The sequence below is a fragment of the Salinivibrio costicola subsp. alcaliphilus genome (assembly GCF_001996185.1).
GTDB classification, from domain to species: Bacteria; Pseudomonadota; Gammaproteobacteria; order Enterobacterales; family Vibrionaceae; genus Salinivibrio; species Salinivibrio costicola.
This window is the reverse complement of record NZ_MUFR01000006.1, coordinates 1-57,671: the sequence shown is the minus strand read 5'-3', so window position 1 is coordinate 57,671 and position 57,671 is coordinate 1. Positions and strand designations below refer to the sequence as shown.

Here is a 57,671-nt window from a genome sequence, read left to right as displayed (position 1 = left end):
ACCATTGACGCAAAACCCAAACTTGATTGCATCCCCAAGATCTGGCCGAGGATGACAAAGGTTTGGGTAATGAACTGCGTGACTAGCCCCATCGCAACGCCAATCACGACTTGCTGCGCGAGCACCATAAATCCGGCAAATGACACTAACTCAATGTCCTCTGGCACCGCAGGAAGTGCAGGCATGACCGCAAAGGTAATCGCAAGAGAAAGGTATAAACGGATCCGGGTAGGCACGAAACGGGCACCAAAAAACGTCATCGCCATCATCATCGATGAGATGCGTGTAAACGGCCAAAAGTAGTTAGCCATCCAAGATAAAATCACCGAGGCCGGATATTCCATATGCCTTTCCGTCAGTACAGAATGGTTGGGATGTGATCAATCAAACGATAAAAATATTCCATCAACATCCGTGTCATCCAATGACCAAAAAACATCAGCGCAATAAACGTCGCAATTAAACGGGGAAGAAAACTGAGTGTCTGCTCGTTGATCGAGGTTGCCGCTTGGAATACAGCGACGATCAAACCGACTAACAAACCCGGCACGACAATCGCAGACACTAACAGTAGTACCAGGTAAAGCGCATCCTGGAACAGTTCAACAAACGCTTCCGGGGCCATTGCTGCCTCCTTTAGCCAAAACTGGCGGCGAGGGTAGAAAGGATCAAATTCCACCCATCAACCAACACGAAGAGCATTAATTTAAACGGTAATGACACTATCATGGGCGACAACATCATCATACCCATCGCCATCAATACCGACGCTACCACCAAGTCAATCACCAAAAACGGTAAGAACAGCATGAATCCAATTTGGAACGCGGTTTTCAGTTCTGATGTCACAAATGCGGGGATCAGTACGGTCATTGGCACCTGCTCTGGCTCGTCAACTTGAGCGCCCGACATATTGACAAAGGTTTCCAAATCTTTGACACGGGTTTGCCTAAGCATAAACTCTCGTAGTGGCACTTGCACCCGAGTGAAGGCCTCACGCGCTGTCATCTGCTCATTGATATACGGCTGTACCGCCTCTGTATTCATTTTATCGATCACCGGCGACATAATGAACAAGGTCAAAAACATGGCGATGCCAATAATGACTTGATTGGACGGCGTTTGCTGTAACCCCATAGCTTGGCGAAGGATCGCCATCACCACCACAATGCGGGTAAAGGACGTCATTAAAATGACGACCGCTGGCAAAAAGCCCAACGCGGTCATCAGCGCTAAAATTTGTAAGGTCACTGAGTAGTCTTCGCTACCATCCGGATTGACTCGCATGGTCACCGCAGGGATCCCACCTCCGGTATTGCGCTGCGTTTCCAGGCGAACCGCTTCACCGCTATCATTCAGTGACTCGGTTGTGATGCTTTCCTGGGCGGGCGTGGCTTCTTGCTCGGCGAAAGCAAACGGTGTCATCAAAGTGGCCACCACCAGAACCCAGGCTGCCAATAGCGTGCGTATCGTCATTTTCGATTCAATAGTTGGCTAAGCTGATTTGCAAAGCGAGAGTGAGAGTCTGGCGAAGTCGGCGCTGTTGTGGGCACCGGATTATCTAGCGCTTTTAATAGCTGCACCTGAGAAGCTGTGACACCGATGACAAGTTGCTCTCCATGTACGTCCACAACTAATATCCGCTCTTTTTGGCCAATGGCTAATTGACTGACAATTTTGATCCCATTGCTTTGCTGCGCCAAGCCAGGGAGCTTAAGCCGACGTAATAGCCACGCTAACCCAAAGATTAATGCCAATACCAGCCCGAGAGACAACAGCATTGTCACTATGCTTACGTCTGGCGCGGCTGCCCAAGCGGGCATCGGCACCAACAATATTGCCCAAACGCGTCGGTTCACGATCATCTTATCGTAACTTCTTAATTCGCTCAGTTTGACTGATGACATCGGTAAGACGAATACCAAATTTATCGTTAACCACCACCACTTCACCGTGGGCGATCAAGGTACCGTTCACCAGAACATCGAGCGATTCACCGGCGAGACGGTCGAGTTCAACCACCGAGCCTTGGTTAAGCTGGAGAAGATTCCGAATATTAATCTGGGTGTGTCCCACTTCCATCGAAATGGTCACCGGAATATCGAGAATCGCATCGAGCTTACGTTGTTCATCCGCGCCCAGTTGCTTCTCACTGTCGTCAGTGAGCTCATCCAATGGTGCCGCTTGTACGTCGTCTGATCCTTCCGAATCAGACTGCTCAGCCAGGGCAGCAGCCCAATCATCATCTACATCATTTTGATCCATGACGTCTTACCCCTGTTTACTGGTCTTATTCACTGAGTTTTACCTTGTTTATCATCAATCGGTAAATCTTCCTCGAGATCATCGAGTAGCTCAGGTTTATCCTGTAATAGCGAAATATCAGACTTCGCCATATCAGGTCGTTTTAGTTTTTCAACAATTTTCAGTGCCAGTTTATCGTTAGACTGGCCCATTTTCGCTCGATAGGTTGGCAAATCTTCCACAAAAACCGTACACGCATCTGGCATATCAACCGGGATCACATCCCCTTTTTGTAACTCCATCAAATCGCGCAACGATAAGGTCACATCGAGTAGTTTTGCACTGAGTTCCACATTTACGTCCAAGATTTCATCACGTAGCGCTTTACTCCAGCGCACGTCGGTATCCATCTTGTCACTTTGTACCCCGGCGTCGAGGAGCTCACGGATTGGCTCCAGCATCGAATAAGGCATGACCATATGAATGTCACCGCCCCCGCCATCCAGTTCGATGTGGAATGAACTGACCACAATCACTTCCGATGGACTGACAATGTTTGCCATCGCTGGGTTGACTTCCGAATCAAGATACTCAAAGGCCACTTCCATAACAGGGGCCCACGCGTCTTTATAATCCTCAAACATCAGCTTCAGCAGCATCTGTATGACGCGTCGTTCGGTTGGGGTAAATTCGCGCCCTTCGATCCGGGCATGAAATCGGCCATCGCCACCAAAGAAGTTTTCAACCAAAATAAAGACCAGTCGGGCCTCCATGGTGATTAAGCTCGTCCCTTTTAGTGGACGAAACCGTACCATGTTTAAACTGGTCGGAACGTATAACGTGTTTTGGTACTCGCCAAACTTCATCATCTGCACGCCGTTTATCGAAACTTCGGCGGTTTTCCGCAGCATATTGAACAAGCTGATACGCATGTGACGCGCAAAACGCTCATTGATAAGCTCGAGCGTCGGCATGCGCCCGCGCACAATTCTATCTTGTGACGAGAAGTCGAAGGAGATCGTCCCATCTTCTCCAACCTCGGGCTCATTATCGTCGTCATCAACGTCGTCAACGCCGTGAAGGAGAGCGTCAATCTCGTCTTGGCTGAGTAAGTCAGTCACGTCATCACCTATTGCATCACAAACCCAGTGAAGAGAACCCGCTCTACCACCGGCTCACCCGTTACTTTAATTAAAGCCGCGCGCACATTCTCAGCGGACTGGCGCCGGACTTCTAGCTGACCTTGAGGGGTCCGCAGTTGCTCAACTGTGGCAGCACCAAAGGTATTGAGTAACGCGTGTTCTACCAGCGGCAAATTTTCCTTCGCTAGCGCTTCTCTCTCGCTACCACGCACCAATAATTGTGCATTCACTTGCACCAGCCGCTGTTGTTCATCACCGGTCACGTTAAAGACAAACGGCTGAGGTAGAGTGACATAAATGGCCGGAAGCGTGTTATTTTCTTCCTCCAAGACAATATCGTCTTGGCTTTTATCGTCACCCGATAAAAAGAAAAAAGCCCCACCGCCTACGGCCGCCAATAACACCACAGCAGCAACAATGATAATGATGAGCTTTTTCTTGCCCCCGCCTTGTTCCGAGGTTGCGTTGTCATTTGCCATGGCTATTCATGCTCCTCATTATTGGTGCGTTTTTATCAAGCATAGTAATCGACAGCGCGATCATTGTGTGAAACGTTTAACGCGTGCCCTGCTAACATCGCGTCATCATTGTCCTCACCGGTCGTTAATCCAAGAGGTGAGCCGCCTGACGCCCCTGCCCCAGTATGATTTTGTTGTCCTGAAGCCATTTGCTGCGCGCCACTGTCTTGCTGCTGAACGGATCCTTGAGCCAACTGTAAGCCTTGTTGCTGTAGCATATCACGAAGCCGCGGCATCGCTTGTTCAACCGCGTCTCGCGCTTGCTGGTTGGCGACTGTAATGTGAACCGTCGCTTGATCGTTGTTCATTCCCAACTTAATTTGCATTCGCCCTAGCTCAGGAGGATCAAGCCGAATATCAACCTGCTTGAGGTTTTTTGACAGCATGATGTTAATACGCTCCGTCAAGGCAGTACCAGCTTCTGTGGGCGTTTGTCCGAGCGGGAGGGGCGCCTGTGCACTCTGCGCTGCTTGCATATCTTGTCGTGCCGTGGCGGACTGGGCCGACGACAACCCTAAACCACTGGCCAATTGTTGCGCTAAGTTTTCAGGGCGTGTGGCTCCCTCTGCTGCGCTAGAAGCACTGCCACTTGTCAATGCGGTGTCCGCTTGACCCGCTTGCTCTGCCATCGCTTTTAATGCGGCTTTGCTGAGGTCATCCGACTGGCCCATTTTTCCTGCTAATAACGACGCTGGATTGGCATTGGGGGTCGCTGCTGATTTTGCATCATGGCGCGGTTTATCGGTCAGCTCGCTACTCTTTAATAGTGTCGCGCCTTCTTTTGTGACGCCCTCTTTCAGCTGACCTTCTTTCGCCAGCGTTTCCTTCTCTTTGCTTAGAGATGCTGGATTATCTGTCTCTTGTTGCGCTTTGGCGGTTGACCATTTTATCGCGCTTCCATCCGATTCAAGCGCGTTATCTTTGCGATGTGCAGCACTCTCAGCGTCAAGTGATTGCGTCGCTCTTACTTGACTTGCCAACGCCGCCAACTGATCCGGAGATAACTGATCGAGTACTTTTTCGGGTGACACACCCTCCGGCAAGTTTTTGGCCAGCTCAGTCAATAACGCTTGTCTGTCGATCACCCCTTCTGTGTTATCACCGTCTATCTGCACACTTTCATCGTCATCAGATTGCGTCACGTTTAGCGTCTGTGCTGATAACGCATCCGCACTGGCAGATAAGGGATCAGCGTCGGCAGTAGGCAAAGATTTGCCATTAAGCATGGCTGCCGCTTGATTCAGTCGCATCAGCAGTGCTTGGCTCTCTTCCATGGCTGTCATATCGGCAATTTCGGCCATTTCCGCTTCGCTAAACATGCCATCAGCAAGCATCGCCTCGGCATCAATTGCCTGACCATCAACCAATAAAGTCTTGCCATCTTGGGTCAGTTTAATCGGTATGTCGCCTTGCTCACCCTTGCCATCAATGGACTGGCGCAACGCCGCTAAAAAGCCGGTATTTTTATCACCTTTTACCTCGCCTGTCGCACCGTCACTGGTCGCGAGAGGGGTTTTAGGTGAGAGATTGGAAAGCGTCAGCGTAGACTGCGTCATAAGTTTCTCGTCATTACCTTATGGTTATCCTTTAAACCGAGCCTCAATGTGCTGGCATGTCGGTAATGATAAAGCAATTATCGCGCCATTTTATTCTTAGGAAAAGGGAGAGGGACGTCGGCGTGCAATAATTGCTGCCATTTCATCCATTTGACGCTGTTCTTGATAATGAGCACGTTCTGCTTCTTCTCGCGCTCGCTTTTCGATTAACCACTCGAGAGACTGCCGGTGTTGGCGTGTTTGTTGCCATGCTTGACGGCACTGTTCTAAATGATCCTTAAACTGATGCTCAGCACCTCGTTGCTTTGCCAAGGTTTCATCAAGCTGGACGATAAATTTATTAAGGTGGCCAAAAGCGCTGGCAGAGAGCCCTGACTGACCCCGGTCAGACATTTGTCGGCAATATTCCAGACGATACTGCTCAATTTGCTCGAGCTGGTGATAATAGCCATCTAATGCTTGCTGGGCTTCACTGACGCTAAGTTGCGCCTGCTTTTCATCTTCTTGGGCCTTTTCTAACAATAAATGCAGTGCATGGTCAGCCATAAATTATCCTTGCAAGGTTGAGCGCAACATATTGACGCACATATCGAAAGGGACCACCTCTTTCATCCCTTGTTGCAAATAATTATCCAGTTTTGGCTTCAGGTGAAAGGCTTGGTCCACGGCTGCATCACTGCCTGGCTTGTACGCGCCAATTGAGACCAAGTCTTGGTTTTTGCGGCAAACGGACAACACTTGCCGCACCGCTTTCGACATCAAGATTTGCTCGTCACTGGTAATATTCGGCATCACACGGCTTACCGACCGTTCGACATCAATCGCCGGATAATGCCCGCCATCCGCCAATTCGCGAGATAACACGATGTGACCATCAAGAATGGCACGTGCAGCGTCGGCAATTGGATCTTGTAAGTCATCACCTTCGGTCAATACAGTAAAAAATGCCGTGATCGAGCCCTGCCCGACAGCACCATTTCCTGCACGCTCGACTAATGAGGGTAAACGGGCAAATACCGAGGGTGGGTAGCCTTTGGTCGCGGGAGGTTCACCCACGGATAATGCGATCTCACGTTGTGCCTGAGCAAAACGTGTTAATGAGTCCATCAGCAAAAGCACATCCAACCCAAGATCGCGAAAATACTCAGCGATCGTCAGTGCCGTTTGACAGCCTTTTAAGCGCACAAGCGGCGATGAATCAGCAGGGGCGGCGATAACGACGGCACGGGCCCGGCCCTCTTCCCCTAAGATATCATCGATAAATTCTTTTACTTCTCGGCCACGTTCGCCAATCAGCCCCACAACCACAACTTGTGCGGTGGTGCCACGTGTCATCATCCCAAGCGTTACGGATTTACCCACACCAGAGCCGGCAAACAACCCAATTCGCTGCCCTTTACCGACAGTAAGCAGACCGTTAATCGCTTTAATCCCCACATCGAGGGGTTCTCTAATTGGCTGTCTCGCTAATGGGTTGATGGGAGTACCTTCTAAACTGGCCTGCTTATCAGTGTAGATATCCCCTTTACCATCCAGTGGGTTTCCCATACCGTCGATAACACGGCCAAGCAGCTCCATGCCTACGGAAAGTTGGCTACGTTCAGATAAAGGCGTCACGCGTGCACCCGGGAGTACCCCAGAGACTTGTTCATTTGGCATCAAGTACAACAACTCTCCGGCAAACCCCACCACTTCCGCTTCGATGGTTCCATTTAAGGTCTCGACCGCACAAACAGAACCGATGGGCGCCCGGCAGCCGATCGCTTCGAGCGTTAAGCCGACCATTCGTACCAATTTGCCGGATGCCACGGGTTTTGGCGCAAGGTTATCTAATTGACACCGCTTTAAGCGCTCAGCCAGCTGACTCATGACGACACGCCGTCATCATCGCTGGATGAGGAGGATGAAGCATGAGGTTTTGCTTGCGCTTGTGCCGCTGCGTCTGACGACGGTTGCGCCGACGACTTGAGCGTATCGGTTTCAGTATTGGGCGTATTAACACTGGGATCGTCAGCGCCAGACGTAGAAGACTGGGATGGCACTGATTGCCGTGACTGGTTTTTCCCTTGAAACTCGCGGAGCAACGCGTCCACCCGTTCACTGTATTGATAATCAACCACAGAATCTTTCGATTTCACATGTACATCACCACGCGCTAACGCGGGCTCTGATTGTAACGTCCAATCCCGTGAGGCTAACATGGCGTCGTCGTAGGCTTCGGTGACCACGGCATAATCATCAGGATGTAACGCGGCTGTGACGGGATGATCCGCCACGGGGAGTGCAGCTATCGATGCGCGTAATGTCTGTAAAATGACCTGCGGATTGGTTTCTAACTCCACGCCGGTCAGCGACTTAGTCAATGCTTGGACCATTACCAAAAGTTGCTGTTCGACGTCTATATCAAGCTTCTCCAATGGATGACTGAGCTGATTAAGAATGGTGTCAAGATGCTGACAGCGCGTCTCAATTAATGCTTTTCCCTCTTCAACACCCTGCTCATACCCTGCCTTTTTGCCTTCTTCGAACCCTTTTTCGTGCCCTTCTTCTAGGCCACCCTCTAGCCCTTCTTGATGCCCGAGTTGTTTGCCTTCTTCATAGCCTTCGTCATAACCTTGTTGCCGAATCGCTTCTAGGGCATCGGCCGTTAATGGCTCTGGGGCCGGCTCACTTTCTTCAACGTCAGTATCCGCTTCTGGCTCCCAGCTCGGATCATAATTGAGCGCAGTATCTTTGGGCAGATTATCTCGATCGCCATAAGGCGGCAGTGTCCAACGATCGATCGTTTCAGCGTCAGCTTCGTTGGCACGAATATAGCCACGGCGTTTATCTAAACTCATCGACAACCTCTACGCGAAAGAAAAGCAACTTATACAAACTCATCACCGCCGCCACCAGTGAGCATCAGCTCACCGGCATCGGCAAGACGACGCGCAACGGAAAGGATTTCTTTTTGTGCCCCTTCAACATCGGAGACACGAATTGGCCCCATGGCTTCGATATCATCTTGCAGCATTTCGGCTGCACGTTTAGACATGTTGCGATAGATTTTCTCGCGTAAATTATCTTCCGCTCCCTTAAGTGCTTTTTGCAGCACTTCTTGCGGCACATCGCGCAATAGGGTCTGTATACCGCGGTCATCCACATCAATTAAGTTGTCAAAGACAAACATCAAGTCTTGGATTTGTGATGCCATCTCTTCGTCCTGATCACGAATGGAGTCCATTAAGACACCTTCTACACTGTTGTCCATGTAGTTCATGATTTCGGCAGCCGCTTTTAAGCCACCAATTTTGGCGGCTTGAGCACCCGCTTGGCCAGCAAACTGCTTCTCCATGATTTCGTTTAGTTCGTGTAATGCCGCTGGCTGGACTTCTTCTAAGTTGGCGATCCGCATCATCAGATCGAGCCGGTCACGCTCAACAAACTGGGAGAGAATTTCTGCTGAATGTTCAGGATCTAAGTATGACAGCACGATAGTTTGAATCTGCGGGTGCTCGTTGATGATGATGCTGGCGACTTGACGCGGATCCATCCATTTGAGTGAGTCTAAGCCTTTGGAGCCACTGCCAAGCAAGATTTGGTCAACCAAGTTATTAGCTTTGTCTTCACCCAGCGCCGCCACCAGTGCGTTACGCACAAAGTCTTCGCTTCCCATCCCAATCGATGTGTATTTTTGGATTTCTTCCAAAAACGCACGATGCACCGCCGCGACCTTGTCCGAGTTAAGATCGGTCATTGATGTCATCGCCGAACCGACTCGCTGCACTTGTTTAGGTTCGAGGTGTCGAATGATGCTTGCTGCATCTTGCTCACTTAAACTTAACAGTAAGATGGCGGCTTTCTCAATCCCACTTAAAGAGCTGATATCGAAACTTGAGCCGGCTTGCTCTTCACCCGTGTTTGCGACTTCATTTGCCATCTTCGGTCACCCAGTTTTTTACCGCTTGTGCGGCCAAGTCTGGCTCATTGGCGACCAGCGCTCGGACCGCTTTTAGCAAGTCTTCGTCTTTATGTAAGTTTGGCAGCTCAACATCTGACGCTGACATGGCAAAATTACTCGAGCCATCGAGCTCTTCTCGCACATCCTCTGGAATAGAGGCGTCCGCTGGTGGTTGATTGCTTAATGCCCCAGGGATACCAGCCACACGGTCGGAGCCGTTATAATCTTCACGTGTGTATTCACTGCGCGTCGCTGGCGTATTGGGGTTATATTGCCGTTGCGTTTCTTCCAACGAGCTAAAATCCAGGGCAACATCGACTTGAGAGGTATAATTCCCTAAGCCCAAAACAGGGATGAGAATGGAATCAATTTTCTCTCGTAACTGGCGCTCTTGTTTACGTTCTAATTCGTACTCTTTTCGCCGCGCCGCCGACGCTGGATCTTCACTGCCTGAGTTGAGCAAACGTCCATGCTGATCAGTGACGGTTACGCGCGTGGGTTTCAGAGAAGGCACTGCGGAGGCCACCATATCAACAATCGAGTCGACTTCTTCCTGGCCTAGGGTATTACGCCCGCCAAGGGTCAAAAAGACCGTTGCGGACGCTTCTTGATTGTGACGCACAAAAACACTCTGTTTAGGCAGCGCCAACAGTACTCTTGCTTTTCGCACTTGACGCACTTCTTCGATCGCTGCCGCCAGTTGACGTTCACGACTCAGTTTTAAGCGTTCTGTTTCAAGCTTTTGCGATACACCAAAGCCCATATCATTGAGCAAAATATCGTCGCCCTCTGCCGTGGCTGTATTTAAGCCCGCTCGGGTGAGCCCAAGACGAATGGACGAGTAATCGCTAGAGGGAACGCGGATGGTGTTTCCATCGAGTTGATAATCGACTTTGCTTTGATCTAGGTGATCGAGAACCGGAATAAGCTCTTCCGTTTCGTACGTACCCAGTGGCCGCATCTCTGGCTCTTGTACCCAGAAAAAAAGCATCATGATCAGGGCCACGCAGATCGCGACCGCGAGCACCAAGATCAGTTGACGCACCATGTCGAGATCGCCAAATATCGAATTTGACGACGCCGATTGTTCGAGTGCATCCGGATCTTGCGCGCTTTGCTCCGCGTCTAGCGTTGCATCGGTCGATGGTAATGCTGCTGCACCATCTGACACCGCGAGATCGGTATTTTGATTCTCTTCAGCCACTGATTAATTCCTACATTAAACAGGCATGTTCATTAATTCTTTATACGCTTCAACCAGTTTGTTGCGCGTTTGCACTGTTGCGTCAAAGGCCACACTGGATTTGTTCCGAGCGATCATGACATCCGATAAGCTCACATTACGATCGCCTTCATCAAACCGGGTGGCGAGTTCACCGGATGTTTTTTGCAGTCCATTGACATGATTAATGGCACTGGAGAGCATATCGCCAAACTCTTGGCTAACTTGCTGTCCTGTGGCAGGCTGAGACACATTTTTCGCGGCTACCGCCATGGCTTGCATTTCTTGCGTCAGGGCATTGGCTTTCATCGTCGATCCTTCCTGTGTCAATTTTTTGTCAAATGAGTCAGATTTCTATCAGATATCTGTGTGTTTGCAACTTTGAGACCACTTTAGCAAAAAGCCGCAACACCGCGCGATTATTGGGGAATATCGATGCCAGCATCACGCATTTTGGCTAATTTGTAGCGTAAAGTTCTCGGGCTAATCCCAAGGCGTTCTGCAACATCTTTGCGGCGTCCTTCACAAGCGCGGATCGTTTCTAAAATAATAGAAAATTCCTGATCGCGTAACTCATTGCCCAATCCTACGCCATTGGGGGGCTGCTCAACATGCTCAGTGGCCGTTGGAGGAGAAGCCGGCGCTTGTGCTTGGTGGTTAAAGCGCGTATTCATTACTTGATTTTGTAAGCTAGACGCATCTTGCCAATCTTGCCCCTCCAGTAGAATATCAGAGGCTTGAATGTGCGACTGCGTGGCCAAGATTAATGCGCGTTGCATAACGTTATCGAGCTCTCTGACATTACCAGGCCACGGGTACGCGAGCAGTTTCTGTTCGGCATCTGGATGCAAACTTGGGCAAGGTAAGCCTTGTTTTTGGCAGTGGCGTGACAGTAAATAATGCGCCAGTGGAATAATATCGCCGAGCCGATCACTGAGCGCCGGCCAAGTGATGGGAAAGACATTCAAGCGATAGTAAAGATCTTCTCGAAAGTGGCCTTGCGCTACGTATTCTTTTAAGTCGCGGTTACTGGTGGCAAGCACCCGCAAATCAAGCTGGATACTTTTTCGTCCACCTAAACGCTCAACCTCACGCTCTTGCAACACGCGTAGTAATTTCGCTTGCAACCCAAGCTCCATCTCACTGATTTCATCCAGTAAAATGGTTCCGCCTTGTGCCTGTTCAAACTTGCCCGGACAAGCCTGAACCGCGCCAGTAAAGGCCCCTTTTTCGTAGCCAAATAACGTGGCTTCTAACATGTTTTCTGGAATCGCGGCACAGTTAATGGCGACAAAAGCGGCATTGGCACGTGCTGAATGATCGTGAATATAGCGCGCCATGACTTCTTTTCCTGAGCCTGAAGGCCCTAAGATCATCACATTCGCATCGGTATTTGCTACTTTGTCTGCCAACGCCAGTAAGGCGACGCTTTTTGGATCTTCAGCAATCGCATCGGAGTCATCGGTTTTGACAGGGGCATAGCGGCTCACCATATTTAACAGCACTTCGGGAGCAAACGGTTTGGCCATGTAATCGATCGCGCCCTCTTTCATCGCCGCCACGGCATCTTCGATGTTGGCATAGGCCGTCATCAGCAAAACCGGTAAATTCGGCATGTGTGTTTTAATCGAGCGCAAAAGTGCAAGGCCATCCATTCCTGCCATTTGCACGTCAGAGACGACAATATCAATGGCCTCTGATTTCAGGGTCACTAAGGCTTGCTCGGCACTGTCCGCTTCTCGCCAGTGATACCCTGCCAGCGCCAGTGTATCGACAAGCGCTTCGCGCAACCCTTCATCATCTTCCACGATTAGCACGGTTGTTTGGCTCATTGTGTTTCTCCTACGCTCTCACCATGATCTGCCACCGCCCCTTTGGCAAGCGGCAAACACAATGTAAAACAGGCCCCTTTTTCAGGCTCAGATTGTAAGGTGAGCTTGCCATCATGGGCATGACACACCATTTGCACAACGGCGAGGCCAAGACCTGTCCCCTGTTGTCGCGTGGTAAAAAAAGGCTCAAGGACTTTGGCATGTAACTCCGGCGCGATGCCTGGCCCGTTATCCGCCACCGAAAGTAAAAGGTTATCGCCCTGCAGCCGTGAATCGACAACGACTTGGCAGCCTTTGCCCGCCACCTGGACAGCATTAATCACAAGATTACTTAAGGCACTGGCTAACGCATTGGGGTTGCCCAACACCTTTACACTTTCGTCGTCACTGTTAATTGCAAAATCAACATCATGTCCTTGAACGACCGCATCCACCATGGGCTCAAATTCATTAAATAGCTGTTCGACACTGAATACCTTGACCACGTTATTGTCGCCGCCTTTGGCAAATAGCAACATGTCATTGACTTGCATTTCCAGATCATGCAAACGGTCTAACAACTTGAATTGAAAACGCTGCCTGGTCGCATTATTCAGGTTTGGGGCACCTAGGTTGGACGCATACAAAATGGCACTCGATAGTGGCGTACGCACCTGATGCGCTAATGATGCCACCATTTTACCTAACGATGATAAACGTTGTAGATCACTGACACGCGATTGCAATAAACGGGTTTCGGTCATATCGGTAATTAAAATGAGCTGCCCCGAATCGGACGCTGAGATGGCCAGCTTTACTCGCCGACCATCTTTTAGTGATACCTCGTGCCCATCATCGTCACGTGGGGAAAAAGCCCGTTGTATCACCTCAAACCAACGCTGCTGAGTCAATGGCTCACCCAGTAGTCGATGCGCCTCTGGATTGGCTTCAGCAACACGTCCATTGGCGTCCAGCAAGATAACCCCCGCAGGCATAACATCCAGAACTTGCTTATATCGAGTAACTTGTTGATCCACTGATCCAAGTGGCGACGATTGGGTTTCCATTTAAGCAATACACATTTCAATCAAGGTTTTACTCATTTAAGCAGGGATTATGCCATAAAAATAGCCAATAATATCAGCTTCTTGAAGACAAAAAAGCGAAGTCATTTTTTTGACTCCGCTTTTTGACACATTACCGATTTATATTAACTCTTCTTTGTTGAGTCCGTACTTACGCATTTTTTCCACCAAGGTGGTTCGCCGCATACTCAACATATCCGCAGCTCTCGCGACGACGCCTGACTGCGCCTCAAGTGCCTGCTTGATCAGATCAACTTCTACTTCAGCCAGGGTCTCTTTAAGATTAACGCCCTCGGGAGGCAAACTAGTAAAACCTGGACTGTCAGAAAAGCCTGGCATCTCATCATCAAACGCGGGAATATCTGGCTCACAAAACATCGCAGTGAGTGCCTCTCGCTCTGCCATTTCGGTGTCTTCTACCGAATACGCTTCTGGCTGAAATTCAGGAATATCACTGTAGCGATATTTCGCGGGAAGGTGATTTACATCCACCATTTGCCCCGGATATAAAATCACCAAGCGTTCGATAAGGTTGGCCAATTCACGCACGTTCCCTGGCCACTGATGTTCCATTAGCGAATTAATCGCTCGCGGTGAAATATGAATACGTCCATTTCCTTCACCATCTAGACGAGACATCAGTTCGTGGATAAGCAAGGGAATATCGTCAATACGATCTCGCAATGCAGGCATCTCAATCGGGAATACGTTGAGTCGGTAATAGAGATCTTCGCGAAATTCGCCTTCTTGGATCATCGTTTCCAGTGTGCGGTGAGTGGCAGCAACTACTCTAACATTGGCGCGAATACTTTTATTTCCTCCCACTCGCTCAAACGTACGCTCTTGAAGGACGCGTAACAACTTCACTTGCATTGGCATCGGCATATCGCCGATTTCATCCAAAAAGAGCGTTCCACCCTCCGCAAGTTCAAAACGTCCTTTGCGTGCTGAAATTGCGCCGGTAAAAGCCCCTTTTTCATGGCCAAAGAGTTCACTTTCGAGGAGCTCTCCGGGAATCGCACCACAGTTCACCGGCACAAAAGGACCGGTCGCGCGTGAGGATGAATGATGAATATGGCGTGCAACCACTTCTTTACCGGTGCCAGACTCACCTAAAATCAACACACTTGCCTCGGTTGAAGCAACCTGATCAATTAAATGACGAACCTGTTCAATCACATCGCTTTTGCCAACCATATTATGAAAGGCGGTATTGTCACCTGCGAGTTGTGGAATACTAAACGCTTGTTTTCCAGCAAACTCACGGCAATGGTGTAAGGCGTCAAACAATTGTGGGTAATTTAACGGTAAGCCCAGTTCGCCGACATAATTAGGCAACCCGGAAAGTTCACGATCATGACGTCGAATCGCAATCACTGGAACATGGTGATAGGTCGCAAGTTGGTCAAGCACTTTCTCTAACAGCGATGTCGAGCGGACGTGACCAAGAAAACATGCGCCCCAGTTTTGCTCCCAGAGTGCATCACTGACATCTGTGGTCGAGTGAAGCGCGTAACGCTCGCCGATAAAATCGAGTATCACGCCGAGATCGTGACGAAACTGGTCATCGTCATCGATAACAAGGATCTTTGCTAAATCTTGCATGTGTGAGATACGTCTGCCCTGATAACTTATTATTATTGTGCCGCTCGTAAGCAACAACAATCTCAATTTTAATCAAGACATTGTAATAGAGAACGCGCATAAGGCAACCGGAGACACAGTAAACCTGTGACTCCAGTGCCATGTCCGTCTTTTGGTAGGCGGTTTAACTGGTCGCTTGGGTCATATTATGGTATTCAGAGGGAATCTGGTCCCAAGCTGATTTTATCTCTCGCAATAGCTCAATCACATCGTCAATGGGTTCTGGCGTATTGTCTAAGTTGGCGGCACTGACTTGTCGAATCATAAAGTCATAAATGGCATCCAAATTATCCGCGATATCACCGCCCTCATCCATAGATAAACAAGCCCGTAGATTGATAATAATATCCAATGCCTTACCTAGGCGCTCACCTTTGACGGATAAATCGCCTTGTGCCATCGCCGCCTTGCCTTGAATTAAACGCTCAATAGCCCCGGCCATCAGCATCTGGATAACCTTATGAGGCGACGCGGCGCTTAACTGACTGTCAACCGAGACCTTCTTATAGGCCTGTAGTGAGCCTCTCATAGTCTTCCTCACCTATTGAAATTTCTTATACAGCTGCACAGACTGCTTCCCCTTGCGCTGCTGTAACAAGCGCTTGGCAGATTCTGCTTTGTGCTCTTCGAGCGTATCAATGAGCGTTTTTGTTCTTGCCAACGCCTCGGACCATTGTGGATGACTCGGCGCCTGTGTTGACGCTGCAATCTTATCGAGCAGCGTTTTTCTATCATGCAATTGTTGAGCCAGCTTTTCTGGATCAATGTCACTTAAGGTTAAGTGCTGAGCAATGTCTGCATCCATTACCTCTAACGTGACGAGCCAATCCGCAATCTCTGTCATGGCTAACCTGGCATGATGTTTTGCATTGCTTGCAATTGAGAACGCATTTGACTCGTTGCTTCTTCCATCGCAGAAAAGCGCTGCATGGTTCGTGACTCTAAGCTTTCCATGCGTCTATCTAACTCACGCTGATCATCACGTAATCTCAGCTTTTGCTCTGAAAGCGTGCTTTCACGGTTACTGATCGCTCCACCCGCGCCGGTGAACCCATTGACCACCTGCTCTAATTGACGCGCAAAGCCATCATTGCCACCGAAAAAACCTTCTAAACCGTTAAAGTTTTGACGCAGCTGGCGGTCTAACACTTTATTGTCGATTTCTAAACGGCCATCCATGGTGGTCGTCACCCCAAGTTCACTCAATGTTTTCATCCCTTCAGGCGCTTTCTCTATCGGGGATGAAAATAAGTTACGTAACCGACTGGTCGCCGTACGTATCACACTTTCACCCGCCAACGGACCGCCTTGTTGCGTTTCGGGATCATATTGGCTAACGGCTTGAGAGACACGGAAGAACGCATTGTAATTATCAACAAAAGACGTAATCGTTGATCGTACCGATTCTCGGTCATGCTCTACCGCCAGTGAAAGTGGCTTATCACTGGTTTGGTCAACGTCTAACGAGACACCCTCGATAGCATTATCAAATGTATTGGTTGTACTGGACACCGAGGCGATACCATCAATCAATATCTTGGCATCTTGTGCTGCCTGCATTTGCGTCATGCCATTATTAGCTTGTCCAGCTTGAAACCCTAACTGGTGGAGTGCACTGCCTATCTGAGCATCAACATTCACTTCGATCCGATTCGTTTCCCCGGTTTTATTACCGTTTAGCACCATACGTGCGCCACTATCGTCTTGGATAAGCGACGCCTGGATCCCGGGGTTTTTAGGATCGTTGTTAATCGCCCGCACAACGTCAGCCAAGCTGTCTTTGCCTTGTGGTACATCGATCACACTGGTGCGATTACCCATGGTGATCGTAAGTTTACCCGTACCCAACGAGGCATCAGGATCGACGCCTGGCGAGACAAGCTTATGAGCCCCCGCAAGTTGCTGTACATCAATCTGATAACGTCCAGGGATGGCGTCCGGTGTTGCCGTAGCACCGAGCGCGTCGGGGTTGCTCACCGATGTGGTTCTCGCCGAAAAACCTTCGTTACGACGAAAATCATACATCTGGGTTTTAAGTGTCGCGAGAGAATCTTTTAAGCGACCAAACGCACTAATGTCGGTTTCAACGTCATTAGTGCGTTTGATAATCCGCTCTTGCTTGGGTGCACGTTCAGCATCCACGATTTTAGTGACCATGGCATTAATATCCATGCCACCGCCCATGCCTGCTGCTTTTACACTCATAACGACTCTCTCACCTCGTTACACCTTCTCTGTGACCAGCCCTCGCGCGTGTTGCGACAATTGCTTAGCAAGCTCTAACATTTCTTTTTCTGGAATTTGACGGATGATATCGCCACTGTTCATTTCATACACGGTGACAATGCTACGTCCTGTGTCTTCATCCAGTCGGAATGCGAGCCCTTTGTTAAAGTCAGACATAAACTCATCTAGCCGGGCGACCAGCTTTTCAAGCTGTTGTCGTTGTAGCTGACGGTTTTCTTCAATGCGCTGCGACTGTTCAACACGCCGTTGCTGCATTGATTCTCGCGCTTCTCGGCGTTCAGCTTGCTGATGCTGATTCACCGGATCAGACTGCGTTTTTCCAACTCTTACATCTTTTGCAATCTTTGTGCCATCAGAGGGTTTTGAGTGCAGCAGGGATGAATTGGAAACGGATGAAATGTCCATTGCTATTCACCTCCAAAAACGTAGCGGCGGCGATTAGGCCGCCGCTCGTGAATGGTTAACCGAGCAAGCTCAGTGCCGCTTGTGGTGCCTGCTTGGCTTGCGCCAAAATCGAGGTACCAGACTGCTGCAGAATTTGCGATTTGGTCAAGTTCGTTGTTTCTTTCGCGAAATCAACATCACGGATTCGGCTGTTAGAGGCCGATACGTTTTCATTGACGTTATCCAAGTTCGCAATTGTATGGCTCAAACGGTTTTGCTTCGCACCCAATTCAGCACGGTGAGAATCGATAAATTGCATCGCATTATCGATCATACCGACCGCTTTTTGTGCGCCACCCATAGACGAAACATCCACATCTTTGATGGTTTCATCCACTTTGGTTCCCATGGATAGCGACGTAGCCAGCGCCCCTGAGAAGGTTGCATCCGAACCTGCCCCAGTGACAATTTGCAGCTCACCGTCTTCCGTCACCGATGCACTGAGTTTATCGTCAGCCTGACCATTAATGTAGGTGGCGATTTCTTCAATGTCATCACCCGCTTTGGCGTTCACATTGATGGATGTTGATGTGCCATCCGCATTGGTGATGTTGATTGCCATGGTTGCACCGGCAGTAGCTGTCCACCCTGCTGACTTACCATTCGCAGCCGTAAAGCTAGCGCCACCCATTTCACTGTGGTCAGCGCGGATGTTTTTGAACTCCATCATCACCGCTTCACCAGCATCAGCACCTACTTGGAACGAACGCGTACCAAATGTGCCGTTGAGAAGCTTAGCACCACCGAACGAGGTGGTTTCTGCGATACGGTTCAACTCATCTTGTAACGCCACAACCTCTTCTTGGATTGCACCACGCTCAGCATCACCGTTTGCACCGTTAGCGGATTGCAGTGACAAGTCACGCATACGTTGCAAGATATTGCTTGACTCTTCCATCGCCCCTTCAGCGGTTTGCGCCATTGAGATACCGTCATTGGCATTTCGAACAGCCACACCCAAGCCACTACTTTGTGCCATCAAGCGGTTAGAAATCTGAAGACCTGCCGCATCATCTTTGGCACTGTTGATACGAGAGCCGGATGACAAACGCTCCATTGAGTTGTTCAGCGCATCGGTTGAATTATTCAGAAATCGCTGAGCTGTCATCGCAGGGACGTTAGTGTTAACAGTAATAGCCATAACTATTCTCCTTAGGTTCTAGGTCCGGCTTCGCCCAGCTGACCAGGGAAAACCAGTGTAAAATTGTTCACAACCCATGTAGCGGCGCACGTTGAGAAAGCTTTAGCTTTTTTGTTGTGCGTGTCGGTATTAATACCGATGCCGTATGGCGCTATGAAGGTTAACGCCCAAAGGAGAGATATCTTTAGTGGGATTTTGATAAAAATTGGCATAAAAAAAGCGGCAACCGCTTGCCGCTTTTTTTTATCTGTAAAAACGAGAGGTTATTGCAGAAGGTTCAATGCTGCTTGCGGCATCTGTTTGGCCTGAGCCAGCATCGAGGTACCCGCCTGCTGTAGGATTTGACCTTTGGTCATTGCCGTCGTTTCACGTGCAAAGTCTGTGTCTCGAATACGACTGTTTGAAGCCGACACATTTTCCTGGATATTCGACAAGTTGCTAATGGTGTGGCTGAGTCGATTTTGCTTCGCGCCCAAATCCGCCCGCTGACTATCGATATAACGCATCGCCGAATCGACAACGCCAACAGCCATTTGAGCACCACCGACATCGGACACATCGAGGTCTGCCGCTGTCACTAAGTCACCGTTACCCGAAACCATGCCCAGAGAGGCGGCGAGTCCACCACTAAAATTGACGGCGCCTGCGACTTTATTCTCTTCAATAAAGATTTGCAGCTGTCCTTCCTCGTCAACGGACGCGGTGAGCATTTCATCTGACTGACCGTTGATATAGCTTGCCAGCTCTTCCACATCATCGCCTGCTTTCGCGCCGATACTTAAGCTGACGTTTTCACCCTCTTTCGTGGTAAATTGCAGCTGTAATGTCGAGGCTGCACCATCCACTTCCCAGCCAGCTGATTTGGGTTGACCACCAACAAATTCTACGCCACCCATACGGAAATCATCTGCACGAATGCTCGAGAGTCCCATAATGATCGCTTCACCGGCATCCGCACCAATTTGGAACGAGGCTTCACCAAACGAACCATTCAGTAATCGACGTCCACCAAAGGCTGTCGTTTCTGCAATTCGGTTCAGCTCATCTTTCAGTGCCTCGACCTCTTCTTGGATAGCCACACGTTCAGATTTACCATTAGCACCGTTAGCAGATTGCAAGGAAAGGTCCCGCATACGCTGCAAAATATTGGTAGACTCTTGCATAGCCCCTTCGGCAGTCTGGGCAATCGAGATACCATCATTGGCGTTCCGCATTGCCACATCAAGCCCTCGAGTTTGGGCCACTAATCGGTTAGATATCTGCAAACCCGCCGCGTCGTCTTTAGCACTGTTGATTCGGCTACCTGACGACAGACGTTCCATTGAATTGTTCAACTCATCGGTCGCTTTATTCAGGTAACGCTGCGCAGTCATCGCAGACACGTTGGTGTTAACTGTTACACCCATTTTGCTCTCCTTTGACTTTCGCTTGCTTTGCGAAACAGCCTACCCGCGACGTGTTGCACTGTGTAATGGCGGTGCTGCGGGAACAGCTTGTTAATCAGTTTTAGTCTCAGCCCGTTCAAAAACTGGCCGCTTGGTTGATTAAATACAATATATGTGCCAACTTTTTAAAATATATCCAAATCAGTATCTTACTAGATTTTTGTTGTATAATAGAGCTCAATAATGACAGCGGAATCTGCCGATTTTCTGTACCAGCGGCAATATAGCGGCAACGCCTCGCCTTCGGTTGCCGGCATGACCGGTCTATCGCTTGTCGATGTACGCTTGCAAATAGGTGGCCAACTCCGGTAACGACTGAGCTAGAAGGCATATTTTTTGCAGATATTGTTTGCAGATAGATAACACTCATCATCCCACCAGCGTCTTGACACTAAGTCGAGGCAATCATAAATAACAGGACGAAGTCACTGATGACGCAAGAAAACGACGGTCAAACGAATATGACGCTGGATGACGCGTTCCAGCTCGGTATTCGCCTCTATCAAGACGGCAATAAAGTCGATGCACGGCAAGTTTTTGAACAGATACTGAGCCAGGCGCCAGATACCGTTCCCGTGCGGCAGGTTCTCGCCGTATTAGATGCGGAACAAGGGCAATATCGCCAAGCGATGACACATCTTGAACATGCCCTTACGCTCGCGCCTGATGATCACTCTCTGTTGTTCGACAAAGCGCAACTGCTCACCCAGCAAGGCCACAACAAAGCGGCCTTAGACATTGTCGACGCTTTGTTTGCCGCCGCTCCCACCAACCAAGATATCCTTAGTTTACGTGAACAATTAACCGCAAAACTTGGCTTGCAAGGTGAGAGCCGTCGTACACATGCTTTGCGTGATGAATTGCATCAAATTAAAAATCAAGGTCTGGCTGAGGAAATCAACAAAACCATGGCGTTGGCCGCTAATTTGATGAAGGATGGCCACACGGCACAAAGCGAACAACTTTATCAAACGATACTAACGCTTGAGCCCGACTACCCTCCTGCATTGATGGCGTTGGCTCAGCATGCGCTTGATGAACAAGAATACGGTAAGGCCCAGCAGCTCTTATTACGCGGTAATGACAAAGCGCAATCTCATCAAGTGTGGCAACTGCTTTTGGTCAGAGCAGAGTCAGGGCTCGGTGCGTATACAAGCGCTCGCCAACGCTGCTTGCAAGCTCATAAGCAAACTCAAGATCCAGCCTTTTTGCACCAACTGTTGGTGGTGTATCTCAAGGAAGCCAATTGGTTGGAAGCGAGTAAACTGGCCAAGCAATGTTTGCGTGATGACCCCGAGGGCGGAGAATTACACTATGCCTATGCCCGTGCTACCTTCGAGCGACTCAAGCAACATCATCAGTTTACGCAAGATAAATTGACCGATTGCTACCAGATCCACGAGAAGGCTCTCGTTCATGTCAGCGATAAACAAGCGAATACCTTAAATGCACAATTAGGCGAGCTCGAGTGGTATATGGGAAATATCGATCAAGCCCAACATCGCCTAGAAACGTTATTAGCGGCGCAACCCGATGATCATGCGCTGCGGTTTAACCTTGCCTTTGTCTATCGTACCCAAATGGCGTGGGATAAGTTTTACTCGGCGAATGAAGCAGGACTTGATTGCGGCCGTCGACTCAAATACCACGGTGATTTACCCCGTTGGGATTTGTCGCGACCACAAACTGATGCCGTGCTCATTATGCCTGAGCAAGGTGTCGGGGATGAACTCGCCTATTTTCATAACGTGGCAATGGTGGTTGAGCGTGCTCGAAAAGTGTACGTTGGCTGCGATCCGCGTCTAGAGCCCTTACTGATTCAAGCATTTCCAAGTACAGAAATTGTGCCGATTTCTCGCAAAGATGGAAAAGATATTTTTGTCCCTGAGCATGTTCTCGCTGACATTGATAGCTGGGTGGCCGGTGGATCACTGGCAGGGTTGTGCTATCACCACTTTGACCGTCATCTTTATCAGCAAACCTATATTGTTCCTGATGTCGCAACCCATGCGCCTTGGATAGCACCGTTAGCCAAATTGCATCAGAAAGGGCCTGTGTTTGGGCTATGCTGGCGCAGTGGTCTCGCGGCTGCCACCCGTAACATTCACTACTTGGTGGCTGAAGAATTAGCAGGCTGGATAAAAGCCGTTCGCCAGCTTTGTCCTAACGCCCAGTTTGTCAATTTACAATATGGTGAGTGTGAAAAAGAGCTGAGTAAAATCAAAAAACAAACGGGCGTTGAGATCGTGTCCCTACCGGGATTAGATCTTAAAAATGATTTTATGGGGACCGCGCATGCGATCAAACAGCTCTCGGGGGTATTTACCGCGGGGACAGCGGTGCATCGGCTGACGGTTGCCGTCGGCACACCTTGCTATGTGTTTTTTGCCGGCCATAAAGAGAGCGATATACAAACGCCAGAGTCGATGCCAGGCTACGCAGAGTATGCGTTTAGTTATCCGCCAATGATCAAAGACAAACAGCCACTGCTTGATGCGATAGCACGCCGTATGGTTGACGATCTCGGTCGGTAAAAAGGGGGGAATCACCCTCTACCAATAAAAACGGGGCCGCTGAGACGGCCCCGTTTTTTATTCACCCCTGGTACCTTGCGGTAACTTAAGGCTTCAACCTTGGGTTAGATATAATTAAACAACGAAAGATCTTTAGTCTTAGCAAATGCCTGCTGGGACGCTTGCAGTGCCAGCATATCTTCGTTCATATCGATGGCGGCTTGGGTATAATCTAAATCTTCCATGGTACCCAAAGAGCGATTCAACACTAATTTAAAATCTTTATGCATGCTTTCTTGTCGATCGAGCGTGGTCAACCGCGTTCCCACTTCTGAGCGTGCTTTGTTCAAGTGTTTAAAGGCGGCTGAAAACTGCTCAGTGACTTGATGGAGCTCTGCCGTTGCCGAGGCATCATCGATATCCGCATACGATAAAGCCGCACCATTTTTAAACGCATCGAAGATATTGAAGCTATCTTGTCTTTCTAAGTTGATAGTATCACCCGGCCCCATCTCACCTTCAAAGGTCATTTTGAGCGTGTTCCACTCAATGCCGGTTTGCGGATCGTAAAGGCCAGCACTGACTTCGGTGCCATCTTGCATCAGTGAGTACGTGGTATCACCACTAGCATTAACATCAAACGACACCGAATAGTTGGCCGTATCAGCATCATTGCTATTTTCCGCGTTTGCCAGCAACAGCAGAGATCCATCTTCAAGATCGTATTCCGGTTGATAATCGCCAAAAGGGTTATCAATTTCCATAAACATCTTATCGCCGGGATCGGAGGTCGGCACTTCTACTGCAGGCGCTACTTGAGCCGTACGAAAGTAACTGTCGCCGGCATAACGGACATTGCCTTGGGTATCACGATAAAAAGGCTGGGTACTGGTTTGGGTGCCGGAGAACAAGAAGTTGCCTGACTCGTCCTTGGTGTTCACCAAGTCCATAAAGTTATCAAACATTCCTTGCAGATCTTGGCGGTGCGCAGTGCGGTCTTCCACCGATAACGAACCATTAATCATCGCCATCACTTTACGCTTGGCGCCATCCATGATTTGCTCTGATTCATCAATAGCGATCTCTTCACGTGTTTGACGATTTCTCGCCAAGGTGATCGAATCAATAAACTGATCAATCTGCTCATCTTGCTGGCGAAAGTTCTGAATATAGATTGATGAGACGGGATCATCGCCGGATGTGATCACACGTTTTCCGGTCGCCATTTGCTCCTGATTATCTTGCACCTTCACATTTTGGCGCATAATGTCGTTGGAGACAGATTGGTAATTATGAAAACTAGCAATACGACTAATCATACTGATCGACCCTTATCGCGTTGCATTGAGCAGAGAATCAAAGGTTTCATTGGCTGCAGTCATGATGCGTGACGCCGCCATATAAGCGCGTTGAAACTTCATCATATTCGCCGCCTCTTCATCAAGGTTAACCCCAGACACTTGGGCGACACGCCCTTCTGCCGCATCATGTTCAACCATACTCACATCCTGCAAACGCTCATACGACGCTTTTTGCACCCCTAAATCGGTACTCAGCCCTTCATAGACGTCAAGCACGGTGGAGCGGCCATTATCCATCAACTTTTGCGTTTGCAACTCTTGCATGCGAATTAAGTTACTGTTGTCGCCATCCGCCGGGATCAAGCTTACGGCCAAGACATCGTCAGGCACCGCTTTATCATTAAGATCAATCACGGTCCCATTCACGTCTATCGGCCCACCAGGTGGATAAGCTTGAGGCGCAACCAAGATTTGACCTTTGGTGTCTGTCACCGCAAATTGGCTGCCATCCGGTGAGATTCGAACTTGAAATTCTTTTTGTCCGCCACTTTGCAGTACACGGACGTCGCCCTCTCCTTTACTCACCGAGCTACCACTGATATAGCTTTGTGCGGCAATATCAGCAGGATCTTCCATCGTTACCCGCATTTGCCCTGCTGCTGACCGCGCCGGGCGAATTAATACTCGCTCATTGGCCGCCAATCCTGCATCAATTTGAACACGCATTCCGTCCACATTGAAGCTGGGAGGCGTACCACTAGGGGTAACGGCGGCTTGTTTGCCGTCTGGGGCGGTCAGCGTATATTGTGTGCCATCGAACTTAAGTTGATAGTCACCCGGTTTAAGCTTTTGCAAATCATCGATATAAACTTTAAGGTCCGCAGTGGATTCACCGTTTTGAACCACGCGAGAACGGGCGATGCGATCACTGTTAAAATCGGTAAAGATATTTTTGCCCACTTCACCATTAAGATCGAAGCCTTGTCCCTGCAAATCATTCAACGCCTGAGAAAACCCAATCGACATTCGGCCTAACTCGTCACGCGCTTGGCTGAGTGTGTCATCACGGTACTCAAATAACGCACCGAGTTTACCGCGAATATCGCTATTCGAAATGGCTTTCACACTCTTACCTTCAACGAGGGCTAAACGACGCTCTTGATGATCCGGCTCACCCGGCAAGGTAGTTAACTCACTGCTATTCATCCCGGATACCAGCATATGGCCACTGCCAATGATGACATTGAAAAGACCATCTTCGCGTGCATTCACGCTTACCTGGGTGTACTCAGACAGCTCTCGGATCAATTTGTCATGACGGTCCAATAGATCATTAGCTTCGGCGGGGGTTTTAAGTATTGCCTTATGCACATCCACCAGCTCTTGGCCGATGTCGTTCATTCGCTTTACCGTGGCATCAATTTGTGACGAGGTATCAATTGATTGCTGCTGTAACACGCCATAGACGTCGTTCATACCGGCAGCGACCATTCGCGCTTTTTCGAGCACGACTTTTCGCGCCCCCATATCACTTGGGCTGTCAGTTAACCCTTTAACCGCGCCGTAGAATTCATTCATGTTTTCAGGAATTTTTTTGGCTGAATGCGCCATCATATCGTCGAGTCGACCGAGTTGATCGTTGCGCGCGGCGGCGTGAGACAAGTTCGAGGTCGCCACATTCAGTTCATTAACCGCGAACTTATCATAGTTACGGCGTACCGCAGCAGCGTGAACACCGGTACCGTAATTGTTGCCACCCCAAAATTGCGGATCATTGGTTTGTTGCTCAACGGATTGACGGCTATACCCCTCCGTATTCACGTTAGAGATATTGTGACCTGTTGTATTCAGCTGTCGCTGCGCAGTCAGTACGCCTTGCGATCCAAGGGAAAGCAGGTCCAAGCCCATTGTGCCTCCAAGTAACCCGGCAATTAAAACGAGATAATCAAAGTAAAGCAAAAATCAGGCCAGAGAAGGTAGAGGGGTTTTAAAGCGATGTAAAACAAGATATTAACTGATTTAAAGGCATAAAAAATCAAGCTAAAATAAAAAACGGCAAGCCTTTGCCTGCCGCTCAATTATTCCATCATGCCACGGACTTGATCGAGCACACGGATAACTTTGTCGGCATACTCAGGATCAGTGGCATAGCCCGCTTGGTGGAGTTCGCGAATAAACTGTTCAGGTTGCGCAGATTGAGACAGGGCTTGCTCGTAACGGGGGTTTTCTCGTAAAAACGAAACAAAATCATCAAAACTCTCTTGATAGGATGGATACGCGCGGAAACTCGCCGTTTCTTTCACCGGGATCCCATCATACACTTCGAGTGTTTGCGTCGCGACTTTATCTCCGCTCCAGCGTGGATCCGCTTTAATATTGAACAAGTTATGGCTGTTATCACGGGCATTGGCGATCACTTTTTTACCCCAGCCGGTTTCCAAGGCAGCTTGTGCTAAAATGATCGCTGGATCAGTGCCGAGTGCCCGTGCCGCGCGTCGTGCATGAGGCGCTAATGTATCAACAAATGCGGCAGGCGAATCAAAGCCTTCATTACGTTGTCCCGCCTCACTTCCCGCTGCCGGTGGGGCAATCGACTGGCTATCCAGCGCGGCAATCGCTTTTTCTGCCGCCTCTCGACTTCGATTTTGATCCAAAGGCAAAGATTGCGCCGATGTGCGCGCCGCATCTTCCAAGTCAGGCTCACTATCGCCCAGAGCCTGGCCCAGTTGTTCCACAATCATATCAGCCAGCCCCAGCGATCCCTCTCGACTGAGTTCACTCGCCATTTGTTCGTCTGCCATTTGCTCATAAAACTTAGAGGTGCGATCGTCGATGAGATCGGACTCGAACGCTTCATTGGCATCACGCATTGATTTAAACAGCATCTGGGTGAACAAGGCTTCAAATTGCTCAGCCGCAGAGCGTAATGCGGCACTTTTATCGCCATCGCCATTCTTAGTCGCTTGACGGCGCAACGAATCAAGCTGGCTAATATCGTGTACAAATTGACTATCAACAGGAGATTTCATTGCTGTCCCTTATATGACTATCAACTGGCCATCGATGGCACCCGCTTGCTTTAGCGCTTGCAAGATGGCCATCAAGTCTGAGGGGGCTGCCCCCACGCCATTGACTGCGCGAACTAAATCGTCCAAGGTCACGCCTGGTTTAAAGTGGAACATTCGCCCTTCTTCTTCTTCGACATTGATCTCGGTATCCGGTGTGACTACCGCTTCCCCACCACCGAGTGGGTTGGGCTGATCGACATTAAAGTCTTCTTGAATCGAGACGGTCATGCCGCCATGCGTAATTGCAGCTGGACGAAGGCGCACATTTTGTCCCACCACAATGGTGCCCGTACGAGAATTGACGATGATTTTAGCCGCACCATCTCCAGGTTGAAATTCAATATTTTCTAAGGTGGATAAAAACGCGACCCGCTGGCTCACATCACGTGGCGCTCTGACACGCACCGACGTAGCATCCATCGCAGACGCTGTTGATGGTCCTAGAAAGCGGTTAATCGCATCCGCCATACGTTGAGCGGTGGTAAAGTCGGATTGAAAAAGATTAAAGGTAAGGTGATCACCTCGACCAAATGGATTCGGCACTTCGCGCTCGACCGAGGCACCGTTCGTGATTCGCCCCACAGTAGGGGTATTCCCCACCAGTTGTGAGCCATCGGCCCCCGTGGCACTAAACCCACCGACAATTAAGTTGCCTTGTGCGGTGGCATAGACGTTGCCATCCAGCCCTTTCAAAAAGGTTTGGAGCAAGGTTCCCCCTCTTAAACTTTCCGCCGAGCCAATCGATGACACAGTCACGTCAAGTTTTTGACCCTGTTTGGCAAACGCAGGGAGGTCTGCGGTCACTGCGACTGCGGCGATATTGTCTGATTGAGGGGTTGTATCAGTAGGAAGTTCGATACCAAAGTTATTTAGCATCGACTTAAAACTTTGGTCAGTAAAATCAGTGCTTTCACCTGTCCCCGGCAAACCGACCACTAAACCATAGCCCGTCAACGTGTTACTCCTGACCCCAGCAACCTCGGCAACGTCTTTTATTCGAGCCGCAAGACTTGGTGTGGCTACAACCAGCAAGACTATCGATAACAACCACTTTTTCACGTCAACTCTCCGTCACAATATAGGGCTACAAGGTGACATTAAAGAATCGTGCCAACCAGCCTTGTTCTTGGGTATCTTGTCGCTCGCCGGTACCGGAATATTGAATTCTGGCATTGGATATACGGGTTGAAGCAATGGTGTTATCCGGACCAATATCGGCGGGTCGAATGGTACCGCTCAAGCGAATGTATTCATCGCCTGAGTTCAGCGTTAACCATTTTTCGCCGCGCACCATTAAGTTGCCATTGGCCAACACATTAATCACTTGTACCGAAATAGAGCCTTGCAGACTATTACTTTGATCTGCCGATGAAGAACCCGTTGATGAATTATCATTGCTCACTTCATACGACAAGGTGCGCTCGCCAATGGTGATTTCTTCCCCTCCTAAGGACAGAGGATCCATGCTCAAGTCGTTTGACTTGGCCAAATCGGAGCTCGCACTTTTTTGAGCCTGAGTGTTTTCCTCAAGCATGACCGTCACGATATCCCCAAGTCCACTGGGTTTTGATCCATTATATAAATCACGCTGTTGGCTGGTATTAAACAAAGATCCTGTCGCCGTTGTATAGTGCTGCGGAGGCTGTTGCGGGCGAATCGGAGACCAAGACGGATCGTCAGCTTTGGGATCTTCACGTTGACGTAACAAACCAATCAAGCCCTCACCTTCCGGTGTTGTATCGCCTTCAACCGCATCCGTGGTCGAGGTGGCTTGGTCAAGATCACTGCCTGTATCTTGCTGCCCCGGCAATGAACAACCGCCCATCCCTAGGAGCGTGGCAAAGAAAAGGCCCGATATTAATCCACGTTGCACCGTCATCATTGCCCCCTTATACCTTCACCATGCTTATAACTGTTGATTTACGTAACTGAGCATCTGGTCAACGGATGAGATAACTTTAGAGTTCATCTCATAAACACGTTGGGCTTCGATCATATTGACCAGTTCTTCGGTCACATTGACGTTTGAAGTTTCGAGCATCGATTGTTTTACTTCGCCAAACCCATTCAGGCCTGGTACGCCTTCTTGCGGATCACCACTGGCGCCTGTGGGTAGGTAGATATTCTGACCAACCGGCTCCAAACCACCTGGGTTAATAAAATCCACCGTCGTGATTTGACCCAAGACTTGGTTTTCTTGCTGACCGCGCAAACGGACAGAGACTTCGCCATCCGTGCCGACGGTCACCTGTACAGCATCATCCGGTATCGTGATTTCAGGCTCCAGTGTATAGCCCGACCCTGAGGTAACGATAGTCCCCTCATCGTTGAGGGTGAACTGACCATTGCGCTGGTAACCCATGTTGCCGTCAGGGAGCAACACTTGGAAAAAGCCATCGCCTTCGATCATCATGTCGAGCGCATTGTCTGTTGTTTGTACATTACCATTGGTATGGACACGCTGAGTGGCAACGACCTTTGACCCTGCCCCCAACATCAAACCACTCGGCAGCTCTGTGTTCTGAGATGATTGGCCGCCCGGTTGATTAATGTTTTGATAAAAAAGATCTTCAAATACCGCGCGTGACTTTTTAAAACCGACCGTCGATGCGTTGGCTAGGTTATTCGAAATCGTCGAAATATTAGTTTGCTGCGCATCAAGTCCGGTTTTGCTGACCCATAATGCTGGATGCATAATTACTTCCTCTTAATAAACCTTAGCCAAGCCGCAATAACGATGAAGACGACTCGTCCATTTTTTCTGTGGTTTTCATTAACTTCACTTGCATTTCAAAGTGACGTTGCAAGTCAATCAGCCCCGTCATTTCACCCACTGCGTTAACGTTACTGCCCTCTAAAGCTCCCGTTTGTAACGTCACACCTGCATCCGCTGGAAATACGGTGCCAGGTTCTTTGGGCTTAAACACCCCATTCTTGTCTTTGAAAAGGTCTTGGTTATCTGGGCGAACGAGTTTAATTCTATCCACCATTTCCATAGCATCAGGCGGCGCCCCCTGGGGCAATACCGAGACGCCCCCCTCTTTTCCGACTTCAATTCTTGCCGCCGGCAAAGGAATAAAGATCGGCCCGCCATTTTCACCCAAAATGAGATTGCCGTTACTGTTCTGAAGTAACCCAGTTTGATCCACTTTCAAGTGACCGGCACGGGTGTAGCCTTCTTGGCCTTGGCTGTCTAATACCGACATCCAGCCTTCACCTTGAACGGCCACATCAAGATTGCGGCCGGTTGTGATGGTGGAGCCTTGCTCGAAGCTATAACCAGGTCGCTCAGTCATATTAAAAACTCGGCTTGGTAACCCCTCACCGTAAGCTTGCATAGAGCGTGACTGCTCAAGATCAGCTCGGAATCCCGTGGTACTGACATTGGCTAGGTTGTTGGCGCGCAACTGCATTGCCTGCATATCTTGCTTAGCGCCACTCATGGCGAGGTATAACGCGCGATCCATATTGGTTGCCTCCACAATCGTTCTGTAGGTAACAAAGCAAGGAGCGTGCCATTAATTAAATGTATGTTTTTCAGAAAGATAGAAAGAGAAAATCAAGAAAGGGGAGATAAAAGCAGTAAACGAAGGCGAGGACTTGCCGCCTGATAGGCAGGCGGCAATAAAAGCGAGCTTAACGGATTTGCAAGATATTCTGTTGCATCTGGTTACTCACTTCCAGCGCTCGCGAGTTCGCTTGGAAATTACGTTGCGCGGTGATCAAATCGACCAGCTCTTGAGTCATATCGATATTAGATTGCTCAATGGTCCCGCTTTTCACTTGACCAAATGCGCCTTGCATCGCCTCACCAAAAATGGGATCGCCCGAGTCTTGGGTGATATCCCACTGGGTGTTACCCACCTGTGCTAAGCCTTGCTGGTTGGCAACACGCACCATGCCAACCCGGCCTAATGCGATGTTTTCACCATTACTGTAGGTCGCCATAATGGTCCCTTTCGGATCAATATCGACCTTGGTCAAATAGCCTGTCGTCGCCCCATCATCAGAAAATTTGCGCATCTCAAACGGCGCGGCATACTGAGTCGGGTTATCAAAGTTGAGCGTGAGCTGCTGATCACCGTTGGCACCGTTCATCTCTAATCCAGCGCCTGTTGGGCCCAAGGCATCGGTCACGATCGGATTACCGCCATTAATATTGTTCACTGAACCATCTGAGTTAAAGTCGATGGTGTGACCAACCTGTCCAGTGGCATTGGTTGAATTGCCACCTTGGATATTCACCGGCTTTTCACCTTCAGGATCCGTCATGGTGTAATACACAGACCAGCTATTGGGATTGGCCGGATCGTTACCTTTCACATAATACGTCGACAACTTATACGGCTGACCAAGCGAATCATAAACCGTTGCAGAGGTTTGCTTGTTGTAGGTTTCAGGGTCTTCAAAATTAAACTGGGTCGGATCTTTTTGCGCACCGCCAGCTGGTAAGTTCAAACCAATATCAACATTTTGTGACGCACGAGGCTGACCAAACTGATCCGGTACATTAAGAGACTGAGGCTCATAAGAAGAGACCTGCTGGGTATCAGGATCGACATTGTAACCGAGCAAGTACTGACCTTCGGAATTGATAATGTCGTTATTTTTATCAAGGTGGAAAGCACCGTTGCGGGTTAAATGGTAATCATTGTTTTGCAGCTTGTCATTTGACACACCGAAGAAACCATTGCCGCTAATCCGCAAATCGAGCGGATTATTGGTATAAATACTCGAGCCTTCGTGGAATTGCTGCGCCACGGTCGATGTTTGAACACCTGTGCCGTTGGTAGTCTTCGAGTTTGAGAAGATCGACGTCGAATACACATCACCAAACTCTGCGCGAGATTCCTTAAAGCCATAGGTATTGGCATTAGAAATGTTGTTACTGGTGGTGTTCATGTCTTTCTGGGCCGCACCAAGGCCACTTAACGCAATATTAAAACCCATTGCTTTTCACTCCTAATAAATCGGTCAGCCTTTCGTCACATTACCGACGTCGGCATTACCGACCTCTAGCACTTCAGCCAGTTTCATCGGTGAGGAAAAGCCAGCAATATTTAACATCACATTGCCACCACCATTCCCCAGCAAAACACTGTTCACATTGGCATAGGTGGACACATCAAATTCTTGTGTCTGTCCATCAACCATGCCACTCACCTTGAGCTTGTAAGTGCCCTCCGGCATAGGATTGCCGTTGTCATCCATCCCATCCCATTCGACGCGATGATCACCTGGTGGTTTGGCACCCATACTGAACGTTCTCAATAGTTGTCCTTGTTCGTTCTCAATTCGAACACTGACATTATCTAGCGCTTGAGGCAGCTTCACCATGCCCGCGACACCGCCCGTTTCACCTTTCACACCGGTGGAGCCGGGAACTAGCACGTCACGCCCTACTAACGATGACGCTTGTAATGCCTGGTTGGACGTAATCGACTCATTGAACGTATCAAACTGCTTGTTCATTTTGCCGATGCCCTCTACCGTGGCAAACGACGCCATCTGCGAGATCATCTTGTCGTTATCGACAGGTTTGGACGGATCCTGCTGTGACAGCTGCTTGGTGAGCAATTTGAGAAAGTCTTCCTGTTCGAGTGCTTGCTTACCCGTGGTCGAGTCTTGCTTCTCTTGCAGTTTTTTCTCTTGCTGCGCCTTTAGCTGGTCAATGTAGGACAGTCCGTTACTTGAACCTGTACCGTCAATTCCGGCCATCTTCGCCTCCTACATTACTGACCCATCTGAAGCGTACGCATCAGCATTTGTTTACTCGCATCGGCCACCTGAACATTGGTTTGGTAAGATCGCGACGCAGAAATCATGTTCGCCATCTCTTCCATCACATTCACGTTCGGTTTAAAAATATACCCCTCGTCATTCGACATCGGATGGTTGGGGTTATATTCCGCGCGTAATGGTTTCTGGCTCTCGACAATACCATCAATGTTGACCGGCACACTTTCGCCCTGCTGCTTAAAGCGATTAAGCTCCGCAGAGAAAATCGGATGCCGTGCTCGGTATGTCTCTTCAGCAGAGCTACTCACCGAATTGGCATTGGCCAGGTTGCTTGATGTGGTGTTCAATCGTACTGATTCGGCGCTCATGGCCGATCCCGACACGTTAAAAATATTAAACAAACTCATCGATTATTTCCCATTCAATGCCTTCTTCATATTCTTGAACTTAGAGCCAAGAAAATCGAGTGAGGCCTGGTATTCCAGTGCGTTCTGCATGAACAAATTCTTTTCTAGCTGCGCATCAACCGTATTACCATCGCCCGTATCCGGCTGTGATGGGACACGGTACTTTTTCTCTCCGGTCACCCGGCTAGAGGCAGCGATGTGCCGCTCATTTGTGCGACTTAGGCCAATACTTGCCTCGGAGCTTGCCGCCTTGAGCGCGCGTTGAAAGTCAATATCTTGCGCTTTGTAGCCTGGCGTGTTGGCATTAGCGATATTGCTAGACAAGGTCTCTGCCCGCTTTCCTCTTACGCCAACGGTGTGCTGGTGCACACCCAATGCATTGTCAAATGTAATCGCCATGGACAACCTCCGAATTCTTACTGAATAGAATAAAGCAAACAAAGTGCCAAGTTTCGATTTAGCACTGTTTTTTAAAGTGAACACTAGGTAGGACGCGGGTTCGAAGCACTCATACTTCGACATAATGCAGCGAGGAGGCAGGTGTTAAACAAAAAAGCGGCAAACACTATGCCGCTTTTTAAAATACTATTTTAACTTGTAGATGATGCCTGGATTACAACGGATCATCTCAAACTTATCGGTTAAACCAGTGAGTGACTCCGACGCCCCGAGAATAAGATACCCACCGGGGTTGAGCGCCCCTGCCATTTGATTAAGCACCTTGGCTTTCATATCCGGAGAAAAGTAAATCAAGACATTACGACAGAAAATAATGTCGAACTTGCCCAGCAAACTGTAGCTTTCCATCAGGTTTTGCGGACGGAAAGTCACCATTCGCTTGATATTGTCTTTGATCCGCATTTTGCCGTCACCCACATCTTCAAAAAAAGTGCGGCGACGCTCTGGAGATAAACCGCGGCCCAACGCTAAGTTGTCGTAGATGCCCTGCCGACACGCCTCTAACATCGACGTGGAAATATCTGTCGCGGTAATACTGACACTGCTCAGCATCCCAGGTTTTCGCTGCTGTGTTTCTGCGACCGTCATGGCAATCGAATAAGGCTCTTGCCCCGATGAACTGGCTGACGACCAAATTTTGATTGGTTTACGTGCTTTCGCCAGCTCTGGAAGTAAACGATGTGCCAAGACTTCATACGGATAGGTATCACGAAACCATAACGTCTCGTTGGTCGTCATCGCATCAATGGCCGCGACAGCTAATTCACGATTTCGTCCAGTGATGACCGACTTGACCAGCTCCGACAGTGACGCCAAGCCAAATTTATTCACAAGTGGGCTCAGGCGGCTACGCACCAGATACTGTTTACTGTCTCCGAGTACGATCCCACACTTGGACTCGAGGTGCTTACAGAAGTCCCGATATTCTTGATCACTGATTGCTACATTTGTCATTAATTCACTCAATCGCTCTGGTTACTTTACGACTTAACCGCTTCAAGGACGGTAGATCCCAGCTCATCTGGATCGAACTTAGCGATAAACGAGTTGGCTCCGACGCGCTGAACCATCGCCTCGTTAAAAACCCCACTTAGTGATGAGTGCAATACTACATGAAGATCTTTAAGACTCGAATCTTTTCTAATCTCAGTTGTGAGCGTGTACCCATCCATTTCAGGCATTTCGATATCGGATATCACCAAGGCCAACTGGCTATAGATACTCCCCTCTGCAGCCATTTCTTTCAGCTTATCGAGCGCTTCTTTGCCATCTTGCACGAGGATAACGTCATAGCCGACACTTTCTACAGCACGTTTCACTTGTCGACGCGCGACACTGGAATCATCCGCTACCAAAACTTGACTAGGCGCGCTTTCCTCTCGCTCTTCACGTTTTGACAAGACTTCTTCACTGATTTCCTCATTCACTGGGGCGATTTCGTTGAGGATTTTTTCGACATCAAGCACTTCAACTAGCTCATTATCGATTTCAGTGACGGCTGTCAGATAATGCGAGCGGCCCGTTCCCTGTGGCGGGGGCAGTATTTTTTCCCAATTCATATTAACAATGCGCTCAACAGAACCCACCAAAAATCCTTGCATGGATCGGTTAAACTCTGAAATGATCACAAATCGATTTTCAGGATCGGGAATAGCTGGCCCACCCGTTGCAAGGCTCATATCAATGACAGAGATCGTTTGACCTCGAATATGGGCCACGCCTTTGACAAGAGGATGCAAATTCGCCATCGCCGTCAATCGCGGACACTGCAAGACCTCTTTGACTTTAAAGACATTAATGCCAAAGCGTTGGTTTCTCATCAGGCGGAAAGTCAACAACTCTAAGCGGTTCTGCCCCACCAACTGCGTACGTTGGTTGACCGAATCAAGAACACCACCTGTCATAAGATAAACTCCATATTGCCCCATTTTTTTTGTAGAGTAGCATGGTAATCATAGTGGGTAATCACATGACTCTCGAGAAAGAAGGGAAATTTCTTCTTTGTCCGCTACCGATGGTTTGGAACTATGTCCAAGATATTACGCTTATTTAGCGTCACTTTGCTCGCAAGCTTTAGCCTAAGTATAGCCGCTGCAACAGTAAGTCAAATTGAAGCGGTACAAGATGCAGCAGAAAAACATGTTGCAGACATTATTTCTGTGCCCAAAAACGGCAAAATCGATATTACAGCAGGTAATCTGGATTCTCGCATGCGTTTAACAGACTGCCCTGTTCCTTTGGATACCGATGTGCCTGGACGACAGCAGCTTAATACGTCGGTTACTGTGATGGTGTCTTGTGATCAAGACAACTGGCAAGTGTACATTCCGGTCAAGATTGAGCTGATGACACCCTCGGTCGTGGCGAAGCGGCCTCTTAATCGTGGCATGACTATTGCTTCAAATGATCTTGCCATTCAAATGGTAAATAGTCGGTTTCAACGCGGTAGAACCTATACTCAGCCCGCCCGCTTGATTGGTTCCAAAGTCAAACGGACGGTGGGCATGGGCGAACCGATCAGCAGTAGTGATGTCTGTGCGGTGTGTCGAAATGATGACGTTTTAATCACTGCACAAGGAAACGGACTCAATATTGTTGCAAAAGGCACGGCATTAAGTGATGGAGCGCTAGGTGAGCAAATAAAAGTCAAGAACAACAAATCTAAACGTCTCGTCGATGCTACAATCTCAGCGGTCGGCGAAGTAACGGTTAATTTCTGACTTTTTACGTCTCAATGCTAAAGTAACTGCAAAATGTGCCGATATGCTGAGCGACGGACTCAAAAGCGACTGACAGTAAGGCAATGTTATGGCGAGTATTGATCAACTACGTGGTAACCAGCAAGCGCTGACCACCACACGAAACACCAGTAACCAGACCAAAACACAAGAGACACAAGGCGGCGCGGTCCGTGAACAGCAGGGAGTGAAATCTCAAGACGATGCTGTTTCATTAAGCCAACAAAGCCAGAAGATCGACAAAATGAATCAAGAAATGGCCGCCGAGCCCCACTTTGATAGTGCGAAGGTTGAGCAAATCAAGCAAGCGATTGCTAACGGTTCGTATAGAGTGGATGCTGACAAGCTGGCTGCCAACATGATGCGCTTTGAGAATGATCTAAACGAAAGCTAAGCTGACGGAGTGGTTATGAGTCCTACTGCGCCTTTAATGACGCTTGTCGAGCAACAGCGTGAGTGTGTTCAAGCGCTGCAAACGCTCCTTGAACAAGAAGCCAGTATCATCGCGAGCCGTGTATCGGATGATATCGAAGCCATCGCGAAAGAAAAACAGGCGTTAATCAATGAAATCCAGCGAAATGATGCGCAAATCAGTCGTCACTCTGAACGTGATTCACTCCATCATGACGAAACCATGCGTGAGCACATCAGCGCGATCCAAACGTGTTTGTCCACCTGTAAACAGCAAAACGAAACCAACGGCGTTGCATTGCAACGAGCCAGCTTAAGCATTCATCGTCTGCGCAACTTGTTCCAAGAAAGCGGTGGCAAATCAGAGCTGACTTACAACCAGGACGGCAATGCATCAGGGAGAAAAACACTCGGCACTAACATCAAAGCCTAAAAAGCGTTGTCTATCTTCCCCTCGCCCCCTCTCTAAGCCTCAGCCAACTAAAAAAGCGAGCACTTGGCCCGCCTTATTGTCGTGGTTCACGCACATATTATTGAAAAATCAGACAACGCCATTAGAAGATAATAGAGTTGTTGGTTGGCACCTGCTGTGACTCACCATAGCGTTTCATTTTTTGCATTGTATCTAGGTTCAGTTCGAGCTCTGTGACGTAACTATCACCAACTTTGTAACTCGCCACCACTTCGGCGCCGCGAATAATGCCATCGACGGCGCCTTGTGTGCTGTCACGACCTAAACTTTGATCGTTAACGCTCGCACGGCTGCTTATCCGCAATCCATAAACTTGCTCGCTCAACTCTTTGTAGGCGTCCACTTTAGACGCGCGCATCGCCCGTGTTTCTTTGTCTTCTTGGGTCGCACCTTGTTGGGCGCTGATCGAGGCCATGCCAACCGCCGAAATAATACTCTCTTCTTTCATTCTGGTAAGAGGCTGACATGCAGAGAGCATCAATAATGCGGCGAAAAGTAATCCATGTCTTTTAAACATTTATCTACCTTACTCTTTCCTGTACTAAGGCTTTAGTACGACGGTTTCACGTTTCATGCGGTTTTGATCGTCGCGAATGATCACACCATCACGTTTACGCACCTTGTACAAGCTATCGATATCACGGCCAATCCGGTCCGCGGGTAAAAACCCTTGCGCTGAGGCGACAACCACACGCGACTCCATACCGATGACACGCGCATTGACGAGCACCCCACCGCCTTGACGCAGCATGGTGCCTGTTAATACATAGTCGATTTGCTGCTCAGGATCGAGCTCCTTCCAGTCACGGCTGATCGTGAAATCACCTTCTTCTGTGACCCGAATAGCGCCCGTTGACTTAAAGTCTACCACCGTAAAACCACGGCTTTGCATCTGGTAAATCAACCCTTCAGTGACAGTGTTTCCTAACCAGTTTGTTTCGCCCATATTTTGCAGATCGACAAACGAAGTCACGGCCAGCGGTGTGCGTGCCGTCAAATAAGCGTTGGTCGCTAAAAGTTCATCCGCCATGCTATTTAAAAAATAGTCGAGTGTGTGGCGTGGCCGCTGCTTAAGAAAAAACTCACTGCCTGAATACGGCTCTTTACCGTTATAAATAGGCGTATAAGCACAGCCCGTTACCAATAGCGCTACTATCGCCACTATCCACTTTTTCATCGTATCATGCTCCGCGCTCAGTCATCGATGTGAGACAAGTGTGTTATCTAGTGTATCGGTCAATGTCGTCAAACCTTTACCCTAGATTGCTCATTCTCATTTAGGAACACAACTTGCATCAGCGTCTTTGCGTCATCTTATTGGTAGGCCGTTACCCTACGCGTTAATGAAGTTAAAGCAATTTCCGTACCCACTAAGTGAGATCTTGACTATGAAAACCCTTTTGGCGCGGCTAACACTGGTTGTTAGCTTTGTTGTCACTCCGTTCACGCACGCTGCCTGGTATGAGGTATCCGCCAGTTCCCCGATACTCGAAAGCCAGCAAGCGGCGCGCGTGCGCGCACTCGAAGCGGCAACTTTTGACGCCATTCGCTTTGCGGGTGCCGATGTGGGGAGCCTTCAGCAGCTCAAACGTTTTTATACACAAGTAAAACCTGACTATCTATTTAGCGGTAACGCGGTGCGCGAGGTACAAGTGCTGGAGGAAGGCACGCAAGGTGGCAATTATGTGGTTAACCTGCGGCTAGATATCTACCCCTCGGCAAACGCTTGCCACAAAACCCAGTATAAAAAAGGCATAGTGTTAACCCGTTTCCCCATTATGTCGCCACAGCAGGCAGCGTTAGGTGGGATCTATCAATTCGGTGATGACTTTTCAGTTCTGTTGAGCCGTGAAGTTAAACAGCATGCACAAAGTTTTGTGGGACGCGGGATCGCCAATGTTGATGTATCACCCAATATGCCAAACGCGATTACCATGCTGGCGGAAGACAAAGACGCGCAGTTTGTTGTGACAGGTGCGATCACCGACTTATCTGCCACCACGGATGATAGTGGCTTCGGTAAAGCTAAAAATAATCGACAATTAGCGGTCAATGTACAAGCGATGGACAGTGAGAGCGGGGAAGTGATCTTCCAACGCCGCTATCGTGATATCGCGCAATGGCCGTTTGAGCGACACAGCCAAGTCGATACGCAAACGGCACGGTTTTGGCAATCACCCTATGGGCAGATGGCGCGCCGGATGAGCCGAAATATTTTGTTGGATCTCGAGTCTTCACTGGCTTGCCGTGCCAGTAAGCCTAAAATAGTGTCATTAAAAGACAATATTGCGCAAATTAATGTAGGCCGTGTGAATGGTGTGCAGCAAGGTGATCAATTAAACCTATGGCATGTCGCTTCTTTCACTGATGATTTAGGGATTGTACGCACCCAGCGCCGCAAAAGCGGTATCACCCTGACCGTGGCTCGCGTGTATGAGAGTAGTGCAGAAGCTGTGATTCAGCCTCAAACCTTAACCGGCAGCATTCAAATTGGCGATATAGTGACCAAAGGGCTTAACTAAATGAAAACAGGCGCTTAAATCGCGCCTGTTTTTACGTATAATGGCCGCACGCTCTCATAGCTCAACAGGATAGAGCAGTCGCCTCCTAAGCGATCGATCGGGGTTCGAGTCCCTGTGGGAGCGCCATCCTTAATGCATGATTAATACTGAATGAGTCATGCTAAAAAAGCGTAGGCATGTAGGTCGTTAAGAGCCACAAGCTTAGCATCGCCATCACCCCGGCGAGAATATCATCCACCATGATGCCGATACCACCATGAACATGTTTGTCTAACCAGCTGATTGGCCAAGGCTTTGCCATATCGAAAAGGCGGAATAAAATAAAGCCAGCCAATACCGTTTTCCAATCTGTTGTGGGGACAAGCGCCATCGTCAACCAGAAGCCGACAAACTCATCCCAAACAATCGCACCATGATCATGGACTTGCATGTCTTTAGACGCACGCCCACAGATGGCAATCCCTGCGATGCCGCCAACAATAATGGCGATCCAAAGCCCAACAACCCCACCAAAAGTGACCAGCGCCCAATAAAACGGAATCGCAACTAACGTACCGACTGTGCCGGGCATTATCGGCGATAAGCCACCGCCAAACCCGAGCGCCAATAAGTGGATAGGATTAGACAACGATAAACGGTGTTTAGGATCCGTCACAATTTGACTCCTTAAAATGATCCCAACCTGTCAGCGTCCAATCAAGTGGCTGACCTTGTGAAACTAACTCAAGCGCACGGTGGCCATTAATTTGGCCAATACGCTGTACCTTAGTGCCACTGTGTTTTAATGCTGTATCAAGTGTGCCACGATGCATTTCTGGGACAGTAAAGCAAAGTTCATATTCCTCGCCACTCATCAGGGCCATTTTTTGTGCGGCTGTTTCGCTATCAACCTCTGCGAGTAAACGTTCAGAAATCGGTAGCCGTGTGACCTCAATTTGCGCCCCGACATCACTGGCTTGGAGAATATGGGTTAAATCTGCATACAAACCATCAGAGATATCGATAGCAGCCGAAGCAATGCCCCGCAGTGCCTGCCCGGCAGCTACGCGCGGTTGAGCGCGATAATGATGGTTAATCAAGCGATTAGCACGCGCCTCATCAACGATGGGTTTGCCAAGCACATAAGCAAGCCCTGCCTGGCTTTCACCTAGCGATCCCGTTACATAGATCCAGTCGCCAGGTTTGGCGCCTGAACGCGTCAGTGCCTGCCCTTTAGGCACATGGCCATGCAACGTCATGGTAATGCTTCTTGGACCTCGCGTGGTATCGCCCCCGATTAACTGAACCTGAAAGTGTTCAGCCAAAGCAGAAAACCCCTGACAAAAACCGGCCACCCAGGCTTCATCAGAATCGGGCAAGGTTAGAGCGAGCGAGCACCAAGCTGGCATCGCACCCATTGCGGCAAGATCACTTAAGTTAGAGGCTAAGGCTTTGTGAGCAACGTCGGATGCCTTGGCGGAAGGAAGAAAATGCGTGCCCTCGACTAACGTATCTGTGGTGACCACGAGTTGGCAGCCGTCTGGCACCTCAGTGATCGCACAATCATCGCCAATGCCTAGGGCGACATCTCGACGGTTAACCGGTTGACGTGCGAAATAATCGCGAATCAAATCAAATTCGTTGCGCGTCATAAAAACTATTTATCGGATTAGATCAATAAAAAGGCCAGCATGGCTGGCCTAGTAAGGAGGGATTAACGTAACCGAGGATACGCTTTATCCAAGACACCATTAACGAATTTATGGCTGTCTTCCGCACCAAAGCGTTTAGCCAACTCAATGGCTTCATTGATGACCACTTTATAAGGGACATCATCGCATTTGATCAGCTCATACATCGCAAGACGCAATAAGGCGTGCTCCATGTCGTCAAGATCTTGTAATGGACGAGACAAATACGGACGCATCTTGCTATCAAGTTCTTGATGGCTGAGCGCAACACCACTGAACAGCGTACGAAAATACGCAACATCTGTTTCCGGATCGCGAAGAAGTGGCTCTGTTTTCTGGTGCTCATCTTCTTCTTCGTATTTATCTGCGGCCAAAAACTGCGCTTCAATATCAGCGACATTCCCTTTTGCGATTTGCCATGTGTAAATGGCTTGCAATGCAAATTGGCGAGCATTACGCCGTGCGGCTGGTTTCACTTTAACCCCCATTAGGATTCAATCTGGGACAGAACATTCACCATTTCAAGCGCGCTCAGTGCAGCCTCTGCCCCTTTATTACCAGCCTTGGTACCTGCGCGTTCGATCGCTTGCTCAATGGTGTCTACCGTCAGCACACCAAAAGCAACTGGGGTTTCATACTCCAGCGCTACTTGTGCCAACCCTTTGTTACATTCTCCGGCAACATAGTCAAAATGCGGTGTGCCGCCGCGGATCACTGAGCCTAGCGCGACAATCGCATCATAACGACCGCTTTTCGCCAACTTTTGGGTCACCACAGGCAACTCGTAAGCACCGGGACAACGGACCACGGTAATATTATCGTCGTTGACTTGGCCTTGGCGCTTCAGTGCGTCAACCGCACCATCTAGCAAACTCTCATTAATAAAGCTATTAAAGCGAGAGATAACAATAGCAACCTGCGCATTGGGCGCGGCAAATGCACCTTCGATTACGTTCATGAGCCTTCCTGTGACTTGCTTTCCGGAATGAGAAACCGCGCGATTCTAGCATACTTTTTACCATTGACACCATGCTCAGTGTCTTGGGAAAAGCGCCCGAGCCTCATCGTTTCTCTCAGTATTTATTCGGTCACGTATTCAACCACGTTCAGACCAAAGCCTGACAGGGCGTGATAACGCTTTGTCGATGAAGAGAGCAAACGCATTTGTTTCACGCCCAGATCGGCTAATATTTGTGATCCAATTCCGACTCGGCGTGACGTGCCCTGCCATTTGGCACCTGCTGGTTTCTCACCTTTATCTTGCGCTTCAAACGCTTTGACTTTACTGATAATGGAATCAGGCGTCTCTTCTTTCCCCAAAATAACCAATACGCCGCCTTCTTCACTGATGCGCTTCATCGCACGAGTCAACCCCCAGCTGCGCTCAGCAGTACGATCGGAGCGAAGTAAATCGGTAAACGTATCTTGCAGATGAACCCTTACCAATGTCGGATCGGTGCTAATCTCGCCTTTACGCATCGCGTAATGAATTTGGTTATCAATGGTATCCCGGTAGGTCACCAGATCAAACTCACCAAATTCGGTCGGCAGGGTACAGGCGGCAACACGCTCGATGGTCGTTTCGTTTAAATTACGATACTCAATCAGATCGGCAATGGTGCCAAGTTTAATACCATGCTTGTCACAAAACACTTCTAAGTCAGGACGACGCGCCATGGTGCCGTCTTCATTTAAGATCTCAACAATCACCGAGGAAGGGTTAAAACCGCCTAGGCGCGCCAGATCACAGCCCGCCTCTGTATGACCTGCGCGAGTCAGTACACCGCCTTCTTGCGCCATGAGCGGAAAAACATGCCCAGGCTGTACTAAGTCGGCGGCTTTGGCATCTGACGCCACCGCCGCTTGCACGGTGCGCGCGCGGTCGGCCGCCGAAATGCCAGTGGTCACGCCTTCGGCCGCTTCAATCGAGACAGTAAAGGCGGTGGAAAACTGCGCATTGTTATCTGACACCATCAAGGGCAATCCAAGTTGCAGACAGCGCTGTTGAGTCAGCGTTAAACAAATCAAACCACGCCCGTGGGTCGCCATAAAATTGATCGCTTCTGGCGTAATGGCTTCTGCTGCAATGATCAAGTCGCCTTCATTTTCGCGATCTTCGTCATCCATCAATACCACCATCTTACCTTGGCGGATATCATCAATGATTTCTTGGGCGCTACTAATTGCCATCTTGGATTCCTTATTTCAAAAAACCGGAACGGGCGAGCGTTTCAAGACTCACGCCCGTTGATTGTGTCGGTTCAGCCGCTTTGTCTCCGAGCATCAATCGCTCAAGGTAACGGGCGATGACATCGACTTCAATGTTCACCTTACGCCCCGGAGCAAAGTGCTGAATTGTCGTTTGTTCAGCCGTATGCGGTACGATAGTGAGCTTAAACGCACTGCCATTGACGTCGTTCACCGTCAGGCTAATGCCATCCACCGTAATCGATCCTTTCAACGCCACATACTTGGCAAGTTCAGGCGGTAATGCAATCCAGTACTCCCATGCACGTCCCGTTTGACTCACTGACGTCACTTCCCCTAGGCCATCCACATGCCCAGAGACCATGTGTCCGCCAAAACGCGTAGTCGGCAACATCGCCTTTTCCAGGTTGACGTTATCGCCAACAGACAAGATCCCGAGTGATGAACGCGCCAGCGTTTCTGACGACACATCGGCGCTATAACCGGTTGCGGTCAATGCAACCACGGTTAAACACACCCCATTGGTGGCGATGCTGTCGCCCAGTTTGACATCCGAGAGGTCGAGGGCACCACTCTCTATGGTGAGGGTCATGTCTTGGCCACGGCGAGTCAGCTTTTGAATTCGGCCCACCGCTTCGATAATTCCAGTAAACATCGTATTAATACTCTTGCGTGATGACCGCATGCTCCGAGAGCGTTGCGATTAGGCGAACATCGTCACCGATAGGCGTCACTTGATTAAAATGAAAACGCGGTACGTCATCCATACGTTGCAACCCGTCTAAAGCAATCAGCGGGCGGCTATCTGCCCCCAGCAATACCGGCGCTTGATAAACAATCAGCTCATCCACTAACGACTCAGTTAATAACTGATTCGCCAGCCTCGCGCCTGCTTCTACCCAAACCTTATCGATATCATGTTGTGCCAATGCGTGAAGGATAGCGCTGAGCGAAGCGTCGGGCATGACCCATTCGTGGACGTTATCCGGCCATATCTGACTACTTGGCATATCGACAATTCGGATCACCTCGCCCTCAAGCTGATAGACGGTCGCTTCAGGTGACGTTTTATTATGTTTATCCAAGATCACGCGCGTCGGCTGGCGCAGTACTGATTGCGGGTAATGGTCGAGGATCTCAGTTGCAAGCTGGCTACGACGTATATTTAGGCTGGGGTTATCGGCTAATACCGTGGCGCTGGTCGATAAAATAGCGCTCGCTTGGGCGCGAAATGTCTGCACATCGGCGCGCGCTGGTTCACCCGTGATCCATTTACTTTGACCATTTGCCAAGGCGGTGCGCCCATCAAGACTGCCCGCCAGTTTGAGCTGAACATAGGGCATTTGGGTTTGCATACGTTTAATAAAACCAGGATTCAGCGCTTTGGCCTGCTCAGCCATCACACCGACCACGACCTCAATACCGGCTTGTTGTAACCGCGCGAGACCGCGCCCTGCCACTTTAGGATTAGGGTCTTGCATCGCACAGACAACACGCGTGACCTTGGCGGCAACCAACGCATCACAACACGGCGGCGTGCGACCATAATGAGAGCAAGGCTCTAAGGTGACATAAGCCGTCGCGCCCACCGCGCATTCCCCCGCTGCTTTTAAGGCGTGAACTTCGGCGTGTGGACCACCTGGAGCAATGTGAAACCCCTCGCCCACAATGTCATCACCGTGAGCAATCACACAGCCGACATTGGGGTTAGGGGTGGTGGTAAAGCGACCTTGGGCCGCAAGCGCTAATGCGCGCGCCATCATCGTTTGATCTTGGTGGCTAGTTGTCATTTTTGTAACCGTGCAATCTCTTCACCAAATTCGCGAATATCTTCAAAGCTATGGTAAACAGAGGCAAAACGGATATAAGCCACCTTATCAAGCTCCTTCAGTGCTTCCATGACCAAGTTGCCAACCATGGCTGATCCTATTTCTCGCTCACCCGTCGCTCGCAAACGCGACTTAATGCTATTTATCGACTTTTCGATATCATCCGTACTGACAGGACGCTTCTCCAACGCACGTTGAATACCGCCCCGCAATTTATCTTCGTCAAAGGGCTCTCGATTACCGTTGGTTTTGATCACCCGTGGCATGACTAATTCCGCTGTTTCAAACGTCGTATATCGCTCAGCGCACGCCAAACACTGGCGACGACGGCGAACTTGATGGCCATCAGCCACGAGTCGAGAATCGATCACTTTGGTGTCGGTAGCACCACAGAATGGACAGTGCATGCGCGTCGTCTCCTCAATATTGTCCTGCTAGTGTAACCGATTTGCGAGGATGAAAAAGCCTCTCTAAGGAGACGGAGTACGGGTTTTGTGTCTCAACTAGACTTCGTTCTCAGATAAATATAAAAAAGGCGCCCATAGGCGCCCATCTTTTTAGATAATCTGTATTGCTTTATTAAGCATATACCGGCAAACGACGGCAGATGGCTTGGACCTTCTCTTTGGTCTCTGCAATCACTTGCTCATTGTTGATGTTATCAAGCACATCACACATCCAATGCGCGAGTTGTTCGGCGTCTTGCTCGGTAAAGCCACGACGTGTAATCGCTGGCGTCCCCACACGAATACCGGAGGTGACAAACGGGCTACGTGGATCGTTCGGTACACTGTTTTTGTTTACTGTGATATTAGCGGCACCTAACGCGGCATCGGCTTCTTTCCCAGTAATGTCTTTATCAATTAAATCCACCAACAACAGGTGGTTGTCAGTGGAATCCGATACAATTTTATAACCGCGAGCTTGGAACCCTTTCACCATCGCACGTGCGTTATCAATCACGCGCGCTTGATAGGCTTTGAACTCTGGCTCCATCGCCTCTTTAAACGCGACGGCTTTACCGGCAATCACGTGCATCAATGGGCCGCCTTGGCCGCCAGGGAACACCGCAGAGTTGAGCTTTTTATAAATATCTTCACCGGCATTTGATAAGATCAAACCACCACGCGGACCTGCAAGGGTTTTGTGCGTCGTCGTCGTGACCACATGTGCGTAAGGCAGTGGATCGGGATAAACACCAGCGGCAATTAAGCCAGCCACGTGTGCCATATCCACCAAGAACCAAGCCCCGACTTTATCTGCAATCTCACGCATGCGTTTCCAATCAACCACTTGTGAGTATGCAGAAAACCCGCCAATGATCATTTTTGGCTTATGCTCGAGTGCAAGCTGCTCCATTTGCTCGTAATCGATTTTACCGGCTTCATCGATACCGTAAGGGATCACATGATAATGTTTGCCGGAAAAGTTAACTGGCGAACCATGGGTTAAGTGACCACCATGCGCCAAGCTCATACCCAGTACCGTATCACCTGGGTTTAGCAGCGCCATGTAGACCGCGCTATTCGCCTGTGAGCCAGAGTGCGGCTGAACATTGGCATACTCACAGCCAAAGAGTTGACAAGCACGCTCAATCGCCAAGGCTTCGGCTTTATCCACGTATTCACAGCCGCCGTAATACCGTTTACCAGGGTAGCCTTCCGCGTATTTATTGGTCAGTTGAGAGCCTTGCGCTTCCATCACGCGCGGGCTGGTATAGTTTTCTGACGCAATCAGTTCAATGTGTTCTTCTTGACGCGTACTTTCTTCTTCCATCGCCGCAAACAGCGCTGGGTCATAATCCGCGATATTCATGTCACGCTTTAGCATTGGTCTCTCCTGACTTAACATTGGCGGGCAATCACCCATAAAGCGAACGCTAGGATCCGATAGGCCACCTAGCAACAATTAGTCTCGGTGTGATGTTTTAGATCACGCCCTGGCTTAATCGCTTTCACCTGCGAATCAAAGCGATTAAGCCAAGGCAACATCAAACGTTTGACTCACTTAAGCAAACGTTTTCGTTACCGCCATGACTGCGTTTGCTATTCTACAAAAATTCCCTTCAATCAGGTAGCCTGGGGGATGATTTTTTTATTTAAAACCTGGCTGTTTTGGCTTGTATCACGGCGCAGCAGCACGCGATCCACTGTAAACACTTTACAGCGGAGTATCATAATAATGACAATCAAGACGCAGGTTATTTACGTTGTCGACTGTTTCCCAAGCCTCATTGGCGATAGAATGCGCGCCCGCACCCGCAGGCACTCGTCGCCAGTGCCCATTAACCTTTTTTAACCGCCAGCCTATTGGGTTTTGGCGGGGCTTTTGTTGCTAACACGTTTTTGTTTTTATCACGCTAATTAAGTAGGGAGAAGCCGTGTGAGTCAGTATCAACACAGCTTTAAAGAAGACATTATTGCTATCGCCTCGGGCGCGTTTTTAGTCGCCCAGGGGGTATTTTTCTTGCAACAGGCCGGACTCTTAACCGGGGGGACCACAGGCCTGGCGTTATTAGTCAGCCAATTTACCGACCTATCGTTCGGTACTTTGTATTTTCTTTGCAATTGCCCGTTTTATGTAATGGCTTGGTTCCGTATGAGTCCGCGATTTGCATTACGCAGTTTACTTGCCGGTGGCGCCGTATCGGTGATGGCTGATCATATTGCCTACTTTTTTCAAATCACTTGGCTGGCCCCCGCCTACTGTGCAGTGATTGGTGGACTATTGATGGGCGTCGGTATGTTGATGATTTTCCGCCATAATGCCAGCTTAGGCGGTTTTAACGTACTGGTGCTCTATTGTCAGGACAAGTTTGGGATCTCGGCAGGAAAGCTACAAATGGGCATCGACTGCACCATTCTCGCGTTATCTTTCTTCCTTATCGATCTGAACCTGCTGATGTGGTCTGTGGCCGGTGCGATTGTACTCAATTTAGTGTTAGCGATGAACCACAAACCGGGACGCTATCAAGCGCATCCGGCCAATCCTGGCACGTAGACAGTATCTACACCGCGCATACGTTATCTATACCGTGAATACGCTATCTACACCGTGAATACGCTATCTACACCGTGAATACAATAAAGCCAAGCATCACGCTTGGCTTTTTATTGCTTGCCGTATTAGTCTAACCCGTGCAATTAAATCGCTTCTTCGTCTTCTTCGCCGGTACGGATACGCACCACACGCTCAACGTCAAAGACAAAGATTTTACCATCACCAATTTTGCCGGTTTGCGCGGTCTCAATAATGGTATCGACACATTGCTCAGCAACATCATTAGACACCACTACCTCCAATTTCACCTTAGGCAGAAAGTCCACCATGTATTCGGCACCACGATATAGTTCAGTGTGGCCTTTTTGACGACCAAAACCCTTTACCTCTGAGACGGTCATCCCTGTAATCCCGACGTCTGCCAGCGCTTCGCGTACGTCATCGAGTTTGAATGGCTTGATGATGGCTTCAATTTTTTTCATTCCGTTATCCTTCTCGTTGGCCGCAGCCGGTCCTGATGGATCAGTTGTTTAGCTGAAATTGTATCGCAGCAGGATAAAAAATCATCCATCGATTCTCGCATATCACCAAAAAGCCGCCAAAGTGTGGCGGCTTTATTGGTACGGTGCTTACCCTAGAGTAACCCGCGCGTTGCGGAACATCCGCATCCACGCACTATCTTCACCCCAATCATCTGGGTGCCAAGAGTTAGCGACAGTACGGAATACCCGCTCAGGGTGCGGCATCATAATGGTCACACGGCCCGACTCGGTAGTCAGCGCGGTAATGCCATTTGGTGAGCCATTCGGGTTGGCAGGATACGCTTGTGTTGGCTGGCCGTGATTATCGGTGTAACGCAGCGCTATCGTGCCTGACGCCTCAATCGCCGCCAAGTGCTCAGCATCGCGCACTTCTACCCGTCCTTCACCATGCGATACCGCAATGGGCATCCGTGACCCTGCCATCCCAGCAAAAAAGGCGGATGGGCTTGATTGCACTTCCACCATGCTAAAGCGGGCTTCAAAGCGCTCGGACTCATTGCGAACAAATCGTGGCCAGTGTGCAGCCCCTGGGATCAGTTCATGCAGGTTCGATAGCATCTGGCAGCCATTACACACCCCAAGTGCTAGCGTGTCTTCACGGCCAAAGAAGGCACTAAATTGGTCGCGCGCACGGCTATTAAACAGAATGGATTTCGCCCAACCTTCACCAGCGCCTAACACGTCACCGTAAGAGAAACCGCCACAGGCCACCAGCCCTTGGAAACCGTCCAAACTAACGCGTCCTGAGAGAATGTCACTCATATGAACGTCCACAGCGTTAAATCCAGCGCGATCGAAGGCGGCGGCCATTTCCACATGCGAGTTCACGCCTTGCTCACGCAAAATAGCCATGGTCGGTTGTTGACCGGTCGCGATATATGGCGCAGCAACATCTTCGTGCACATCAAAGCTCAGACTAGCGTGCAACCCAGGATCGGCCGCCTGTTTGGCGTCAAACTCTTGGCGTGCACAGTCCGGATTATCGCGTCGCGCTTGCATTTGATAGGTGGTTTCAGCCCAAATCTGACGTAGGTGCTGGCGACTGGCTTGATAGATAGGTGCCTCACCGTGACGCACGATAATCTCATCGCTATCACTTAGGCCGCCAATCAGGTGACTGCATGCGGTTAATTGATGTTCATCCAACACCGCATTAACACGCTCGAGATCTTGCGTCGCCACTTGGATCACCGCGCCCAGCTCTTCGTTAAACAACACCGACAAGGCATCGTCGCCTAAACGGGCGATGTCCACGTCAATACCGGTGTGACCGGCAAAGGCCATTTCAGCCAAGGTAACGAATAGTCCGCCATCGGCTCGGTCGTGATACGCCAGCAGTTTTTGCTCTGCCACCAAGGTTTGCATCGCATTGAAAAAGCCTTTTAGGCGGGCGCTGTTGGTGACATCGGCAGGCTTATCGCCCAATTGATGATACACCTGAGCCAGCGCGGTTGCGCCCAGACGCTGCGCGCCTTCACCAAGATCAATCGCAATCAGGTGGCTGTCACCTTTATCGCTACGCAATTGTGGGGTCACGGTACGACGCACATCTTCCACGCGGCCAAAGGCGGTGATGATCAGCGACATCGGTGCCGTCACCGTTTTGTTTTCACCGTCTTGCTGCCACTGAGTTTTCATCGACATCGAATCTTTACCCACCGGAATGGTCAGTGATAGCTCAGGACACAGCTCCTCACCCACGGCTTTGACCGCTTCGTACAAGCCAGCATCTTCGCCCGGGTGACCCGCCGCGGACATCCAGTTGGCAGACAGTTTAATGTTGGTCAGACTGCCAATATCGGCACAGGCGATATTGGTCAACGCTTCACCCACTGCCATGCGGGCAGAGGCAGCAAAATCGAGCAAGGCGGCCGGGGTACGTTCGCCCATCGCCATCGCTTCGCCGTGATAACTGTCATAACTGGCCGCCGTCACCGCACAGTTCGCCACCGGCACTTGCCACGGGCCAACCATTTGGTCACGCGCAACCAATCCGGTCACCGAGCGGTCGCCGATGGTGATCAAGAAGGTTTTCTCCGCCACTGCTGGCAAGCGTAAAACACGCTCGCAGGCTTGTGCCAGTTCAATGCCTTGGGTGTTTAGCGCGGTACCTGTCACTTGTTGGCGTGTAACGTCACGGTGCATTTTGGGCGCTTTACCCAGCAGAATATCCATCGGCATATCGATAGGGCTATTACCGAAGTGGCTATCTTCAAGCGACAGGTGACGCGCGTCGGTGGCATCACCAATGACTGCGTACGGGGCGCGTTCACGCTCGCACAAGGCTTCGAAAAGTGCCAGGTTTTCGGGTTTGACCGCCAAGACGTAACGCTCTTGTGACTCGTTACACCAAATGGCGAGCGGGCTCATTCCCGGCTCATCATTCGGAATATCACGTAAGTTAAAACACCCGCCGCGGCCGCCATCATCAACCAGCTCTGGCATCGCATTTGAAAGGCCACCCGCGCCCACATCGTGGATAAAGGCAATTGGGTTATCCTCGCCAAGCTGCCAGCAGCGATCAATCACCTCTTGGCAACGGCGTTCCATTTCTGGATTCTCACGTTGTACCGAGGCAAAGTCCAAGTCTTCCGCCGACTGGCCGGATGCCATCGACGATGCTGCTCCGCCACCAAGACCGATGTTCATCGCCGGGCCACCTAACACAATCAATTTGGCCCCGACGTCAATCTCACTTTTTTGCACATGGCCGTCGCGGATGTTGCCCATTCCGCCTGCGAGCATGATCGGCTTGTGATAGCCGCGCACTTCCTCACCGGCATGCGAGGTCACTGATTGCTCATAGGTACGGAAGTAGCCCAGCAAGTTAGGACGGCCAAATTCGTTATTAAACGCCGCACCGCCTAGCGGGCCTTCCAGCATAATATCGAGCGCAGTGGCAATCCGCTCAGGCTTGCCATAGTCTCGCTCCCACGGCTGAATAAAGCCCGGGATTTTCAGATTAGAGACGGAAAAACCGACCAACCCTGCTTTGGGTTTACCGCCGACACCGGTCGCACCCTCGTCACGAATCTCACCGCCAGAGCCGGTCGCGGCCCCTGGCCACGGTGAAATCGCGGTGGGGTGGTTGTGGGTTTCCACCTTCATCAAAATATGGGCAGGTTCATGGTGATACTGATAGCTGTGGCTCTCTGGCGTCGGGAAAAAGCGTCCGACGTTTGAGCCCGTCATTACGGCCGCGTTGTCTTTATACGCCGACAGCACGTTATCTGGGGTTTGCTCATAGGTGTTTTTGATCATCTTAAACAGCGATTTAGGCTGCTTTTCACCATCAATGGTCCAGTCGGCGTTAAAGATTTTGTGGCGGCAATGCTCTGAGTTGGCTTGCGCAAACATCATCAGTTCAATGTCGTTAGGGTTACGCCCCAGCTGGGTAAAGTTCTCAACCAGATAGTCAATTTCGTCTTCTGCCAGAGCCAATCCTAAGGCTTGGTTTGCCTCAGTTAAAGCGGCTCGACCTCCCAAGAGAATGTCCACGCTGTGCATCGACGCAGGTTCCGCTTGCTCGAACAGCACCTCAGCGGCCTCAAGCTCACTAAATACCGTTTCCATCATCCGATCGTGCAACAATCCGATTAAGGTTGCGTGTTGCTCATCAGTTAATGGCGCAGAGAGTTGAATATAGTACGCGGTACCACGCTCTAAACGTTTCACCGCGTCCAACCCGCAATTATCGGCAATATCGGTTGCCTTGGATGACCACGGCGACAAGGTGCCGGGACGAGGCGTAACGAGAAACAGCGTCCCTTCAGGTGCGTGCGGCGGTAAAGTGGGTCCGTAAGTCAGCAGCTTTTCGAGCTTCTCGCGACTCGCGCTATCCAAAGGGTGATGCAAATCAGCGAAATGAATAAACTCAGCATACAGTGCCGTGACCGGTAACTGATGCGCTTGGCAGCTGGCCAGTAGTTTATTGACACGAAACTCAGACAGTGCGGGGGAACCACGCAAAATATCCATGTGCGTACGTCTCTCGTTAGCGGTAAATGAAAGGGTATACCCAAATTGACGCATCCTGGCACGATAACTTGGGTATCACCACGCTCTTGACCGCAGTGGTTTGAACACGCAAAAATGCGTTTTCGCTGGCCTTTTAAGCAGACGGCGGCCATTATAGGGCAAAATCCTTAGCGACAACACACCTGACGCAACCGTTTGCGCAAAAAATTTTCCCTCTATCCGTATCCAACCTATTCACGTAGAATGTGGCGTCTATCGATCATCGCTAGCACTACCACGCTAGCCAGCAACTGCGAGCGACAGCCTTTGATACAGCGTGACTTTTCTCTGAAATCATGGATGACTAGCCTTGTCGTGCTGGTAGTTAGCCTGGTATTAACGGGGTGTGATTGGCACTTCGACGATCGCACCGTACTGGAAAAAATCCGCGACCGCGGCGTGCTAAGAGTCGGAACGCTCAATAACGAACTTTCTTATTACATTGGTCCTGATGGCCCGACCGGGCTGGATTACGAACTTGCATCACGTTTTGCTGACAAGCTTGGCGTAAAGCTGGAAATGGTGCCGACCTATACGTTATCCGGCCTCTTTCCTGCATTAGAGCGCGGTGATGTCGATTTAATTGCTGCAGGACTCACCATTACCGACCAACGCTTGGCCCAATTTCGCCCCGGCCCCGCCTACTATTTTGTCAGCCAACAAGTGGTGTATAAAAAGGGACATTGGCGCCCTCGCGATGTTGGCGATTTTAACCGCGAGAACGCGGTAATGGCGGTAGTGGAAGGTTCGAGTCACGATCTCACCTTACAATCGCTTAAAAACGATCACCCCGATTTAAGCTGGAAAGTTGTGCAAGACGCCGACGACGATGAACTGCTTAAACAGGTTGCAGACGGTGATATCGATTTTACCATTGCCGACTCCGTCGATATTGCCTTAATGCAACGCACCCAACCTGATATTGCCGTCGCCATGGCGCTGAGTGAAGATGAGCCCGTCGCCTGGTTTATGAAAAAGCAGGGCGACAGCAGCGCCTATGCCCTGATGGTGAATTTTTTTGGTGAGCTGAACCAAACCGGTGAATTGGCAATTTTAGAAGAAAAGTATTTTGGCCACGTGAATCAATTTGATTACGTCGATACCCGCGCATTTTTGCGCGCCATAGAAAGCAAACTTCCGCAGTGGGAGCCCCTTTTCAAAAAGCATGCGAACGATTTTGATTGGCGCCTGCTTGCCGCCTTGTCGTATCAAGAATCGCACTGGAACCCACGCGCCATATCTCCCACAGGGGTACGTGGGATGATGATGCTGACGTTACCGACCGCTAAATCCGTCGGCGTGCGCAACCGTCTGGATCCCGAACAAAGCATCAAAGGCGGCTCACTCTACCTGCAGCGTATGCTCGACCGGATTCCCGACAGTGTTAACCCACACGAGCGGATTTGGTTTGCTTTCGCCTCTTACAACATTGGCTTTGGTCATATGATGGATGCACGGCGACTCACTGAAGCGCAAGGTGCCAATCCTAACTCGTGGAGTGATGTGAAACAGCGACTTCCCTTGCTCGCTAAGCGCCAATATTACACGCAAACGCGATACGGCTATGCACGTGGCTATGAAGCGCTAAGCTATGTTGAGAATATTCGCCGTTATTATCAGAGTATTCTAGGCTATGAAAAAGCACATATAGAGTCGCTGGACAGTCAGCAAGTCGAATCGCTCGGTGGGCTGCAAACCATCATTGCGCCCGAGCCATCCTCCGAGCAAGTTGCTGAACCAGCGCCGGATACTACGCCAGAGGGCTCTGAACAAAACCCAATATCGCAATCAGAAAAGCAACCGCAATGAGGATCCTATGGTGCCAAAAAAACGGCTGGTGAAACAAAGCTTTCGTAAAAACAATATTTCATCGGCTAACCGTCGCAAGCGCATGCGCCAAAATATGCACAAGAAAGTACTATGGCGCCAACGCGCGTTTGCGATTCGTGAGTTTGCCGCGTTTGATGAGGCGTTTTAAGACGCTTGGTCTGAATCAGACGACACAATAGAAGCCTCACCACGGGCTGTTTTTTTTGCAGCCTTTTTTTCAGCACGACGACGGCGGAAAAACGCTTGCAGTTGCGCACGGCACTCAGCTTCTAATACCCCACCCTCGCTTTGCACATGGTGATTTACCTCTTCATAACTGAGTAGGTTCATCACCGAGCCAGCCGCGCCGGTTTTGGGATCCGGCGCGCCAAAATACACCTTTCTGACACGGCCATGCACCATCGCCGCCGCACACATCGGGCACGGTTCGAGTGTCACATAAAGATCCGCGTCTAATAGGCGATAATTACCCAGCACTTGGCCGGCTTGGCGTAAGGCCATCACTTCGGCATGGGCAGTGGCATCATGCTGGGTAATGGTTCGGTTCCACCCCGTGCCAACAACTTCACCTTGATACACCACCACGGCGCCGACAGGCACTTCACCTTCTTGCTCAGCATTGTCGGCCAGTGTAATCGCCTGGCGCATATAAACGTCGTGAATCGTATCCGACGTTTGTGGCTCGTTCATTCCAACCTCGATTTATTGGCTATGTAATTCATCGCTAGTATACGACACAAATAAGCCGGCTCGAAGGCCGGCTTGTGTCTGCAACGTTATGATAGACGATACGCGCTCTATGTGACCGTTATTGCACCAGATACTGATAGCTTGCTTGAATACCCAGTGGCAATCCGAATGCCCAATACGCTAGCAAGAACAAGGTCCAGCCCACCAGCATGGTCAATGAATAAGGGATCATCATTGACGCCACGGTGCCAATGCCTGTTGCTTTAACATAGCGCTGGCAATACACCACAACGAGTGGGAAGAACACCATTAATGGCGAGATAATGTTCGAAACGGAATCCCCGACACGATAGGCCGCTTGTGACAATTCAGGGGAAATACCGACAACCATCAGCATTGGCACCAAAATCGGTCCAATCAGACCCCATTTCGCTGACGCAGAACCGATTAACAGGTTCACGAGTGCGGTGAGCAAAATCATCCCCACAATCGTCATCTCACCTGGCAGGTTCATTGACTGCAATAGCTCCGCGCCATTCAGCGCTAACAAGGTACCAATATTTGATTGTGTGAATGCGGCTAAGAATTGCGCACAGAAAAATGCCATCACCATATAAGCGCCCATGGTCGCCATGGTGTCAGACATGGATTTAATCACATCTTGGCTGGTTTTAAAGGTGCCTGCGGTTTTGCCATACACAATGCCTGGAATAATAAACAGCACAAAAATGAGCGGCACGATCGATTGCATAATCGGTGCATCAAAGGCGGTGAGCTCGCCCGCCGGTGACCGAAGCGGCGAGGTTTCCGGCCATGAGGCCGCCACCAGCGCGGCAATCCCGGCCAGCATCGCCAATCCGGCACGGTTAAAGGCTTTACCTTCAATGGTGGTGAATGAGCCCAGATCAGGCGCCTCTTCGGCATCCTCATCAATCGGTGTGCGATTTAAGCGTGGCTCGACAATTTTCTCAGTCACAAACCAGCCCAGCGCCACGATTAAAATAGACGACAAGCCCGTAAAGTAGATGTTAGCGAGGGGATTAACTTGGTAGCTGTCATCCAACACGTGTGCGGCCGACTCGGTAAAGCCTGCCAGCAAAGGATCAATGCCAGACGGAATAAAGTTGGCCGAGAAGCCTCCCGACACCCCAGCAAAAGCGGCGGCAATCCCCGCTAGCGGATGACGCCCCGCCGCGTGGAAGATAATCCCGCCGAGTGGGATCACCAGTACATAGCCTGCATCCGCCGCCGTGTGTGACACGATCGCCACCAAAATCAGCATGGGTGTGAGTGCTTGCTTCGGCGTCACACTCAGCATTTTCTTCAAACCGGTGGTGATAAAGCCTGACTGATCAGCCACACCCACCCCTAACATCGCAACCAATACAATCCCAAGCGGCGCAAAACCTGTAAAAGTGTCAACCATATTGGCTAAAAAGTGGGCGAGCGCATCACCGGTGAGCAGGTTTTTGACTTGGACAGCATCACCAGTCAAAGGGTGGACTGAATCAAAAGAGATCTGAGAGAGAATAGCTGACAATACCCAGACGGTGACCAGCCCCCAAAAAAACAATAGCGCGGGATCCGGAATGCGGTTCCCCGCCCGCTCTATCATGTTCAAAAACCGATCCATGCCGCGCGGTCGGCCTGTATCGGTTGCTGGGTTAATGTGTTGACTCACTGGGAACTCCATTATTTTCGATGTTGTGTTTTGGTAAGCGGCCATTTCTCCCCACATTCAGATAACCACGATGACCTGATATTGATATAGCTCCTTCACTATCGGAGCGATATCATGACACGCGAAGACAAG

Annotated in this window: 57 protein-coding genes, 1 tRNA gene and 3 pseudogenes (1 of these 61 running past the window's edge); 9 read left to right on the top strand and 52 right to left on the bottom strand. The window is 49.8% G+C overall.

The annotated features are described in order from the left end of the window. From fliR to BZJ21_RS03265, 24 genes and pseudogenes are all read right to left on the bottom strand, one after another. Positions 1 to 344: the start of a flagellar biosynthetic protein FliR gene (gene fliR / locus BZJ21_RS03380; RefSeq protein ID WP_077576582.1), read on the bottom strand. Its footprint begins 445 nt before the window's first position; 344 of the gene's 789 nt are visible here — the first part of the coding sequence; it begins with the start codon at positions 342 to 344; its stop codon lies beyond the left edge, outside the window. An 11-nt stretch (positions 345 to 355) separates the two neighbouring features. Beyond that, on the bottom strand, positions 356 to 625 hold the full coding sequence (fliQ, locus tag BZJ21_RS03375) for a flagellar biosynthesis protein FliQ (protein WP_021023068.1): 270 nt from the start codon (positions 623 to 625) through the stop codon (positions 356 to 358). Between the two features lie 11 nt (positions 626 to 636). Then, entirely contained in the window at positions 637 to 1,476 is an 840-nt protein-coding gene (gene fliP / locus BZJ21_RS03370) for a flagellar type III secretion system pore protein FliP (protein WP_021023067.1), read from the bottom strand. Continuing rightward, positions 1,473 to 1,865 (bottom strand): flagellar biosynthetic protein FliO, encoded by a 393-nt coding sequence (fliO, locus tag BZJ21_RS03365; protein WP_158009968.1) that lies wholly within the window; start codon positions 1,863 to 1,865, stop codon positions 1,473 to 1,475. The genes fliP and fliO overlap by 4 nt, the downstream gene beginning before the upstream one ends. Before the next feature lies 1 nt (position 1,866). Next, positions 1,867 to 2,265: a flagellar motor switch protein FliN gene (fliN, locus tag BZJ21_RS03360; RefSeq protein ID WP_021023065.1), complete on the bottom strand. Its 399-nt coding sequence runs from the start codon at positions 2,263 to 2,265 to the stop codon at positions 1,867 to 1,869. 29 nt (positions 2,266 to 2,294) lie between these two features. Further along, positions 2,295 to 3,365 (bottom strand): flagellar motor switch protein FliM, encoded by a 1,071-nt coding sequence (gene fliM, locus BZJ21_RS03355; protein WP_077669118.1) that lies wholly within the window; start codon positions 3,363 to 3,365, stop codon positions 2,295 to 2,297. Between the two features lie 8 nt (positions 3,366 to 3,373). Then, positions 3,374 to 3,865, bottom strand: a complete 492-nt coding sequence (gene fliL, locus BZJ21_RS03350) for a flagellar basal body-associated protein FliL (RefSeq protein ID WP_021023063.1) — start codon at positions 3,863 to 3,865, stop codon at positions 3,374 to 3,376. A gap of 35 nt (positions 3,866 to 3,900) precedes the next feature. Next, positions 3,901 to 5,460 (bottom strand): flagellar hook-length control protein FliK, encoded by a 1,560-nt coding sequence (locus tag BZJ21_RS03345; protein ID WP_077669117.1) that lies wholly within the window; start codon positions 5,458 to 5,460, stop codon positions 3,901 to 3,903. Positions 5,461 to 5,556: 96 nt separating this feature from the next. Beyond that, the gene (fliJ, locus tag BZJ21_RS03340; protein ID WP_021023061.1) at positions 5,557 to 6,006 is read right to left on the bottom strand and encodes a flagellar export protein FliJ; all 450 of its coding nucleotides are present in this window, start codon (positions 6,004 to 6,006) and stop codon (positions 5,557 to 5,559) included. 3 nt (positions 6,007 to 6,009) lie between these two features. After that, positions 6,010 to 7,329, bottom strand: coding sequence for a flagellar protein export ATPase FliI (fliI, locus tag BZJ21_RS03335; protein WP_077669116.1), 1,320 nt, complete (start codon positions 7,327 to 7,329; stop codon positions 6,010 to 6,012). Continuing rightward, the gene (locus BZJ21_RS03330; RefSeq protein ID WP_077669115.1) at positions 7,326 to 8,300 is read right to left on the bottom strand and encodes a flagellar assembly protein FliH; all 975 of its coding nucleotides are present in this window, start codon (positions 8,298 to 8,300) and stop codon (positions 7,326 to 7,328) included. Before BZJ21_RS03330 ends, fliI begins: the two co-directional genes overlap by 4 nt. Positions 8,301 to 8,329: 29 nt before the next feature. Continuing rightward, a complete protein-coding gene (gene fliG / locus BZJ21_RS03325; RefSeq protein WP_021023058.1) occupies positions 8,330 to 9,382 on the bottom strand; it encodes a flagellar motor switch protein FliG in 1,053 nt (350 codons plus the stop codon). Between the two features lie 139 nt (positions 9,383 to 9,521). Further along, a pseudogene (gene fliF / locus BZJ21_RS03320) lies at positions 9,522 to 10,607 on the bottom strand (flagellar basal-body MS-ring/collar protein FliF); the annotation flags it as partial. A 15-nt stretch (positions 10,608 to 10,622) separates the two neighbouring features. Further along, positions 10,623 to 10,934 (bottom strand): flagellar hook-basal body complex protein FliE, encoded by a 312-nt coding sequence (gene fliE, locus BZJ21_RS03315; RefSeq protein WP_021023056.1) that lies wholly within the window; start codon positions 10,932 to 10,934, stop codon positions 10,623 to 10,625. 110 nt (positions 10,935 to 11,044) lie between these two features. Beyond that, positions 11,045 to 11,215 (bottom strand): annotated as a pseudogene (locus BZJ21_RS16855) (helix-turn-helix domain-containing protein); the annotation flags it as partial. Between the two features lie 83 nt (positions 11,216 to 11,298). Then, positions 11,299 to 12,457: pseudogene (locus tag BZJ21_RS03310) on the bottom strand (sigma-54-dependent transcriptional regulator); the annotation flags it as partial. Then, positions 12,454 to 13,503, bottom strand: coding sequence for a sensor histidine kinase (locus BZJ21_RS03305; RefSeq protein ID WP_077669113.1), 1,050 nt, complete (start codon positions 13,501 to 13,503; stop codon positions 12,454 to 12,456). The pseudogene BZJ21_RS03310 and the gene BZJ21_RS03305, both read right to left, overlap by 4 nt. A gap of 138 nt (positions 13,504 to 13,641) precedes the next feature. Continuing rightward, on the bottom strand, positions 13,642 to 15,126 hold the full coding sequence (locus BZJ21_RS03300) for a sigma-54 dependent transcriptional regulator (protein ID WP_077460303.1): 1,485 nt from the start codon (positions 15,124 to 15,126) through the stop codon (positions 13,642 to 13,644). Positions 15,127 to 15,289: 163 nt separating this feature from the next. Continuing rightward, positions 15,290 to 15,694 (bottom strand): flagellar export chaperone FliS, encoded by a 405-nt coding sequence (gene fliS, locus BZJ21_RS03295; RefSeq protein ID WP_021023052.1) that lies wholly within the window; start codon positions 15,692 to 15,694, stop codon positions 15,290 to 15,292. A 12-nt stretch (positions 15,695 to 15,706) separates the two neighbouring features. Then, the gene (locus BZJ21_RS03290) at positions 15,707 to 16,009 is read right to left on the bottom strand and encodes a hypothetical protein (RefSeq protein ID WP_021023051.1); all 303 of its coding nucleotides are present in this window, start codon (positions 16,007 to 16,009) and stop codon (positions 15,707 to 15,709) included. Positions 16,010 to 16,011: 2 nt separating this feature from the next. Next, a complete protein-coding gene (fliD, locus tag BZJ21_RS03285) occupies positions 16,012 to 17,370 on the bottom strand; it encodes a flagellar filament capping protein FliD (protein ID WP_077669112.1) in 1,359 nt (452 codons plus the stop codon). 18 nt (positions 17,371 to 17,388) lie between these two features. Beyond that, positions 17,389 to 17,817: a flagellar protein FlaG gene (locus BZJ21_RS03280; RefSeq protein ID WP_021023049.1), complete on the bottom strand. Its 429-nt coding sequence runs from the start codon at positions 17,815 to 17,817 to the stop codon at positions 17,389 to 17,391. Between the two features lie 55 nt (positions 17,818 to 17,872). Further along, on the bottom strand, positions 17,873 to 18,997 hold the full coding sequence (locus BZJ21_RS03275; protein ID WP_077669111.1) for a flagellin: 1,125 nt from the start codon (positions 18,995 to 18,997) through the stop codon (positions 17,873 to 17,875). A 263-nt stretch (positions 18,998 to 19,260) separates the two neighbouring features. Further along, positions 19,261 to 20,403, bottom strand: a complete 1,143-nt coding sequence (locus BZJ21_RS03265) for a flagellin (protein ID WP_021023046.1) — start codon at positions 20,401 to 20,403, stop codon at positions 19,261 to 19,263. A gap of 470 nt (positions 20,404 to 20,873) precedes the next feature. On the opposite strand from BZJ21_RS03265, the gene BZJ21_RS03260 reads away from it, so the two are divergent. Further along, positions 20,874 to 22,976 (top strand): tetratricopeptide repeat protein, encoded by a 2,103-nt coding sequence (locus BZJ21_RS03260; RefSeq protein WP_077669110.1) that lies wholly within the window; start codon positions 20,874 to 20,876, stop codon positions 22,974 to 22,976. A gap of 104 nt (positions 22,977 to 23,080) precedes the next feature. Here BZJ21_RS03260 and flgL read toward each other — a convergent pair whose 3' ends face one another. The 13 genes from flgL to BZJ21_RS03195 form a co-directional block, all read right to left on the bottom strand. Beyond that, positions 23,081 to 24,274: a flagellar hook-associated protein FlgL gene (gene flgL, locus BZJ21_RS03255; RefSeq protein ID WP_021023043.1), complete on the bottom strand. Its 1,194-nt coding sequence runs from the start codon at positions 24,272 to 24,274 to the stop codon at positions 23,081 to 23,083. Between the two features lie 12 nt (positions 24,275 to 24,286). Continuing rightward, a complete protein-coding gene (gene flgK, locus BZJ21_RS03250; protein WP_077669109.1) occupies positions 24,287 to 26,164 on the bottom strand; it encodes a flagellar hook-associated protein FlgK in 1,878 nt (625 codons plus the stop codon). Between the two features lie 170 nt (positions 26,165 to 26,334). After that, entirely contained in the window at positions 26,335 to 27,285 is a 951-nt protein-coding gene (gene flgJ / locus BZJ21_RS03245; protein WP_077660440.1) for a flagellar assembly peptidoglycan hydrolase FlgJ, read from the bottom strand. A gap of 9 nt (positions 27,286 to 27,294) precedes the next feature. Beyond that, on the bottom strand, positions 27,295 to 28,383 hold the full coding sequence (locus BZJ21_RS03240) for a flagellar basal body P-ring protein FlgI (protein WP_021023040.1): 1,089 nt from the start codon (positions 28,381 to 28,383) through the stop codon (positions 27,295 to 27,297). Between the two features lie 25 nt (positions 28,384 to 28,408). Continuing rightward, positions 28,409 to 29,206 (bottom strand): flagellar basal body L-ring protein FlgH, encoded by a 798-nt coding sequence (locus BZJ21_RS03235; RefSeq protein ID WP_394329753.1) that lies wholly within the window; start codon positions 29,204 to 29,206, stop codon positions 28,409 to 28,411. Positions 29,207 to 29,230: 24 nt separating this feature from the next. Next, positions 29,231 to 30,019, bottom strand: a complete 789-nt coding sequence (gene flgG / locus BZJ21_RS03230; RefSeq protein WP_021023038.1) for a flagellar basal-body rod protein FlgG — start codon at positions 30,017 to 30,019, stop codon at positions 29,231 to 29,233. Between the two features lie 22 nt (positions 30,020 to 30,041). Next, positions 30,042 to 30,791 (bottom strand): flagellar basal body rod protein FlgF, encoded by a 750-nt coding sequence (locus BZJ21_RS03225; protein WP_077669108.1) that lies wholly within the window; start codon positions 30,789 to 30,791, stop codon positions 30,042 to 30,044. A gap of 169 nt (positions 30,792 to 30,960) precedes the next feature. Next, a complete protein-coding gene (gene flgE / locus BZJ21_RS03220; RefSeq protein WP_077460295.1) occupies positions 30,961 to 32,274 on the bottom strand; it encodes a flagellar hook protein FlgE in 1,314 nt (437 codons plus the stop codon). Positions 32,275 to 32,298: 24 nt separating this feature from the next. Further along, a complete protein-coding gene (gene flgD / locus BZJ21_RS03215; RefSeq protein ID WP_077460294.1) occupies positions 32,299 to 33,042 on the bottom strand; it encodes a flagellar hook assembly protein FlgD in 744 nt (247 codons plus the stop codon). A gap of 14 nt (positions 33,043 to 33,056) precedes the next feature. Next, the gene (flgC, locus tag BZJ21_RS03210) at positions 33,057 to 33,470 is read right to left on the bottom strand and encodes a flagellar basal body rod protein FlgC (protein ID WP_021023034.1); all 414 of its coding nucleotides are present in this window, start codon (positions 33,468 to 33,470) and stop codon (positions 33,057 to 33,059) included. A gap of 3 nt (positions 33,471 to 33,473) precedes the next feature. Beyond that, positions 33,474 to 33,869, bottom strand: coding sequence for a flagellar basal body rod protein FlgB (gene flgB / locus BZJ21_RS03205; protein WP_021023033.1), 396 nt, complete (start codon positions 33,867 to 33,869; stop codon positions 33,474 to 33,476). A gap of 186 nt (positions 33,870 to 34,055) precedes the next feature. Further along, complete coding sequence (locus tag BZJ21_RS03200) at positions 34,056 to 34,883, bottom strand: CheR family methyltransferase (RefSeq protein WP_021023032.1); 828 nt, start codon at positions 34,881 to 34,883, stop codon at positions 34,056 to 34,058. Between the two features lie 26 nt (positions 34,884 to 34,909). Beyond that, a complete protein-coding gene (locus tag BZJ21_RS03195; RefSeq protein ID WP_077460292.1) occupies positions 34,910 to 35,833 on the bottom strand; it encodes a chemotaxis protein CheV in 924 nt (307 codons plus the stop codon). A 123-nt stretch (positions 35,834 to 35,956) separates the two neighbouring features. On the opposite strand from BZJ21_RS03195, the gene flgA reads away from it, so the two are divergent. From flgA to BZJ21_RS03180, 3 genes are all read left to right on the top strand, one after another. After that, a complete protein-coding gene (flgA, locus tag BZJ21_RS03190; RefSeq protein WP_077460291.1) occupies positions 35,957 to 36,649 on the top strand; it encodes a flagellar basal body P-ring formation chaperone FlgA in 693 nt (230 codons plus the stop codon). Positions 36,650 to 36,737: 88 nt separating this feature from the next. Continuing rightward, on the top strand, positions 36,738 to 37,061 hold the full coding sequence (gene flgM, locus BZJ21_RS03185; RefSeq protein ID WP_021023029.1) for a flagellar biosynthesis anti-sigma factor FlgM: 324 nt from the start codon (positions 36,738 to 36,740) through the stop codon (positions 37,059 to 37,061). A 15-nt stretch (positions 37,062 to 37,076) separates the two neighbouring features. After that, on the top strand, positions 37,077 to 37,511 hold the full coding sequence (locus BZJ21_RS03180; RefSeq protein WP_077460290.1) for a flagella synthesis protein FlgN: 435 nt from the start codon (positions 37,077 to 37,079) through the stop codon (positions 37,509 to 37,511). A gap of 121 nt (positions 37,512 to 37,632) precedes the next feature. Here BZJ21_RS03180 and BZJ21_RS03175 read toward each other — a convergent pair whose 3' ends face one another. Together BZJ21_RS03175 and BZJ21_RS03170 are read right to left on the bottom strand one after the other, a co-directional pair. After that, on the bottom strand, positions 37,633 to 38,067 hold the full coding sequence (locus tag BZJ21_RS03175; protein ID WP_021023027.1) for an LPP20 family lipoprotein: 435 nt from the start codon (positions 38,065 to 38,067) through the stop codon (positions 37,633 to 37,635). A 24-nt stretch (positions 38,068 to 38,091) separates the two neighbouring features. Then, positions 38,092 to 38,727 carry a FlgO family outer membrane protein gene (locus tag BZJ21_RS03170; RefSeq protein ID WP_021023026.1) on the bottom strand — a complete coding sequence of 212 codons (636 nt, stop codon included), beginning with the start codon at positions 38,725 to 38,727 and terminating at the stop codon, positions 38,092 to 38,094. A 211-nt stretch (positions 38,728 to 38,938) separates the two neighbouring features. Here BZJ21_RS03170 and BZJ21_RS03165 point away from each other — a divergent pair, with 211 nt between their 5' ends. Together BZJ21_RS03165 and BZJ21_RS03160 are read left to right on the top strand one after the other, a co-directional pair. After that, positions 38,939 to 40,072 carry a flagella assembly protein FlgT gene (locus tag BZJ21_RS03165; RefSeq protein WP_021023025.1) on the top strand — a complete coding sequence of 378 codons (1,134 nt, stop codon included), beginning with the start codon at positions 38,939 to 38,941 and terminating at the stop codon, positions 40,070 to 40,072. A gap of 50 nt (positions 40,073 to 40,122) precedes the next feature. Then, a tRNA-Arg gene (locus tag BZJ21_RS03160) sits at positions 40,123 to 40,198 on the top strand. 34 nt (positions 40,199 to 40,232) lie between these two features. Here the strand turns inward: BZJ21_RS03160 and BZJ21_RS03155 are convergent. From BZJ21_RS03155 to glyA, 9 genes are all read right to left on the bottom strand, one after another. Next, the gene (locus BZJ21_RS03155) at positions 40,233 to 40,727 is read right to left on the bottom strand and encodes a phosphatidylglycerophosphatase A (RefSeq protein ID WP_077669107.1); all 495 of its coding nucleotides are present in this window, start codon (positions 40,725 to 40,727) and stop codon (positions 40,233 to 40,235) included. Continuing rightward, complete coding sequence (gene thiL / locus BZJ21_RS03150) at positions 40,714 to 41,703, bottom strand: thiamine-phosphate kinase (RefSeq protein ID WP_077669106.1); 990 nt, start codon at positions 41,701 to 41,703, stop codon at positions 40,714 to 40,716. Before thiL ends, BZJ21_RS03155 begins: the two co-directional genes overlap by 14 nt. A gap of 62 nt (positions 41,704 to 41,765) precedes the next feature. Continuing rightward, entirely contained in the window at positions 41,766 to 42,230 is a 465-nt protein-coding gene (gene nusB, locus BZJ21_RS03145; RefSeq protein WP_021023022.1) for a transcription antitermination factor NusB, read from the bottom strand. Beyond that, positions 42,230 to 42,700 (bottom strand): 6,7-dimethyl-8-ribityllumazine synthase, encoded by a 471-nt coding sequence (ribH, locus tag BZJ21_RS03140; protein WP_021023021.1) that lies wholly within the window; start codon positions 42,698 to 42,700, stop codon positions 42,230 to 42,232. The genes nusB and ribH overlap by 1 nt, the downstream gene beginning before the upstream one ends. A 122-nt stretch (positions 42,701 to 42,822) precedes the next feature. After that, on the bottom strand, positions 42,823 to 43,932 hold the full coding sequence (gene ribBA / locus BZJ21_RS03135) for a bifunctional 3,4-dihydroxy-2-butanone-4-phosphate synthase/GTP cyclohydrolase II (RefSeq protein ID WP_077460285.1): 1,110 nt from the start codon (positions 43,930 to 43,932) through the stop codon (positions 42,823 to 42,825). Positions 43,933 to 43,942: 10 nt separating this feature from the next. Further along, positions 43,943 to 44,605, bottom strand: coding sequence for a riboflavin synthase (locus BZJ21_RS03130; protein ID WP_021023019.1), 663 nt, complete (start codon positions 44,603 to 44,605; stop codon positions 43,943 to 43,945). Positions 44,606 to 44,609: 4 nt separating this feature from the next. Further along, entirely contained in the window at positions 44,610 to 45,740 is a 1,131-nt protein-coding gene (ribD, locus tag BZJ21_RS03125; protein WP_077669105.1) for a bifunctional diaminohydroxyphosphoribosylaminopyrimidine deaminase/5-amino-6-(5-phosphoribosylamino)uracil reductase RibD, read from the bottom strand. Further along, positions 45,737 to 46,186: a transcriptional regulator NrdR gene (nrdR, locus tag BZJ21_RS03120; RefSeq protein ID WP_021023017.1), complete on the bottom strand. Its 450-nt coding sequence runs from the start codon at positions 46,184 to 46,186 to the stop codon at positions 45,737 to 45,739. The genes ribD and nrdR overlap by 4 nt, the downstream gene beginning before the upstream one ends. A gap of 172 nt (positions 46,187 to 46,358) precedes the next feature. Next, complete coding sequence (gene glyA / locus BZJ21_RS03115; RefSeq protein WP_077460282.1) at positions 46,359 to 47,609, bottom strand: serine hydroxymethyltransferase; 1,251 nt, start codon at positions 47,607 to 47,609, stop codon at positions 46,359 to 46,361. 552 nt (positions 47,610 to 48,161) lie between these two features. Here glyA and BZJ21_RS03110 point away from each other — a divergent pair. Beyond that, positions 48,162 to 48,779 (top strand): YitT family protein, encoded by a 618-nt coding sequence (locus BZJ21_RS03110; RefSeq protein ID WP_077660448.1) that lies wholly within the window; start codon positions 48,162 to 48,164, stop codon positions 48,777 to 48,779. Between the two features lie 143 nt (positions 48,780 to 48,922). On the opposite strand, the gene glnB is transcribed toward BZJ21_RS03110, so the two are convergent. Both glnB and purL read right to left on the bottom strand, forming a co-directional pair. Continuing rightward, a complete protein-coding gene (gene glnB, locus BZJ21_RS03105) occupies positions 48,923 to 49,261 on the bottom strand; it encodes a nitrogen regulatory protein P-II (RefSeq protein WP_021023014.1) in 339 nt (112 codons plus the stop codon). A gap of 147 nt (positions 49,262 to 49,408) precedes the next feature. After that, positions 49,409 to 53,299, bottom strand: coding sequence for a phosphoribosylformylglycinamidine synthase (gene purL / locus BZJ21_RS03100; protein WP_077669104.1), 3,891 nt, complete (start codon positions 53,297 to 53,299; stop codon positions 49,409 to 49,411). Positions 53,300 to 53,638: 339 nt separating this feature from the next. Here purL and mltF point away from each other — a divergent pair, with 339 nt between their 5' ends. Then, complete coding sequence (gene mltF / locus BZJ21_RS03095) at positions 53,639 to 55,147, top strand: membrane-bound lytic murein transglycosylase MltF (RefSeq protein ID WP_021023012.1); 1,509 nt, start codon at positions 53,639 to 53,641, stop codon at positions 55,145 to 55,147. Positions 55,148 to 55,154: 7 nt separating this feature from the next. Beyond that, complete coding sequence (locus BZJ21_RS16555; RefSeq protein WP_021023011.1) at positions 55,155 to 55,316, top strand: hypothetical protein; 162 nt, start codon at positions 55,155 to 55,157, stop codon at positions 55,314 to 55,316. On the opposite strand, the gene tadA is transcribed toward BZJ21_RS16555, so the two are convergent. Then, positions 55,313 to 55,858 carry a tRNA adenosine(34) deaminase TadA gene (tadA, locus tag BZJ21_RS03090; protein ID WP_021023010.1) on the bottom strand — a complete coding sequence of 182 codons (546 nt, stop codon included), beginning with the start codon at positions 55,856 to 55,858 and terminating at the stop codon, positions 55,313 to 55,315. The genes BZJ21_RS16555 and tadA overlap by 4 nt on opposite strands. 118 nt (positions 55,859 to 55,976) lie before the next feature. Then, complete coding sequence (locus BZJ21_RS03085; RefSeq protein ID WP_236719509.1) at positions 55,977 to 57,491, bottom strand: AbgT family transporter; 1,515 nt, start codon at positions 57,489 to 57,491, stop codon at positions 55,977 to 55,979. Positions 57,492 to 57,671 lie beyond the last annotated feature (180 nt).

Coding starts and splice junctions, on each gene's coding strand:
- BZJ21_RS03290 (WP_021023051.1), bottom strand. CDS start 16,009: ATGACAGAGATTGCGGATTGGCTCGTCACGTTAGAGGTAATGGATGCA.
- BZJ21_RS03330 (WP_077669115.1), bottom strand. CDS start 8,300: ATGAGTTTAGATAAACGCCGTGGCTATATTCGTGCCAACGAAGCTGAC.
- nusB (WP_021023022.1), bottom strand. CDS start 42,230: ATGGGGGTTAAAGTGAAACCAGCCGCACGGCGTAATGCTCGCCAATTT.
- BZJ21_RS03200 (WP_021023032.1), bottom strand. CDS start 34,883: ATGACAAATGTAGCAATCAGTGATCAAGAATATCGGGACTTCTGTAAG.
- BZJ21_RS16555 (WP_021023011.1), top strand. CDS start 55,155: ATGGTGCCAAAAAAACGGCTGGTGAAACAAAGCTTTCGTAAAAACAAT.
- nrdR (WP_021023017.1), bottom strand. CDS start 46,186: ATGCACTGTCCATTCTGTGGTGCTACCGACACCAAAGTGATCGATTCT.
- fliG (WP_021023058.1), bottom strand. CDS start 9,382: ATGGCAAATGAAGTCGCAAACACGGGTGAAGAGCAAGCCGGCTCAAGT.
- BZJ21_RS03170 (WP_021023026.1), bottom strand. CDS start 38,727: ATGAAAAAGTGGATAGTGGCGATAGTAGCGCTATTGGTAACGGGCTGT.
- BZJ21_RS03195 (WP_077460292.1), bottom strand. CDS start 35,833: ATGACAGGTGGTGTTCTTGATTCGGTCAACCAACGTACGCAGTTGGTG.
- fliQ (WP_021023068.1), bottom strand. CDS start 625: ATGGCCCCGGAAGCGTTTGTTGAACTGTTCCAGGATGCGCTTTACCTG.
- flgG (WP_021023038.1), bottom strand. CDS start 30,019: ATGCATCCAGCATTATGGGTCAGCAAAACCGGACTTGATGCGCAGCAA.
- fliL (WP_021023063.1), bottom strand. CDS start 3,865: ATGGCAAATGACAACGCAACCTCGGAACAAGGCGGGGGCAAGAAAAAG.
- BZJ21_RS03235 (WP_394329753.1), bottom strand. CDS start 29,206: ATGATGACGGTGCAACGTGGATTAATATCGGGCCTTTTCTTTGCCACG.
- ribD (WP_077669105.1), bottom strand. CDS start 45,740: ATGACAACTAGCCACCAAGATCAAACGATGATGGCGCGCGCATTAGCG.
- fliN (WP_021023065.1), bottom strand. CDS start 2,265: ATGGATCAAAATGATGTAGATGATGATTGGGCTGCTGCCCTGGCTGAG.
- tadA (WP_021023010.1), bottom strand. CDS start 55,858: ATGAACGAGCCACAAACGTCGGATACGATTCACGACGTTTATATGCGC.
- ribH (WP_021023021.1), bottom strand. CDS start 42,700: ATGAACGTAATCGAAGGTGCATTTGCCGCGCCCAATGCGCAGGTTGCT.
- fliJ (WP_021023061.1), bottom strand. CDS start 6,006: ATGGCTGACCATGCACTGCATTTATTGTTAGAAAAGGCCCAAGAAGAT.
- flgB (WP_021023033.1), bottom strand. CDS start 33,869: ATGGCGATTACATTTGACAATGCATTGGGTGTGCACCAGCACACCGTT.
- flgM (WP_021023029.1), top strand. CDS start 36,738: ATGGCGAGTATTGATCAACTACGTGGTAACCAGCAAGCGCTGACCACC.
- BZJ21_RS03300 (WP_077460303.1), bottom strand. CDS start 15,126: ATGCAAGATTTAGCAAAGATCCTTGTTATCGATGACGATGACCAGTTT.
- flgE (WP_077460295.1), bottom strand. CDS start 32,274: ATGGGTTTTAATATTGCGTTAAGTGGCCTTGGTGCGGCCCAGAAAGAC.
- fliE (WP_021023056.1), bottom strand. CDS start 10,934: ATGAAAGCCAATGCCCTGACGCAAGAAATGCAAGCCATGGCGGTAGCC.
- flgD (WP_077460294.1), bottom strand. CDS start 33,042: ATGGCCGGAATTGACGGTACAGGTTCAAGTAACGGACTGTCCTACATT.
- purL (WP_077669104.1), bottom strand. CDS start 53,299: ATGGATATTTTGCGTGGTTCCCCCGCACTGTCTGAGTTTCGTGTCAAT.
- flgJ (WP_077660440.1), bottom strand. CDS start 27,285: ATGAAATCTCCTGTTGATAGTCAATTTGTACACGATATTAGCCAGCTT.
- BZJ21_RS03345 (WP_077669117.1), bottom strand. CDS start 5,460: ATGACGCAGTCTACGCTGACGCTTTCCAATCTCTCACCTAAAACCCCT.
- BZJ21_RS03305 (WP_077669113.1), bottom strand. CDS start 13,503: ATGGAAACCCAATCGTCGCCACTTGGATCAGTGGATCAACAAGTTACT.
- flgL (WP_021023043.1), bottom strand. CDS start 24,274: ATGATTAGTCGTATTGCTAGTTTTCATAATTACCAATCTGTCTCCAAC.
- mltF (WP_021023012.1), top strand. CDS start 53,639: ATGACTAGCCTTGTCGTGCTGGTAGTTAGCCTGGTATTAACGGGGTGT.
- glnB (WP_021023014.1), bottom strand. CDS start 49,261: ATGAAAAAAATTGAAGCCATCATCAAGCCATTCAAACTCGATGACGTA.
- BZJ21_RS03275 (WP_077669111.1), bottom strand. CDS start 18,997: ATGGCTATTACTGTTAACACTAACGTCCCTGCGATGACAGCTCAGCGA.
- BZJ21_RS03280 (WP_021023049.1), bottom strand. CDS start 17,817: ATGGACATTTCATCCGTTTCCAATTCATCCCTGCTGCACTCAAAACCC.
- BZJ21_RS03225 (WP_077669108.1), bottom strand. CDS start 30,791: ATGGATCGCGCGTTATACCTCGCCATGAGTGGCGCTAAGCAAGATATG.
- ribBA (WP_077460285.1), bottom strand. CDS start 43,932: ATGGCAATTAGTAGCGCCCAAGAAATCATTGATGATATCCGCCAAGGT.
- BZJ21_RS03175 (WP_021023027.1), bottom strand. CDS start 38,067: ATGTTTAAAAGACATGGATTACTTTTCGCCGCATTATTGATGCTCTCT.
- flgK (WP_077669109.1), bottom strand. CDS start 26,164: ATGGGCTTGGACCTGCTTTCCCTTGGATCGCAAGGCGTACTGACTGCG.
- thiL (WP_077669106.1), bottom strand. CDS start 41,703: ATGACGCGCAACGAATTTGATTTGATTCGCGATTATTTCGCACGTCAA.
- glyA (WP_077460282.1), bottom strand. CDS start 47,609: ATGCTAAAGCGTGACATGAATATCGCGGATTATGACCCAGCGCTGTTT.
- flgA (WP_077460291.1), top strand. CDS start 35,957: ATGTCCAAGATATTACGCTTATTTAGCGTCACTTTGCTCGCAAGCTTT.
- BZJ21_RS03130 (WP_021023019.1), bottom strand. CDS start 44,605: ATGTTTACTGGAATTATCGAAGCGGTGGGCCGAATTCAAAAGCTGACT.
- flgC (WP_021023034.1), bottom strand. CDS start 33,470: ATGAGTTTGTTTAATATTTTTAACGTGTCGGGATCGGCCATGAGCGCC.
- BZJ21_RS03085 (WP_236719509.1), bottom strand. CDS start 57,491: ATGGATCGGTTTTTGAACATGATAGAGCGGGCGGGGAACCGCATTCCG.
- BZJ21_RS03180 (WP_077460290.1), top strand. CDS start 37,077: ATGAGTCCTACTGCGCCTTTAATGACGCTTGTCGAGCAACAGCGTGAG.
- BZJ21_RS03265 (WP_021023046.1), bottom strand. CDS start 20,403: ATGGGTGTAACAGTTAACACCAACGTGTCTGCGATGACTGCGCAGCGT.
- fliI (WP_077669116.1), bottom strand. CDS start 7,329: ATGAGTCAGCTGGCTGAGCGCTTAAAGCGGTGTCAATTAGATAACCTT.
- fliP (WP_021023067.1), bottom strand. CDS start 1,476: ATGACGATACGCACGCTATTGGCAGCCTGGGTTCTGGTGGTGGCCACT.
- BZJ21_RS03165 (WP_021023025.1), top strand. CDS start 38,939: ATGAAAACCCTTTTGGCGCGGCTAACACTGGTTGTTAGCTTTGTTGTC.
- fliD (WP_077669112.1), bottom strand. CDS start 17,370: ATGAGTGTAAAAGCAGCAGGCATGGGCGGTGGCATGGATATTAATGCC.
- fliO (WP_158009968.1), bottom strand. CDS start 1,865: ATGATCGTGAACCGACGCGTTTGGGCAATATTGTTGGTGCCGATGCCC.
- fliS (WP_021023052.1), bottom strand. CDS start 15,694: ATGAGAGGCTCACTACAGGCCTATAAGAAGGTCTCGGTTGACAGTCAG.
- BZJ21_RS03260 (WP_077669110.1), top strand. CDS start 20,874: ATGACGCAAGAAAACGACGGTCAAACGAATATGACGCTGGATGACGCG.